The organism is Lunatimonas salinarum, from assembly GCF_017811155.1.
In the GTDB taxonomy this organism is placed as follows: Bacteria; Bacteroidota; Bacteroidia; order Cytophagales; family Cyclobacteriaceae; genus Lunatimonas; species Lunatimonas salinarum.
Map to the genome: position 1 here is coordinate 346027 of NZ_JACVCV010000001.1, position 57671 is coordinate 403697.

50 protein-coding genes (2 of these 50 only partly in view) are annotated in these 57671 nt (G+C 45.5%); 26 read left to right on the forward strand and 24 right to left on the reverse strand.

Going from position 1 to position 57671, the window contains the following annotated elements:
- The 4 genes from IAQ59_RS01400 to IAQ59_RS01415 form a co-directional block, all read right to left on the reverse strand.
- Window positions 1-544, reverse strand: the beginning of a protein-coding gene (locus IAQ59_RS01400) for an aldehyde dehydrogenase family protein (RefSeq protein ID WP_209328968.1). Its footprint begins 821 nt before the window's first position; the window shows 544 of its 1365 coding nt (coding positions 1-544); its start codon is at window positions 542-544; its stop codon lies beyond the left edge, outside the window.
- A complete protein-coding gene (locus IAQ59_RS01405) occupies window positions 531-1298 on the reverse strand; it encodes a gamma-glutamyl-gamma-aminobutyrate hydrolase family protein (RefSeq protein ID WP_209328969.1) in 768 nt (255 codons plus the stop codon). The genes IAQ59_RS01400 and IAQ59_RS01405 overlap by 14 nt, the downstream gene beginning before the upstream one ends.
- Window positions 1295-2443: an iron-containing alcohol dehydrogenase gene (locus tag IAQ59_RS01410; protein WP_209328970.1), complete on the reverse strand. Its 1149-nt coding sequence runs from the start codon at window positions 2441-2443 to the stop codon at window positions 1295-1297. Before IAQ59_RS01410 ends, IAQ59_RS01405 begins: the two co-directional genes overlap by 4 nt.
- 172 nt (window positions 2444-2615) lie before the next feature.
- Complete coding sequence (locus IAQ59_RS01415) at window positions 2616-5165, reverse strand: phosphoenolpyruvate carboxylase (protein WP_209328971.1); 2550 nt, start codon at window positions 5163-5165, stop codon at window positions 2616-2618.
- Between the two features lie 242 nt (window positions 5166-5407).
- On the opposite strand from IAQ59_RS01415, the gene IAQ59_RS01420 reads away from it, so the two are divergent.
- From IAQ59_RS01420 to IAQ59_RS01465, 10 genes are all read left to right on the forward strand, one after another.
- Entirely contained in the window at window positions 5408-7711 is a 2304-nt protein-coding gene (locus tag IAQ59_RS01420; protein ID WP_209328972.1) for a putative monovalent cation/H+ antiporter subunit A, read from the forward strand.
- A gap of 4 nt (window positions 7712-7715) precedes the next feature.
- Window positions 7716-8126, forward strand: a complete 411-nt coding sequence (locus tag IAQ59_RS01425) for a Na+/H+ antiporter subunit B (RefSeq protein ID WP_209328973.1) — start codon at window positions 7716-7718, stop codon at window positions 8124-8126.
- A 3-nt stretch (window positions 8127-8129) separates the two neighbouring features.
- Window positions 8130-8483 carry a Na+/H+ antiporter subunit C gene (locus IAQ59_RS01430; RefSeq protein ID WP_209328974.1) on the forward strand — a complete coding sequence of 118 codons (354 nt, stop codon included), beginning with the start codon at window positions 8130-8132 and terminating at the stop codon, window positions 8481-8483.
- Complete coding sequence (locus IAQ59_RS01435) at window positions 8480-9994, forward strand: proton-conducting transporter transmembrane domain-containing protein (RefSeq protein WP_209328975.1); 1515 nt, start codon at window positions 8480-8482, stop codon at window positions 9992-9994. The genes IAQ59_RS01430 and IAQ59_RS01435 overlap by 4 nt, the downstream gene beginning before the upstream one ends.
- A 10-nt stretch (window positions 9995-10004) precedes the next feature.
- A complete protein-coding gene (locus IAQ59_RS01440; protein ID WP_209328976.1) occupies window positions 10005-10484 on the forward strand; it encodes a Na+/H+ antiporter subunit E in 480 nt (159 codons plus the stop codon).
- A complete protein-coding gene (locus tag IAQ59_RS01445) occupies window positions 10481-10756 on the forward strand; it encodes a cation:proton antiporter (protein ID WP_209328977.1) in 276 nt (91 codons plus the stop codon). Before IAQ59_RS01440 ends, IAQ59_RS01445 begins: the two co-directional genes overlap by 4 nt.
- Window positions 10749-11129 carry a monovalent cation/H(+) antiporter subunit G gene (gene mnhG, locus IAQ59_RS01450; protein WP_209328978.1) on the forward strand — a complete coding sequence of 127 codons (381 nt, stop codon included), beginning with the start codon at window positions 10749-10751 and terminating at the stop codon, window positions 11127-11129. The genes IAQ59_RS01445 and mnhG overlap by 8 nt, the downstream gene beginning before the upstream one ends.
- Window positions 11126-12271 carry a lactonase family protein gene (locus IAQ59_RS01455; protein WP_209328979.1) on the forward strand — a complete coding sequence of 382 codons (1146 nt, stop codon included), beginning with the start codon at window positions 11126-11128 and terminating at the stop codon, window positions 12269-12271. The genes mnhG and IAQ59_RS01455 overlap by 4 nt, the downstream gene beginning before the upstream one ends.
- A 103-nt stretch (window positions 12272-12374) precedes the next feature.
- Window positions 12375-13409 (forward strand): aspartate--ammonia ligase, encoded by a 1035-nt coding sequence (gene asnA / locus IAQ59_RS01460; RefSeq protein ID WP_209328980.1) that lies wholly within the window; start codon window positions 12375-12377, stop codon window positions 13407-13409.
- A 139-nt stretch (window positions 13410-13548) separates the two neighbouring features.
- On the forward strand, window positions 13549-13743 hold the full coding sequence (locus IAQ59_RS01465) for a cold-shock protein (RefSeq protein WP_010852279.1): 195 nt from the start codon (window positions 13549-13551) through the stop codon (window positions 13741-13743).
- A 59-nt stretch (window positions 13744-13802) separates the two neighbouring features.
- On the opposite strand, the gene IAQ59_RS01470 is transcribed toward IAQ59_RS01465, so the two are convergent.
- On the reverse strand, window positions 13803-14993 hold the full coding sequence (locus tag IAQ59_RS01470; RefSeq protein WP_245189353.1) for a glycoside hydrolase family 18 protein: 1191 nt from the start codon (window positions 14991-14993) through the stop codon (window positions 13803-13805).
- 409 nt (window positions 14994-15402) lie between these two features.
- Between IAQ59_RS01470 and IAQ59_RS01475 the strand changes: the two genes are divergently transcribed.
- The 4 genes from IAQ59_RS01475 (at window position 15403) to IAQ59_RS01490 (ending at window position 19283) form a co-directional block, all read left to right on the forward strand.
- Window positions 15403-16428, forward strand: coding sequence for a sugar kinase (locus IAQ59_RS01475; protein ID WP_209328981.1), 1026 nt, complete (start codon window positions 15403-15405; stop codon window positions 16426-16428).
- Between the two features lie 46 nt (window positions 16429-16474).
- A complete protein-coding gene (locus tag IAQ59_RS01480; RefSeq protein ID WP_209328982.1) occupies window positions 16475-16930 on the forward strand; it encodes a NanQ anomerase/TabA/YiaL family protein in 456 nt (151 codons plus the stop codon).
- Window positions 16931-17003: 73 nt separating this feature from the next.
- Complete coding sequence (locus tag IAQ59_RS01485; RefSeq protein ID WP_209328983.1) at window positions 17004-17666, forward strand: bifunctional 4-hydroxy-2-oxoglutarate aldolase/2-dehydro-3-deoxy-phosphogluconate aldolase; 663 nt, start codon at window positions 17004-17006, stop codon at window positions 17664-17666.
- A 243-nt stretch (window positions 17667-17909) separates the two neighbouring features.
- Window positions 17910-19283 (forward strand): Gfo/Idh/MocA family protein, encoded by a 1374-nt coding sequence (locus IAQ59_RS01490; RefSeq protein WP_209328984.1) that lies wholly within the window; start codon window positions 17910-17912, stop codon window positions 19281-19283.
- A 102-nt stretch (window positions 19284-19385) separates the two neighbouring features.
- On the opposite strand, the gene IAQ59_RS01495 is transcribed toward IAQ59_RS01490, so the two are convergent.
- From IAQ59_RS01495 to IAQ59_RS01525, 7 genes are all read right to left on the reverse strand, one after another.
- Window positions 19386-20738 (reverse strand): D-arabinono-1,4-lactone oxidase, encoded by a 1353-nt coding sequence (locus IAQ59_RS01495; protein ID WP_209328985.1) that lies wholly within the window; start codon window positions 20736-20738, stop codon window positions 19386-19388.
- A 135-nt stretch (window positions 20739-20873) separates the two neighbouring features.
- Window positions 20874-22295, reverse strand: a complete 1422-nt coding sequence (locus tag IAQ59_RS01500; RefSeq protein ID WP_209328986.1) for a Glu/Leu/Phe/Val family dehydrogenase — start codon at window positions 22293-22295, stop codon at window positions 20874-20876.
- A 76-nt stretch (window positions 22296-22371) separates the two neighbouring features.
- Entirely contained in the window at window positions 22372-23331 is a 960-nt protein-coding gene (locus IAQ59_RS01505) for an aldo/keto reductase (RefSeq protein ID WP_342450671.1), read from the reverse strand.
- 280 nt (window positions 23332-23611) lie between these two features.
- Window positions 23612-24907, reverse strand: a complete 1296-nt coding sequence (locus IAQ59_RS01510) for a TRAP transporter large permease (RefSeq protein ID WP_209328987.1) — start codon at window positions 24905-24907, stop codon at window positions 23612-23614.
- A gap of 5 nt (window positions 24908-24912) precedes the next feature.
- Window positions 24913-25401 carry a TRAP transporter small permease gene (locus tag IAQ59_RS01515; protein WP_209328988.1) on the reverse strand — a complete coding sequence of 163 codons (489 nt, stop codon included), beginning with the start codon at window positions 25399-25401 and terminating at the stop codon, window positions 24913-24915.
- 5 nt (window positions 25402-25406) lie between these two features.
- The gene (locus IAQ59_RS01520; protein WP_209328989.1) at window positions 25407-26417 is read right to left on the reverse strand and encodes a TRAP transporter substrate-binding protein; all 1011 of its coding nucleotides are present in this window, start codon (window positions 26415-26417) and stop codon (window positions 25407-25409) included.
- A gap of 143 nt (window positions 26418-26560) precedes the next feature.
- A complete protein-coding gene (locus IAQ59_RS01525) occupies window positions 26561-27556 on the reverse strand; it encodes a sugar kinase (protein ID WP_209328990.1) in 996 nt (331 codons plus the stop codon).
- Between the two features lie 127 nt (window positions 27557-27683).
- Between IAQ59_RS01525 and IAQ59_RS01530 the strand changes: the two genes are divergently transcribed.
- The 8 genes from IAQ59_RS01530 (at window position 27684) to IAQ59_RS01565 (ending at window position 38111) form a co-directional block, all read left to right on the forward strand.
- Window positions 27684-29330 carry a UxaA family hydrolase gene (locus IAQ59_RS01530; RefSeq protein ID WP_209328991.1) on the forward strand — a complete coding sequence of 549 codons (1647 nt, stop codon included), beginning with the start codon at window positions 27684-27686 and terminating at the stop codon, window positions 29328-29330.
- A 40-nt stretch (window positions 29331-29370) separates the two neighbouring features.
- Window positions 29371-30186: an SDR family oxidoreductase gene (locus IAQ59_RS01535; protein ID WP_209328992.1), complete on the forward strand. Its 816-nt coding sequence runs from the start codon at window positions 29371-29373 to the stop codon at window positions 30184-30186.
- On the forward strand, window positions 30183-31376 hold the full coding sequence (gene uxuA / locus IAQ59_RS01540) for a mannonate dehydratase (protein WP_245189354.1): 1194 nt from the start codon (window positions 30183-30185) through the stop codon (window positions 31374-31376). The genes IAQ59_RS01535 and uxuA overlap by 4 nt, the downstream gene beginning before the upstream one ends.
- Before the next feature lie 25 nt (window positions 31377-31401).
- The gene (locus IAQ59_RS01545; RefSeq protein ID WP_209328993.1) at window positions 31402-32763 is read left to right on the forward strand and encodes a Gfo/Idh/MocA family protein; all 1362 of its coding nucleotides are present in this window, start codon (window positions 31402-31404) and stop codon (window positions 32761-32763) included.
- Between the two features lie 220 nt (window positions 32764-32983).
- Window positions 32984-34057, forward strand: a complete 1074-nt coding sequence (locus IAQ59_RS01550; protein ID WP_342450672.1) for a DUF6807 domain-containing protein — start codon at window positions 32984-32986, stop codon at window positions 34055-34057.
- Window positions 34058-34149: 92 nt separating this feature from the next.
- Window positions 34150-35193, forward strand: coding sequence for a Gfo/Idh/MocA family protein (locus IAQ59_RS01555; RefSeq protein ID WP_209328994.1), 1044 nt, complete (start codon window positions 34150-34152; stop codon window positions 35191-35193).
- A 23-nt stretch (window positions 35194-35216) separates the two neighbouring features.
- Complete coding sequence (locus tag IAQ59_RS01560; RefSeq protein WP_209328995.1) at window positions 35217-36560, forward strand: Gfo/Idh/MocA family protein; 1344 nt, start codon at window positions 35217-35219, stop codon at window positions 36558-36560.
- A gap of 81 nt (window positions 36561-36641) precedes the next feature.
- Window positions 36642-38111 carry a sodium:solute symporter family protein gene (locus IAQ59_RS01565; RefSeq protein ID WP_209328996.1) on the forward strand — a complete coding sequence of 490 codons (1470 nt, stop codon included), beginning with the start codon at window positions 36642-36644 and terminating at the stop codon, window positions 38109-38111.
- A 1-nt stretch (window position 38112) separates the two neighbouring features.
- Here the strand turns inward: IAQ59_RS01565 and IAQ59_RS01570 are convergent, their stop codons facing one another.
- From IAQ59_RS01570 to IAQ59_RS01585, 4 genes are read right to left on the reverse strand one after another with little or no spacing between them, the layout of a single operon-like run.
- Entirely contained in the window at window positions 38113-38973 is an 861-nt protein-coding gene (locus IAQ59_RS01570) for a 5-oxoprolinase subunit C family protein (RefSeq protein ID WP_209328997.1), read from the reverse strand.
- A complete protein-coding gene (locus IAQ59_RS01575; protein WP_209328998.1) occupies window positions 38966-39664 on the reverse strand; it encodes a 5-oxoprolinase subunit B family protein in 699 nt (232 codons plus the stop codon). The genes IAQ59_RS01570 and IAQ59_RS01575 overlap by 8 nt, the downstream gene beginning before the upstream one ends.
- Complete coding sequence (locus IAQ59_RS01580; protein WP_209328999.1) at window positions 39661-40398, reverse strand: LamB/YcsF family protein; 738 nt, start codon at window positions 40396-40398, stop codon at window positions 39661-39663. Before IAQ59_RS01580 ends, IAQ59_RS01575 begins: the two co-directional genes overlap by 4 nt.
- A gap of 51 nt (window positions 40399-40449) precedes the next feature.
- Window positions 40450-41127: a DUF2490 domain-containing protein gene (locus tag IAQ59_RS01585; RefSeq protein ID WP_209329000.1), complete on the reverse strand. Its 678-nt coding sequence runs from the start codon at window positions 41125-41127 to the stop codon at window positions 40450-40452.
- A gap of 274 nt (window positions 41128-41401) precedes the next feature.
- Between IAQ59_RS01585 and IAQ59_RS01590 the strand changes: the two genes are divergently transcribed.
- The gene (locus IAQ59_RS01590; RefSeq protein ID WP_245189355.1) at window positions 41402-41974 is read left to right on the forward strand and encodes a DUF4136 domain-containing protein; all 573 of its coding nucleotides are present in this window, start codon (window positions 41402-41404) and stop codon (window positions 41972-41974) included.
- A 46-nt stretch (window positions 41975-42020) separates the two neighbouring features.
- Here the strand turns inward: IAQ59_RS01590 and IAQ59_RS01595 are convergent, their stop codons facing one another.
- A complete protein-coding gene (locus tag IAQ59_RS01595) occupies window positions 42021-44231 on the reverse strand; it encodes a DUF5916 domain-containing protein (RefSeq protein WP_209329001.1) in 2211 nt (736 codons plus the stop codon).
- A gap of 352 nt (window positions 44232-44583) precedes the next feature.
- Here IAQ59_RS01595 and IAQ59_RS01600 point away from each other — a divergent pair, with 352 nt between their 5' ends.
- Window positions 44584-46248, forward strand: coding sequence for a ribulokinase (locus IAQ59_RS01600; RefSeq protein ID WP_209329002.1), 1665 nt, complete (start codon window positions 44584-44586; stop codon window positions 46246-46248).
- A gap of 347 nt (window positions 46249-46595) precedes the next feature.
- Window positions 46596-47177: a DUF4136 domain-containing protein gene (locus IAQ59_RS01605; RefSeq protein WP_209329003.1), complete on the forward strand. Its 582-nt coding sequence runs from the start codon at window positions 46596-46598 to the stop codon at window positions 47175-47177.
- Window positions 47178-47284: 107 nt separating this feature from the next.
- Here the strand turns inward: IAQ59_RS01605 and IAQ59_RS01610 are convergent, their stop codons facing one another.
- Window positions 47285-48019, reverse strand: a complete 735-nt coding sequence (locus IAQ59_RS01610) for an NYN domain-containing protein (protein WP_209329004.1) — start codon at window positions 48017-48019, stop codon at window positions 47285-47287.
- Window positions 48020-48106: 87 nt separating this feature from the next.
- Window positions 48107-49756, reverse strand: a complete 1650-nt coding sequence (locus tag IAQ59_RS01615; RefSeq protein ID WP_209329005.1) for a hypothetical protein — start codon at window positions 49754-49756, stop codon at window positions 48107-48109.
- 127 nt (window positions 49757-49883) lie between these two features.
- Between IAQ59_RS01615 and IAQ59_RS01620 the strand changes: the two genes are divergently transcribed.
- Complete coding sequence (locus IAQ59_RS01620; RefSeq protein ID WP_245189356.1) at window positions 49884-50912, forward strand: alpha/beta hydrolase family protein; 1029 nt, start codon at window positions 49884-49886, stop codon at window positions 50910-50912.
- Between the two features lie 200 nt (window positions 50913-51112).
- Here the strand turns inward: IAQ59_RS01620 and nhaA are convergent, their stop codons facing one another.
- From nhaA to IAQ59_RS01645, 5 genes are all read right to left on the reverse strand, one after another.
- Window positions 51113-52444, reverse strand: a complete 1332-nt coding sequence (gene nhaA, locus IAQ59_RS01625) for a Na+/H+ antiporter NhaA (protein WP_209329006.1) — start codon at window positions 52442-52444, stop codon at window positions 51113-51115.
- 366 nt (window positions 52445-52810) lie between these two features.
- Window positions 52811-53398 carry a M48 family metallopeptidase gene (locus tag IAQ59_RS01630; protein ID WP_209329007.1) on the reverse strand — a complete coding sequence of 196 codons (588 nt, stop codon included), beginning with the start codon at window positions 53396-53398 and terminating at the stop codon, window positions 52811-52813.
- Entirely contained in the window at window positions 53398-56625 is a 3228-nt protein-coding gene (locus IAQ59_RS01635) for a type I restriction endonuclease subunit R (RefSeq protein ID WP_209329008.1), read from the reverse strand. The genes IAQ59_RS01630 and IAQ59_RS01635 overlap by 1 nt, the downstream gene beginning before the upstream one ends.
- Window positions 56626-56875: 250 nt before the next feature.
- Window positions 56876-57520: a Fic family protein gene (locus tag IAQ59_RS01640; RefSeq protein ID WP_209329009.1), complete on the reverse strand. Its 645-nt coding sequence runs from the start codon at window positions 57518-57520 to the stop codon at window positions 56876-56878.
- Window positions 57510-57671, reverse strand: the 3' end of a protein-coding gene (locus tag IAQ59_RS01645; protein WP_209329010.1) for a hypothetical protein. Its footprint extends 426 nt past the window's final position; 162 of the gene's 588 nt are visible here — the last part of the coding sequence; the start codon falls outside the window, past its right edge; the stop codon is at window positions 57510-57512. The genes IAQ59_RS01640 and IAQ59_RS01645 overlap by 11 nt, the downstream gene beginning before the upstream one ends.

Genomic DNA, 57671 nt, shown 5'->3' on the forward strand with positions numbered 1-57671 from the left:
CGCACTCAAAGGCATTCGCGGGAATGCCAGCCTTCCAAAGCAGCTCCCGAAATTTTAACCCCGTCAGGGATGCAAATTCCGAGGGTTTGTAGATTACGGCATTTCCCGCCACCAACGCATACAAAAACACGTTATAGCCTACATTATAAGGAAAATTCCATGCTGAAATATTGGCCACCACACCCAAGGGCTCATAGGCAATGTGCTCTTTGGTAGCTCCTTCGTCAACCATCACCTCTTCAACCAACCATTTTTTGGCATTTGCTTTTAAATGTACCAAGCGGTTATTGGCTCCCTTTATTTCATTGATCGACTGTTGTAACGGCTTACCGGTCTCTTGGGTCAAAATAACCGCAAGGTTGTCGATCTCATCGGACACCAACTCTCCAAACCGCAATATGGCCGCTAACCGCTCCTCTACCGGCACGTCCGCCCAAAGCCCCTGACCTTTTCGCAATTTTTCAATTTTTGACTGTACCTGCTCCCTGGTGTCCGCAGGTATTTCGGTGATTACGGCTCCATTGGCCGGATTAATGACTTGCATGCATTTCTTCTTTGATGTGAGATAAAAACAGTTCAATAATTTTAGACGAATCAAGCGTCCCGTCCTCTTTGCCATAGGAAAACTCCGGATGCCATTGGACACCCATAACTTTTCCGGGAGCTGCCTTTGTGTACCCAACTGCTTCAATAATCCCGTCCTCGAGGCTATTGGCCAAAACTTCCAGGTGATTTCCCAGATCCTTGACTCCCTGATGATGCACGGAGTTTACCAGGCAGTCAGAAACAGGATTGTATAGATTGGAGAGCAGCCTCTCGGGCACCAGAGTAACTTGATGCTTGAGGCTGTCATACGCTTCGGCGTCCCGGTGAAGAATGGCATCGGGCCGTTGGGTAGCAATATCCTGATAGAGCGTACCTCCTAAAAAGACGTTCAATAGCTGAAATCCCCTACAAATGGCCAACACCGGCTTTTCCTTTTTAAAAGCGAATTCCATCAATTTCAACTCATAGGCATCCCTCACCGGATCGCCCAGCCACCTACCAGCAACGATAGGTTCTTCACCGTAGGTGGCTGGAGAAAGATCTGTTCCGCCTTGGAACAAGAACCCATCCATTTCCTCTAATATCGGAAACAAAAAGCGGTCCTCCACTGCGGGAATAAGAACGGGCAACACGCCCTCTTGGCACACAAACTTCGCCATATCCTGCTCCAGGTAGTTCAATGTCTTTGGCCCAAATACCACCCTGCCCGGGTCAGGATACATCAAACAAGCGCTGATCCCTATCTTTATCATAGCGCTTCCATGTACAATTTTTTAAAATCCTCCCTCGAAACTGGCTTGGGATTGTTTGGATGACAGAAGTCTGCAAATGCCAAATCTGCCAAGGTTTCAATATGCCCATCTTCCACGCCAATGTCAGAAAGTCTAATGGGGAGGTTCAAGGCTTGATTCAGGTCAAATAGGTAGTCTACGAATTTATCCCCTGCTTTTGGCCCAAGTCCCATCATATAAGCCATTTGGTCAAACTGCTCCTCGAAGCCTGCATAATTATACCTCATGCCAAATGGAAGATTGACTGCATTTGCAAGGCCGTGGTGAGTATCCAATAAACTAGAGAGCGGGTGTGCAAGGCTGTGGACTACCCCCAGGCCTTTTTGGAACGCCACCGCTCCCATCATCGATGCCATGAGCATTTTTGCCCTTGACTCCAAATCAGAACGATGAGTAGCGTCCACGATAGACTCGCTGATGAGCTTCATGCCTTCCAGTGCGATACCACTGCAAAGCGGTTGAAAATTCTTTGCCAAAAAAGCCTCTAAATTGTGGGTAAGGGCGTCCATTCCGGTGGCTGCGGTCACGAAAGGAGGAAGGTCCATTGTCAAAACAGGATCCGCAAAGACCATCTTAGCCATTAGGCTGGGGGCAAACAAAATTCGCTTTTTCTTCGTGTCGTCCTCAGCGATGATGGCACTACGGCCCACTTCGCTTCCTGTGCCCGATGTGGTGGGTACGGTGACTAAATGTGGAATGGCCTCGGTCACGTATTTATCACCACCTATCAAATCATCGTAGTCAAAGAGGTCCCTGTGGTGGTTTATACTGAGTGCAATCGCCCTGGCCACGTCGAGGGGTACACCCCCTCCTACCCCTATGATCGAATCCCTGCCGGTACTTCCATAGAAATCCTTTCCTTTAAGGACGTCTGATTTAACGGGATTTTTATGCATATCTGCATAGACCTCTACGGAAAGCCCTGCAAGCGTTAGTGATTTTACGATTTCTTTGAAGAAAGTAAGTTCTTTCACCAGGGGATCTGTTACCAATAGTGGATGTTGTAAGCCTTGCGCCTTTAGGTAGGCTGGAAGCTCGTCGATCACACCGGCGCCAAACCGGATGGAGGTTGGAAAATTTAGCGAATATCTGCTCGTTACGTCCATTTTTTACGATTGATTTGAGGATTAATGGGCATTGCCCAAAGGAGTGTAATAGTAATTAATAATTACCGTTTTTCTACTTAATGGACTAGGGATTTTTAAGGAATATTGCCGAAAAAAAAAATAAAAAAAGCCTCCCCGAAGACCGGAAAGGCTAATTTAATGAAATATCGCATTATGCGGCATTACGTGCGGCATTGATGATGCCAAACATGGTTCGCAAAATCAGCTTTTGAAGCGCCGGATCATCAATCCCCTCTTCCAACATCCTTTGTATTCCATATTGCTGTATGGTGATGAGAGGCAACACGATCTTTTCACGAATGCCTATAGATTCCCTGCTTAATTTGCTATCTTCCAGCAATTCTTCCATTTCAGAGACCCGCAGTATGTTTTTCAGCGATCGCTGGTACTCCTCAAAAAGGATATTCCAAAAGCCACCGTAGGTAGGACTATCCCCCAGGTAAGCAGTGGCCGGATAGAATGATTTAGCCAATGATTGCATGGAGTTTCCTAAAAGAGACCTAAAAAACAGGCTTTCCTTGTACAATTTCCGAACCTGGTCGAGTTTTCCGCGCTTTTCCATTTCTTCGATGGAACGCCCTACCCCAAAAAACCCGGGGATGTTTTGCTTCATCTGTGCCCATGCTCCTACAAAAGGAATGGCGCGCAGGTCTTCAAACTTCATTCCTCCGCCTTTGCTCCTTTTTACCGGTCGGGAACCGATGTTTGTCATGCCAAAAAACTTAAGCGGCGTCACGTGTTCCAAATAGCTTACAAACTGCGGATGGCCTTTCAAGTCTTTGTACGCCTCGTAACTGTATCCGGCCATTTCCTCTATCAGCTCCTTTTGTTCTTGGGTAAGGCTGTTTTCGGAACTTGGGTAAAGGTGACTCTCCAACCCTGCACTTAAAAGTTGCTCCAAGTTGTAAGTGCAGCTTACCTGCTTTCCGTAGTTGGAAGAGATGGTTTGCCCCTGAATGGTCAACTGGATTTCCTTATTTTCCACGTTCGGCCCCAGTGACGCATAAAAATTATGCGTGTTCCCTCCACCCCTTGCCGGTGGTCCACCTCGTCCGTCAAAGAACACCAAATCAATGCCTTTTTCTCTGGCCGCAAGTGTGAGCGCTTCCTTGGCCATCAGTATGGACCAATTGGCTCGAATGTAACCGCCGTCCTTTGTGCCGTCGGAAAAACCCACCATGATGGTTTGTTTGTTATTACGCTGCTTCAGGTGTGCTTGATAACTCGGGTTGCTATACAACTGATCCATGATTGCCGGCGCGGCAGCCAAGTCGTCTATGGTTTCAAAAAGCGGCACGATATCCAAATGGAGGCCATTTTGATTCCCTACCAACAACTTTGCAAGCTGAAAGACCTCCAGCATGTGCTTGGCAGATTGATTATTGGAAATAATGTACCGATGACAGCCCATTGGACCGTTGTTCTTTTGAATGTAGCTTATCACCTGAAAGCTACTGATCATCTCCTTATGAAAGTCGTCTTCCAACTCCTCCTTGGCGGGCAATTGATCAAAACTCTGTACTTTGGCTATCTGCTCGTTCTCAGAGGCAGCAAGGAAAGCTTCTACTGCTTTTTCACCCTCTGTACTTCGAATAATCCCTTCCCAGAGGTCATCGTGCTTACGACTATCCTGCCGTACATCCATGCTGGCAAAATGAAATCCAAATACCCGGACCTTAAAGATAAATGCATCCAAAATATCCAAGAATAATCCGTCATGATGTTGAATGATTCCCTTCCGGGCTTCATGCAGAAGGCTCAACAGTTCATCTTTGGACTTAAAGCGCTTATCGCCTCCAAAAAGTGAGTCGTAAATACCCTTTTCAGCCTGGATCAAGTAGGGCTCTACATGGTGAAAAGTCAACCTTCTACGAACCTTACGGATGTCTCTGTAATAACACTTTAGGATGGAATTCTGTAGCTTATCTGCAACCTTCATGGTAATGTCATGGGTGACATAGGGGTTTCCATCCCGATCGCCTCCGGGCCAGAAACCTACTTTGAGCAGGTTTGGATTTTCCCAATCGTGTACCGCAATATCCAAACGCCGGAGCATCCGGATCAATACATCGGTGATACTAGGATAAAAAACATTTTCCAAAAACCAACATAAACTGACCGCCTCATCATAGGGAGAAGGCTTTTCCTTATTGATAAAGCCGGTTTTCCCCAACTGCTGCAAAAGCATGTTGATCATACCTAAATCGTTGGCACGAATGGCCGCTTCCAAATCAGTAATAATGGCCAATACGTTGCCGGGATAAAACTGCGTAGGGTGGGCTGTAAGTGTCAGTCTGACTGAAAACGTCTTGAGTTTCTCTATCAAATCGGCCTTTTTATGATCATTTTCAGCACGAGCGATCAAGGCGGTCATCGTACCCTTACCCTTCAAATCGTTTATTTTCTCAAATGCCGCATCTTCTATAGAGTCAAAAAGCACCACCTGCCGCTCAATATACTGCACCATTTTGAACAATAAATCGTGCCGCTCCTTGTCAGACTTGTCTGACAGCAGTTCATCAAAAAAACGGTGAATAATTTCCTTGGGAGTCTTGTTCTTTTCGAATCCGGATTGACAGATACTCGTCAGAATCGGCAAAAGCGTGCCGGTCCGATAAATATTATCAAACGGCAAATCCAAAAAAAGACTGTTGTATATCGTAAAACGCTTGGCGACTTCCGTCTCGTATGCATTTGACATCGTACTATTGGGTTTGGTTTGAAATACAAATTATTCAAAAATGGGCATTTTTTCGATCCAAACATATTTTCATAGACACAAATTTGAAGGGCACAAAAAAATATCGGCCTACCCGGTTAAAAATCAGTTCATTATTTGAACAGCACCCCATCAGACTTCAATTACATTGGCCCCATCATCCGACCAATTGAATTATTTTTGTATTTTTAGCCTCTTTAAACCAACCATCTAAACAAATCAGCATGCTGCTAGTGGTGTTTTCTGGGTTTATCATGGCCTTCTTTATGCCATTTATCCTCAAACTCTTGAGGGGCAAAAGCTCAGCTTGGATTTCCCTGTTTCCGTTTACCTTGTTCAGTTTTTTTATCAGCTATTTACCCAGTGTGAATGCCGGTGAGATCTTAAAATCCCACTTGGAATGGGTACCAAGCCTAGGGGTAGGCTTGGATTTCTACTTGGACGGCCTGTCACTGCTTTTCTCCCTTTTAATTACCGGAATAGGAACTTTAGTCTTTCTGTATACTTCCTCCTATTTAAAAGGACACGTCTATTTGGACAGGTTTTACGCCTATTTATCCTTGTTTATGGGCTCCATGCTTGGGGTGGTTTTGGCAGACAACGTAATCACCCTGTTTGTATTCTGGGAACTCACCAGCATCAGTTCTTTCTTTCTGATCGGTTTTAACAACGAAAGTGACGCAAGCAGAAAGTCTGCATTAACAGCGCTAACCATCACCGGAATGGGAGGCCTTTTCCTGCTAGCTGGCATGGTCGCTATTGGATACATTAGCGGTGAATATCAGATTTCGGAGCTTGCCTCCATGCGACCTGAAATTCAAGGTAGTGACTGGTATTTACTGATTTTAGTGCTCATTTTCTTAGGAGCATTCACCAAATCAGCCCAATTCCCCTTCCATTTTTGGCTTCCCGGTGCGATGAAAGCGCCTACACCGGTATCCACCTACTTGCATTCCGCCACAATGGTAAAGGCAGGGATCTACGTTTTGGCACGCTTCACGCCAGTTCTGGGAGGGGATACTAGTTGGAATAGCACGCTGATTATCGTCGGTGGTATTACGATGGTATATGCTGCCATTCATGCCCTTTTTCGTTTGGATCTAAAGGGGATTTTGGCTTACTCTACTATCTCTGCCCTGGGCATCTTGGTGTTCTTGATCGGAATTGGTACCGAGGAAGCCCTATTGGCGGCTGGCGTATTCATCTTGGTGCATGCCCTATACAAGGCGACATTATTCTTGGTAACGGGCATTATAGACCACGAAACGGGTACCCGTGATATTTCCAGACTCTCCGGGCTAAACCGGGTGATGAAACCGGTAGCTATCGCCGCACTCCTGGCAGCCCTTTCCAATGCTGGAATTCCCTTGACTTTCGGTTTTATCGGAAAGGACCTAATATATGAAGCCACCCTTCATGCTGGCACAGCTGGACTCGTATTGACGGTGATGGCATTGATCACCAATGCGGCCCTTTTGGTCGCTGGTTTTATGGCAGGAATTCGACCATTTTGGGGAAAACTACCCGCTCCATTCGAAAAATTACACCTACCTCATTGGACCATGTGGTGGCCCCCACTCCTGTTAGGCTCACTTGGGCTGCTATTTGGCCTGCTGCCGGCACTGACAGAACCCCTGATGCAACCGGTGTTCTCTTCACTTACTTCAGAAGCCCCCACCTTTCACTTGAAGATATGGCATGGGTTTAATACCGTACTGCTACTTAGTTTGGGTACACTAGCCTTGGGCCTAGGCCTTTACTTCGTGGTAAAACCTTCAGAGTCCTTGCTGGCAAAGGCTACCCGATTTGAACGGGTGTCCCCACAACGAATTATGACCGGGCTCGCAAATAGTTTCTACTCTTTTTCGGGGAAATGGACCGGCTTTTTTCAAAATGGTTACCTCCGGTACTACCTGATCACCATCTTGAGTTTCCTTACACTACTCCTAGGCTACCGGTTGTTTTTGGGAGTGGAGCTTTACCTGAATACGGCGATGCTGTCCGAAGTCACGCTCTATGAGGCCATCATCGTCATCATTATGGCGGCAGCTATACTTTTCACCGTCTTCTCAAAGTCACGTTTGACAGCCGTGGCTTCTTTGGGCGTGGTAGGATATTGCTTTTGCCTAATCTTCCTTTTTTACTCAGCACCGGATCTGGCGATGACGCAGTTTTCGATAGACACACTGACGGTCATTTTATTTGTATTGGTGCTCTATAACCTCCCCAAATACCTAAAACTCTCCGAAACGAGAGACCGCATCCGGGATGGCATCCTTGCACTTGCATTTGGAGCGCTTATAAGTATACTCACGCTGGAAGTACTCAACGAGACAGTGGATAAAGACATTTCCACTTATTATGCGGAAAACGCCTATATCTTAGGAAAGGGAAAAAACGTGGTCAATGTGATCCTAGTAGACTTTAGAGGATTTGATACCATGGTCGAGATCACCGTATTGGCAATTGCTGCGCTGGGGGTATTTTCACTATTAAAATTACGTTTGAAAAGTATTGAAAAAGAATAGATAGATGAAGACCATTATATTCCGAACGGCATCCAATTACCTGTTGCCCTTGCTGCTGTTATTTGCCGTATTTATTTTACTAAGGGGCCATTACCTTCCAGGTGGAGGGTTTGTGGGAGGTCTAATAGCTTCCATTGCCTTTGTGATACATTCCTTTGCCAACGGACTGGACAAGACCAAAAGCATCATCAAATTTCACCCGGGCTTCCTTATGCCGGTCGGTTTATCTTTGGCATTACTGGCCGGAGCCGCACCATGGTTAGTGGGACAGCCGTTTATGACCGGTCTTTGGTTTGAGGAGCCCACTCCGGTAATTGGGTTGGTCGGTTCCGCCCTGTTTTTTGATACGGGCGTATTTCTAGTGGTCATTGGTGTTACGCTCACGATCATTTTCACCATTTCCGAAGGACTCTGAGATATGGAGATATTGCTGGTGATATTGATCGGTCTATTGTATGCGGCTGGAATCTACATGATTCTTAGAAGAAGTCTTGTAAAATTGATTATTGGACTGATCCTGTTGGGAAACGGTGCCAATATGTTGATTTTTCTCTTGGGGAAAGTGGTGAAAGGTAGTCCACCAATCATTGAAGCCTCGGAAAAAATGTTGGAAGGCCTTTATGCGGATCCACTGCCCCAAGCACTGATTCTGACAGCCATCGTCATCAGCTTTGGCTTGCAATCTTTTGCCATTATTCTGGTAAAACGGGCCTATAAAGTGGTGAAGACCGACGATCTAGATGAAATGAACGCAACCGACGAAGACCTATGAGTAATCCATATATTGTTTTACCGATCATTTTCCAGCTTTTTCTGGCCGTTTTGCTCATGTTTTGTTGGAACCAGAAAAACCTGCAAAAGCTCATCAGTGTGGTGGGTTCGGTCATTGCGTTGGTCATTGCAGGCCACCTTTTTGCAACTGTTTGGAACACCGGCATACAGACCACCCAGGCAGGCGATTGGGTAGCCCCTTTTGGGATAACCTTTGTGGCGGATTCCCTCAGCTCCCTGATGGTATTATTGACCGCCATTGCAGGATTGGGTGTTTCGGTATTTTCCGTCGGCAGTGTACGTAATGCGCGGGTAAGATTCGGCTATTTTGCCATTTTACACTTTCTGCTAATGGGATTAAATGGAGCCTTTTTAGCGGGAGACATCTTTAACCTGTACGTTTGGTTCGAAATCATCATCATTTCTTCATTTGTCTTGATCACACTTGGTGGTGAAAAAGCCCAACTTGAGGGAGCCATCAAGTATGTGACGATGAATCTCCTTGCATCGGTCGTATTTCTTACGGCTATTGCCATCCTGTATGGACTTACTGGAAGCCTGAATATGGCTGACCTTGCCGCCAAGGTAGCGGGCATTGAAAATCGCGGGTTGGTTAATGTCACCGCTGTTCTTTTTTTGGTGGGTTTCGGTATTAAATCGGCCATATTTCCATTGTATTTTTGGCTACCGGCGTCTTACCATACCCCACCTCCTGCCATATCGGCCATTTTTGGCGGTTTGCTAACCAAAGTTGGTGTGTATGCGCTATTGCGGGTTTTTACACTTATTTTTATCCCGGACGAATTTCTGATTACCGTAATAAGCGGCATCGCAGCCCTGACAATTTTATCGGGAGGGATAGGCGCTTTGATCCAAAATAACATCCGAAAGATATTTAGCTATCTAATCATCTGCCATATTGGATTTATGTTGGCAGGCTTGGGAATCTACACAGAGCTAGCTATAGTGGGTGTGGTATTTTACTTGACACATGATATCATCGTAAAAACGAACCTATTTATGGTGAGCGGGATAATCTTTAAAATCAAGGGAACCTATAGCCTGAGATTACTTGGAGACTTTTACAAAGACTATCCCAAGCTCTCGCTTCTAATGGCAGTCCCCTTGTTCTCGCTTGTGGGAATCCCTCCACTATCCGGATTTTGGGCAAAAGTATACCTAATTCAGAGCGGACTATCGACCGGTCAGTTTTTGCTGGTGGGCTTTATTCTGCTTGGAAGCTTGCTCACGTTGATAATCATCGCACAGGTTTGGGCCGGTGCATTCTGGAAAGAAGGAGCCGATCTTCCAAAAAAGAAAGAAATCAAGTATTACGATGAATTACGCCCGATAAAAAGGACCGCAATGATATCTTCTGTGGTATTTCTAAGTGCTGTTTCACTGTTTATAGGGCTTGGGGCGGAATACATTATACAGGTGGCACAGGCAGTCGCTGAGTCGCTGATGAATCCTGAACCATACATACACGCGGTATTAGGTAAAAACTCTTAAATTTAATCCCATGATCAAAACCCGATTTTTGAGTAACCTTCTTCTCTCCTTCATTTGGCTGGCGGTAACGGGTTCCTTTACCTTTCAGAACTTCGTATTTGGGTTTCTGTTGAGTTTTGTGATCATGTGGCTTATCAGCGCTAACCGTAGGGAAGAATCCTATTTCAAACGAGGACCAAAAGTCGTAGGCTTTATTTTCTTCTTTCTTTATGAACTGATCAAAGCCAATATCCAGGTAGCCTATGAGGTTATCACACCGAGTCACCTGATGTCACCAGGTATTATCAAAATACCGCTAACAGCAAAAACCGATTTGGAAATTACCCTGCTGGCCAACCTGATCACCCTGACTCCAGGTACCCTAAGCCTCGATGTGTCGGATGACAGAAAGGTATTGTATGTGCATGCTATGCATGTGAAGGACAGGGATAAATTTATTGATGACATAAAAAACGGCTTTGAAAGAAGGCTGCTGGAAATACTGCGATGACTATTTACGACTACTTATATTACATCATTCTGCCCTGCTTGGCGATTTGCACCGTGATCATCTTTGTGCGATTCCTGAAAGGGCCTTCGCTTTCCGATCGCGTGGTGGCTTTGGACTTGCTATTGACTACCGGGATTGGCATCATGGCCGTATATAGCATCCTGACTGATCAACCTACCTTTTTGGATATTGCGATGATTCTGGCGCTGATCGCCTTCTTAGGTACCGTTGCCTTTTCTTACTACTTGGAAAAACGAGAAAAAAATGAATGAGATCTCCATTTACCTATTGAGTACCACAGGCGCTTTGTTTATTTTCTTAGCTGCCATTGGCGTGGTAAAAATGCCCGATCTATACCTAAGAATATCTGTGACCACCAAAGCGGCAACGCTGGGGATTGGATTGATTTTGGTTGCCGCGGCAATTTATTTTGGAGATACCGCAATCACTTCGAGGGTATTGGCTATTATCCTTTTCATGCTGCTCACCGCTCCGGTGGGAGCCCACATGATTGGCCGTGCATCCTACTTCACAGGCGTTAAACTCTGGACGGATTCTAAATACGACGATTTAGAAGGAAAATACGATCCCCGATCGCATAAGCTTGCCAGCGAAGATAAACCTAAACAATCCGATAAAAAATGAAGCCCTATATCTATATGATCGCCCTGCTGCTGTTAGCAGCCGCCTGCGGCAAATCAACCCAAGAAGAAAATACTTCTGAAACCATGAGCAATACTTATTATTTCCTAGTGGGTTCGTATACGAATGCTCCGGAACATGGCATTTATATCGTCTCCTTCCACCCGGAAGAAGATTCGCTACACATAAATAATGTAGCCTCGGAACCTGAGAATCCTTCTTTCGTTGTTGCCAATCGAAACAATGACAGGGTCTACACCGTGGAAGAAACAGGCGGTGAATCAGGGGGAAAGGTAACTGCGTTTTCTCTGGATGGAGGAAATCTCTCGATACTAAATACCGTTTCTGCCGGTGGTGACGGACCCTGCTACGTTACCTTAGACCCCAGCGAACGATTCGTGGTAGTAGGAAATTACTCGGCCGGAAACTTCTCCGTAATCCCCATAACTGCCGATGGCAGCCTTTCGGAACCGGTACAGACAGTAAACCACCGTGGCAGCAGCGTAAATCCACGGAGGCAAACCAAACCCTACGTTCACTCTGCGGTGTTTCACCCAACCGAAAATCGGGTATTGATTGCGGATTTGGGTACCGACGAAGTGGTTGTATATGATTTTGATGCCACTCAAGCGACCCCCCTGAAAGAATCCCCTGTGTACCGTCTTCGCGTGGAGCCAGGTGCAGGCCCTCGGCATATGGTATTCAACCAACAGGGAGATCGCCTATACCTAATTCATGAGATCACCGCCGCCATAGGTGTTTATGCCTATGAAGAAGGCAAACTAAACCACTTGGAAACACATACATTACTTCGGGAAGATTTTGAAGGAAATGTGGGTGCAGCCGAAGTCCGGATTTCGCCGGATGGCAAATTTCTTTACGCCTCCAATCGCGGAGACGCCAATGAATTAGTTGCTTTTGCCATTGACCAAGCAGGTGGGCTAACCCACGTTCAAACGATCGGTTCAGGCGGATTAACACCTCGAAACTTCCAGCTAACTCCGGACGGAAAGTATTTATTGGCCGCCAATCAAAATAGCAACACCCTGTTGGTATTTGATAGAGATTCCTCCACCGGAAAGATTGCGCCTACTAACATAGCTTTGGAGATTAACAAGCCTGTTTACATAGACTTCTTGGATTAAAACAAGGGAAAAACCGAAATTGGTAATCAACTATCTTTTACTTATTATTGGGTCCTGAAACCCCTGTAGGGAGTTTTGAATTTAGGTACCAATTTCACTATTCATGACTGTATTGAGCGAGTTGACGTATAAAAGTATTCTTAACAGACGGGAGACTGAGAAAGCCATCGACCTGATAAAGACCAGATTTCCTGTAATTCTGGCTGAAAAGCTTAATCTATTTAAGATTTCCTGTCCGCTAGTGATCATGGATGGCACAGGGATCAACGACGACCTAAATGGCATCGAAAGGCCCGTGCGCTTTCCCATAAAAAATCAACAGGACGCATCAGCCGTTGTCGTGCAGTCATTGGCAAAATGGAAGCGCTGGCAACTAGCCGAGTTGGATGTGGACATAGAAGAAGGTGTAATCACCGACATGCGCGCACTTCGTCCTGACGAGGACTACTCGGCCATCCACTCCCTTTATGTGGATCAATGGGATTGGGAAAAAAGGATCACGCTTTCGATGCGTAAGCTTGCCTATTTGAAACAGACGGTAGATGCAATTTACCAGACGTTTTTAGACACAGAGCAGCTATTGTTTCAGGAGTTTCCGGATCTTACTCCACAACTGCCCAAGGAAATCACCTTTATCGAATCTGAAACATTATTAAGGAAATACCCTGGATTAAGTCCCAAACAAAGGGAAGACGCAATTGCCAAAGAAGTAGGTGCTGTGTTCATCATCGGCATAGGAGGCAAACTGAGCAACGGCGAACCCCACGACGGCAGGGCGCCGGACTACGATGACTGGAGTAGTGAAAACGAGGACGGATTCTTAGGCCTAAATGGTGATCTGCTCGTTTGGAATCCAGTCCTGGAACGCTCATTTGAGCTGTCATCTATGGGCATAAGAGTAGACAAACCCACCCTGTTGCGGCAATTGGAAATGACAGGATCCACTGAACGGACAAGATTATTTTTCCATCAGAAACTGATCAACAATGAGTTGCCGGAAAGCATTGGAGGGGGAATTGGCCAATCAAGAACCTGCATGTTCCTACTTCGGAAAATTCACATAGGAGAGGTTCAATGTGGAATATGGCCTGCCGAGGAACAGCGAAAGTGCAAACTTGCAAGTATACACCTGATGTGAGTTTCCGAGAAGGATGGCCTTTCGTTAGATATATTTGGCCAGCAATTCTTTTTCAAAAAATAATTCAAATAAATAGTTTCATTTACAAAAAGAATCCCTACCTTTATCGCAGTTAATACTATCAATTTATATTACTATTATGAACACAGGAAAAGTAAAATTTTTTAACGAATCTAAAGGATTCGGATTTATCATTGACGACGAGTCATCAAAAGAGTACTTTGTGCATGTATCTGGTCTAATCGACGAAATCAGAGAAGACGACGATGTTACTTTCGACCTCAAAGAAGGAAGAAAAGGTCTGAATGCTGTGAATGTGAAAGTGGTTAGCTAATCATATCATTGACAATCAGTTTAAAAAAAGCGGCTTCAAAAGCCGCTTTTTTTATTTGCTCAAGGTTTGGATTTCTCCCGATAGATCGCATCTAGCAACCCGTCTTCCTTGGCATCACTTCCCAATTGCCAAAACATGATTCCACCTAACCCTTCATCCACTGCATAGCGGGTTTTGAGGCGAATGGAAACGGTATCTTCGTAAGTGATGAAAACACTATCCCTTGGGTGGTATAAGTAAGGGGCTAGGGCCTTTTCATCCCAATGTCTTTCAAAACCACCCTTTCCTTCCATCGTTTCCCGAATCGCAGCGTAGCTGCCCCTGCCGGGCCACGGACCGCGGTTTCCTTGGAAAAGACCGTTGTTAGCGGGCGGAACACCAACCCATCCCTTGCCATAAAATGCCGCTCCAATTACCAGTTGACCGGGATCAATCCCTCTATCCATGCAATACCTTATTATTTTTTCAGCTGAATAAGGCCTGCTGGGATCGCCCCTCTCCTTTAGGTGCTCTCCAGCGGGAGTTCCTTCCAAGTCCCTCATGCTCAACGCTCCCAAATTCGTGTGATGCATCGTGAACTTATCTCCACCACCTGAGAGATCGTAGGTCATCAGATTCATATAATCCACGTGGCGCATCACTTCCTTTAATTCGATATGATCAAAAAAACGCTCCCACCCAGCAGCGGCAAATGTCAGCAACTGAGGTTGCTCAAGTTCATCAAGCGCTTTCCGGAGATCTGCCATCAATAGCGTGAAATTTTCCTTGTCCTCTGGGATATGAGGATTGCCAATTCCCGGTAATCCGGGGTATTCCCAATCTATATCCACGCCATCCAACTTATGTTCACGCTGAAAATCCACAACAGAAGATACAAATCGTCGGCGCCTCTCCGGATCGTTGGCCATTTCAGAAAATCCACCTGAACCACCCCAGCCACCGCAGGCAATCATCACTTTTAAATGGGGGTAACTCGACCTTTTTTCCACCAACTTTTGGAGAATGATAGCCGACGAATCATTTTTAAATTTCATCTCATCACCGATCACCTCGGTAAAGGAATATATGATATGGGTCAACTTGTCAAAAGGCAGCTCATCAACTTCCGCATTTCGCCAACTGGCATAATAATACGCCATCACCATCAGCTCTGAGTCCGAGTTGACCTCAACTTCTCCGTCTGGGCGGCCACAAGAGAGCACTAATGGAATAGCAAATGCAAATCCTATTATCTGTAAAATACGGTTCATATTCCCTTTGTTGATTACGCATGGAATTTACAACTATTTGGGCAAAACCAAGCATTCCTTAAGGCCTGAAAAACCACTACTGACAAAATCAGCTATAAAATGGTTCTGATTCTCTCTTATGAAAGGCCGCTATGATCTAAAAAACTGATTTTAAAACACATACACCGAAGACTACCAGGATATTTGGTTTTTTCGAAATAAAGCTGTAGTCTTGTTTAAAAAAACCGGGGGTTAGGAGGTGCAAATTTTTAAAAATCTTAGCCTCGAACCACTGACAACACCGATGCTCTTACTTTCTGTAGAAAGGGACTATCTTCTTTTTTAAAAAAGCGGTGGCCTTCTATGCTATGAAGAGATACTCATTAACGCTAGCACTGAAACTATTTTCAATTAAACTAACAAAACAATCATGTCAAAAAAAGTCGTAACGCTTGGTGAAATCATGCTCCGTCTGTCTACTCCTGACTTCAAAAGATTTGTTCAGTCAGATACGTTCGATGTAACTTATGGAGGTGGAGAAGCTAACGTGGCCGCTGCCCTGTGCAATTATGGACTGCAGGGAACCTTTGTATCAAAAGTTCCAGACAACCCCATTGGCCAGTCGGCCATCAATCACCTAAGGAGATTCGGAGTCGATACACAGTTCGTGGCAAGAGGAGGAAAAAGGTTGGGGATTTACTTTCTGGAAACTGGCGCTTCTATGCGAGCTTCCCAGGTGGTCTATGACCGTGCAGATGCTTCTATTGCAGACGTGGATATCAGCGAGTTCGACTTTGATAAGATATTTGATGGAGCGGTATGGTTTCATACCACCGGCATTACCCCTGCACTAAGCGACAAAGCCGCAGCCCTCACTGAGGCAGCCCTTAAAGCAGCCAAAGCCAAGGGCTTGACAACTTCGATAGACCTTAACTACCGCAAAAAATTATGGAGCAAGGAAAAGGCTCGCGAAGTGATGACCAGGCTTTGCCAGTACGTAGATGTTTGTATTGGCAACGAAGAAGACGCTGAAACAACCCTTGGATTTCACAGCAAAGAGACGGACGTCACAAAAGGCGAATTGAATCTAGAAGGCTACAAGGATGTATTCAAGCAAATGAAGGATAAGTTTAACTTCAAATACATTGCATCCACCCTACGTGAAAGCTACAGTGCTTCTGACAACGGATGGAGTGCCCTGGTATACGATGGAACGGAGTTCTACCACTCAAAGAAATACGATATCCGAATCGTGGATAGGGTAGGTGGCGGAGATTCCTTTGCCAGTGGATTGATTTATGGACTGATTTCTGGCATGAAAATGAGCGATGCTACTGAATTTGCGGTAGCTGCCTCTGCATTGAAGCATACCTTCCCTGGAGACATGAACCATGCCACCCTGAGTGAGGTTAAAGTACTTATGGAAGGCGACGCAAGTGGTAGGGTTCAGCGATAAGGGCTTCCCATCTTCATCTAACTAATCCTCGTTACGATTTCGCACTATGATCATCGACTCTTTGTCCAATGCTTCCCGCTATTACGGGGTGCATCCCCTTTTCAAACAAGCGTTTGAATATATCGCAGCCCAAGACCTGCATAACTTGGCACCGGGCAAATCTGACATCTCAGGTGATGGCCTGAAAGCCATCGCTTTCGTGGATGCCCCGTTGAAAACGCAAGCAGATTCCTTGGCGAAATTTGAATGCCACGATAAGAATATCGACATTCAACTGTGCGTATCGGGAAAAGAAACCATTGGTTGGAAATCCCGACAGGCTTGTAAGTCGTTAAAAGGGGAATACAACCCAGAAAAAGACGTCAGCTATTACAGCGATCAGCCTGATATGTATTTTCAGCTCGGAGAAGGACAGTTTGCCATCCTATTTCCTGAGGATGTCCATGCACCAATGATTGGAGAAGGCACGGTCAGCAAGTTGGTAATAAAAGTTAAACAGTAGCCCCTAAGGCGATAATAATCAGATCCTCCCTACTCTGTAACAAGGAGTTGATAGAGGCGTAAAATGAATAAATATGGCACTGAAAGAAGATCTGCTAAAAATGTTGCCCGAGCAGGGCATTTTGCCGCTTTACTTCGACAAAGACGCAGAAGTGAGTTTGGAAGTACTCAAGGCGTTATATGCCTCCGGTATACGGATGGTGGAATACACTAACCGAGGAGCTGCGGCATTGGAAAATTTTAAAAAAATGAAGGAGCTTCGTGACCGGGAGATGAAAGATCTTTACCTGGGGATCGGAACCATTAAAAATGCCCAACAGGCGAAAACCTATATTGAAGCGGGTGCAGATTACATCATCTGTCCGGGAACGATCCCCGAAGTAGCTAAGGTGGTAGACGATCACGGTATGCTTTGGGTGCCTGGTTGCATGACTCCATCAGAGATCATCGCCGCAGAAAATTTGGGTGCGAAATTGATCAAGCTATTCCCGGGAGATCTTCTAGGCCCTGGATTCTTGTCTTCTATTAAGGCCCTGTTCCCTGATTTGCTGTTTATGCCCACTGGCGGCGTTTCCTTGGATAGAGATAATTTGGCGTCATGGTTTAAGGCGGGTGTCTGTGCCGTAGGAATGGGTAGTAAACTGGTGAGCAAGCCCCTGCTGGAAGCCAAGAATTACACCAAAATTCAGGAAATGACCAAACAAGCCATTGATACCATTAAAGATATCAAGGGGTAAACGGCTCAATCCGTATATGACATCGAAAAAAGAGGCCCTGCTGTTGGACCTCTTTTTTTTTACGCAGTAAATTTCTCAAAGAACCACAATTCCTTGTTAGTATGCTTCGCATTAAGCCATTCCGACTAAGGAGCCTATTGGGGATTTTTTGACAGAAATGCGCATTTTTGGAATCATCTATGGGCTACTTTTGGGCGAAAATAGGTACATTGAGTTTTCAAAAACACACTATTCCATAAACTCATGAACCCAACCACCCCTCGGAGGACATTTGTCAAGCAATTGGGCGTATTGACAGCAAGTGCATTGGCAGTTCCCACCATCATACCCGGTTCCGCACTGGGAAAAAATGGATTTGTAGCACCATCTGATCGGATAAACCTTGCCTTTATCGGAGCTGGAAACCAGGCCGGAAATGATGCGCGCGGATTTTTAGATGATCCACGGGTACAGATTACCACCATATGCGACATCAACAAGGAAAGTTCCGGCTATTGGAACGGAAAGGTAGCCGGCAGGGAATTTATCATGAAGATGGTAGATGACTTCTACAGTGAAAAGCATGGCAAAAAATTCAAATCCACCAAGGGCGTATTGGACTTTCGGGAGGTTTTGGAAGCCAAAAACGTCGATGCGGTGGAAGTAGTCACTCCAGACCACTGGCATGCTATCCCTGTATTAATGGCCGCTGCGAACAAAAAGGACATTTATTGCCAAAAACCACTCACGCTGACAGTCAGTGAAGGCAGGGCAATGGCCGACGCTGTCAAAAAATATGGCATTGTTTTTCAAACAGGTAGTCAGCAACGCTCCGGAAAGGAATTCCGCCGGGTGTGTGAACTGGTCAGAAATGGTCGCATCGGAAAGCTGCAAACGGTCATTTGTGGCTTGCCCGGTGGCACGCCCGACTTTGGAAAAACCGGCCATCTGACGGAGACTGTCCCTGTTCCAAAAGACTTTGACTACGACACTTGGCTGGGACCTGCTCCCGAAGCGCCCTATTCTCCTTCCAGAACACACGTCAATTACCGATGGAATCTTGATTACTCCGGAGGCATGGTGACGGACTGGGGAGGACATCATCCGGACATCGCCCAGTGGGGTTTGGGAATGGACCATACCGGACCGGTAAAAATCCAAAATCCATCCTCCGTCTGGTCAGACCATCCGGTTTGGAACACGGCTACGGAGTTTTACTTTGAGTGTATTTATGAAAATGGCGTCAAACTGATCGTTACCAACGAGGCCGAACAGGGAGTGACGTTTATTGGTTCCGAGGGAAAAGCGTGGGTTACAAGAGGAAAATATAAAGTCACCCCCGAAAAGCTAGATGACACGGTTATAAGCCCGGGTGAGATAAATCTATATAAAAGCGACAACCATTACCGAAATTTCATAGACTGCGTTATTTCCAGAGAAGAAACAGTCGCTCCCTGCGAAGTTGGACATCGTTCGATTACCATTTCACACTTAGGAAACATCGCTATGATGCTAAACCGAGACTTGGAATGGGATCCAGTAGCTGAGCGCTTTCCCAATAACTTTGCTGCCAATCAATTTCTACATCGACAGATGAGAGAACCTTGGGGGGCTTTATACAGAAAATACCTGGTGTAAAACAAGGCACCCAAAAAACATCAAATAAAGGGGGGGTAGGTAAAGTACCAACCCCTTTCTATTTTAGCAAGCCAACGTAGGGGCCTTCCACTCACTCTTCAATTATATGGATAAATTGCGGGCAATAAACTCATTTTTGAACTTTCCTGTCGGGTCGTAGGCTTTGATAAGGTCCTGAAAATCCCCTAATCGCTCATATTGCGCAGCTATATCCGATGCATCCAACGTAAACAGTTTCCCCCAGTGCGGGCGAACCCCGAACGGCTTCAATCGACTTTCAATCTTGGGCAGCAGCTTCTGCACGTTCTCCCAGTCGGGCTTCCAGGTAAAATGTAGTGCGATGCTGTCTCTACCATAGGCCGGACTCATCCAAAGACTATCTGCTGCAATGGATCTGATTTCGGAAATCAAAAGATAGGGGTAAATATCGGGCCCCAAATCGTACAACGCCTGTATGGCCTCTACCGCATGATCCCTCGGTACAAAATATTCAGACTGTAGTTCTGCTCCACTAGATGGTGTAAACTCCATTTTGAAATGGGGTAACCTCAGGTGCCAAGGACCGGGAATCCCCATTTGTTCGGTACAATTTACCGAAGATATCTCACGAATGGGATGTAGATGGCTTTGCGCGAGTGTTGCCCCATAAAAATCCTCCGATACCCGAGGAATCTGCATAGATTCGATTCGCAACTTCAGCCAAACCTGATTGATGCTTCGCCCCTGCCAGTCAGTAAATAGGCTGACACTGTACCCACTTGAAAATACCTCCTGAAAATGCTCGCTTAGCGAGTCTAGGGGTAGATCCTCGTATACAAACTGGCAGACATTAAAGGTAGGCTCTATCCTCAAGGTTAATCGTTGCACTACCCCTAATGCTCCCAAATTAACTACCATGCCGTAAAACCGATCCGGATGCTTTTCTACCGACGCATGCACCGATTCCCCATTAGCAGTAACCAAGTCTAGCCCAACAACGATAGACGGCAGGTTTCCATTTTTATCACCAGAGCCATGGGTTCCGGTCGCACACGCTCCTGCTACAGAAATATGAGGAAGAGACGCCAAATTGTGCAATGCAAAACCTGCCTCATGAAGTGCCGAAGCCAATACCCCATATTGGATTGCTCCATTGACCGTTACGGTATTATCCGCCGGTGAAATGGCGATATGATCCTCCCATGCATCCATGGAAAGCTGTCGGTGCGGCGTGTCGGCTATGCTGTTAAACGAGTGCCTAGTCCCAAGCACGCGGAGGTGTGCCTGCTCTCTGAGAACCTTCTGTAGTGAAGTGAGATCAACCGGTTGCTCCAGTCCAGAAGCAGCGTAAACGAGGTTACCAGCCCAGTTTGCCCTAGGGGCAAGTTGTTTACCACCACTACAGGACACCATCGGCAGCAAGCTTTTTCCGGCCAATACCACACCGGAAGTCTTCAGAAAGTCTCTCTTCTTCATGTGTCAATAATTGTTTTTCAGTTGCCACATAGAATCCCTGCCTACCGGCAGGTCGCACGAATCCCCCAATAACTATCGGAGCGTCCCTCCGTGTGTCGCTTGCGTCGTGCTCGATTTCATGAGGTTTCATTGCCATTAGGGGAAAATACCCAAATCCATGTAACTAACGGCAATTCTCTCTAGTGCAAGGATGAAACCTGCTGTCCTAAGGCTCTCTATATTTTTTTCCTTTCGGGTTTTGTTCATTTCATGGTAAGCCGTCACCATGGTTTCTTCTAAACCCGAAACCACCAAGTCCCTTTCGCTGGCGCCCTTCACAATGAGTTCCTTTTGAGCCTCGGTGAACGTATCTCCAGTAGCGTTTTCAATACTTTCTAGCAGTGCATCAAACTTCTTCATGTCATACCGCTTTTCCAATTTCCCAAACGAAACCCGAGAGAGATTCTTCAACCACTCAAAATAAGAGACCGTAACCCCCCCTGCGTTCAGGTACATATCCGGAATAATCATCACATTCTTTTGCGCCAAAATTTTCTCCGCTTCCTGTGTCACCGGCCCATTGGCTGCCTCTCCGATGATTTTGGCCTTGATGTCACCCGCATTTTCTCCCGTGATCTGATTTTCCAGTGCCGCAGGAACCAAAATATCACAGGGGTAGGTCAAAAGTGAATTTGCTTCGGAAATAAACTCTCCTTTATGATAGCTTTTAAAGCCCCTGTTTTTTACCTGGAAAGCCTTCAGCGCTTCCAGGTCTATACCTTCCTCGTCGTATATGCCCCCATTGTACTCTGCTATTCCGATGATCAACGCACCGGCCTCAGATAAATATTTTGCAGAATGATATCCCACGTTACCAAAACCTTGTATAATTACCTTCTTTCCTCGAAGCCCTGTGGTCAAACCCAGCGCATCCATGTCCTCCTTCACACTAACCGCCTCTCGTATGCCAAAGAAAACTCCCATACCTGTAGCCTCCGTACGTCCATCAATCCCGTGCTGTGAAAGCGGCTTTCCGGTTACACAACCCTTCGCATTGATCACGTTTGGATTAAATGCTTCAAAGGTATCTACAATCCAAGACATCTCTCTCGCACCGGTTCCATAATCGGGTGCCGGCACATCGATAGCGGGACCTATAAAGTTTTTCTTTATCAGTTCAGACGTATATCTACGGGTGATACGCTCCAGCTGGGAAACATTGTATTTGGTTGGGTCGATACTAACACCCCCTTTGGCACCACCAAAGGGTATATTTACAAGGGCACACTTATAGGTCATCAGTGCCGCCAAGCCCTTTACTTCTTCTTCATTAACGTAGCTGCTGAAACGAATACCGCCCTTCACGGGAAGTTTATGATGGGAATGCTGAATCCTATAGCCCTTCAGTACTTGATAGGTTCCGTCGTCATTACGAATCGGAAAATTAAATTTATAGATGGCATTGCAGGCCTTTATCTGTTCCAGCAAGCCTGGATGAATGTCCATATGAGCGGCGGCATTGTCCACTGCCATGCACACATCATCGAATAAACTATACGCTTCATTTTCTTCTGACATAATTGGTTCGGTTTAAATTAAAGAATGTTTCTTACTTGAATAGAAAAGACTCAAATGTAAGAGATTGGAAACCAACCTACTGTTCCCACAAGTCTGATTGAGCGTACGGACTGCCCGGTACTTCGGTAAAGAAGGTTCCATCCACAAACCTAAATTGGTCGGACATTCCATTTAACAGCCTCAAATCCTCGTCTTCTAGCAGCAAATCCTTTGCTGCCAAGTTCTGCGAGATCCGCTCCCTGTTTACCGATTTTGGAATTACCGCCATGCCGCGGTGCAATGCATAGGCAATCAATACCTGAGCCGCACTTACATCGTGCTTCTTGGCAATTTCTGCGACATGCGCGTCCTCCAATAGAACCGGGTCGTCCGCCTTCCTCCTAGCTTTTGGGCGGTCGGCAGACCCTAACGGAGAGTAAGCTGTAAGCAAGATGTTTCGTTGCTTACAATAACCCACCAGCTTGTCTTGTCTAAGGTAGGGATGCGATTCGATCTGATTCATTTCCGGTTTGACCTCAGATGACTCCCAAAGTTCGGTCAATTTTTCGATATTAAAATTGGAAACACCGATGTGTCTGACCCGGCCAGCATGCTTTTCCTTCACCATGCCCTTCCATGTGCCAGACAGGGGTGCTTCTTGGTAAGAAAGGTAATCACTGCCTTCCTTTGGAAATAAAACATGCGATTTCAATGCCACCGGCCAGTGAATCAAGTATAAATCCAAGTATGCTAACTGAAGGTCTGCCAACGTACGGCTCAGCCCTCCGGCTACATCCCCTTCCAGGTGGGCATTATTCCATAACTTCGAGGTGACAAAAATATCATCCCTGCTCACCAATCCATCTGCAAAAGCTTTCGAGAGTGCCTCTCCTACTTCCTTTTCATTTTGATAGATGGCCGCGCAATCAATGTGGCGGTATCCCGCCTCCAGTGCCCAGAGTACAGCTTGGTATACTTCACCAGGTGCTGATTTCCATGTCCCCAACCCTACCGAGGGCATTTTGTCCCCATTTGCAAAAGTCAAATAATTCATCATGTTGTACGTATATAGTTTGCTATTTATTCAACTAATTAATCGTCACTGAAAAGCCCCCAAAACAGCCCAAAACGGAGTAAAGACCTGTTGCTAGGAACGAAAAAACAGCCGTTTGGTTATATGCCGCAATGGCAAAGGCACCCTGTTTTACGCTGATGAAGGTAATAAAAATGACCCAAAAGAAATAGAAACTTAAGGCGTTTATGCCACTCGCCTTTCACAAACAAAAAAATCCCGCTATTCACGGGATTTCTTGCATCATCTAAAGTAGTCAAAATTCCTATAGACCAAATACACGAGGTAGCCAAAGCGTAAGCTCCGGGAAAAGCGTAATGATCAGCAACCCAATAATCATCGTGATAAAAAAGGGCAGCAAGGGCAAAAACACCTTAGCAATACTGGTCTTGGCCACACCAACACCAACGAAGAGTACCGAGCCCACCGGCGGTGTACAAACGCCTATGCACAGGTTAAGTACCATCATAATCCCAAAATGAACGGGATCTATCCCCAAAGAGACTACCGCAGGCAAAAAGATCGGTGTAAAGATCAGAACCGCAGGCGTCATATCCATAAAGGTCCCCACAAACAACAAAATCAAATTGATGATAATCAATATTACAAACTTATTGTCACTGAGTGCCAGCAAGGTCGCGCTAATTGACTGAGGAATGTTTTCACTGGACATGGCCCATGACATACTCATCGAAGTGGCTATCAACAGCATCACGATGGAGGTAGTCTCCGATGATTTTAGCAATATTTTTGGCAGGTCTTTCAGACTGATTTCCCGGTATATAAACGATAGAATAATGGTATAAACTACGGCAATGGCAGATGCTTCCGTGGCCGTAAAAACCCCCACCACAATGCCTCCAATCACCACTACCAATAGAAACAAACTGGGAAGTGCATCCAAAAACTTTTTCGTCAGTTCCTTCATAGAAGTCACTTCACCCTGCTTCAGGTCATGCTTTTTGATGAAGACTGCGGCTGTAACCATTAAGAGAAGTCCGATCAAAATACCGGGTATATATCCGGCAACAAACAATGCGGCAATGGATACCCCCCCACTTGCCAATGAATAGACTATCAACACATTGGATGGAGGAATAATCAAACCTGTGGTGGAGGAGGTAATGTTTACGGCCGCACCTAACTCACGGGGATACCCTTCCTTTTCCATACGGGGCCCTAAAATACCGCCTATGGCAGAGGCAGCAGCAACCGCCGAACCTGCAATAGCACCAAAAAGCATGGACGCAATTACATTCACATACAACAGCCCACCAGGAAGACGTCCTGTGATAGCCTTTGCTAAATCAATCAATCGGTTGGCAATTCCTCCTTTGTTCATGATTTCTCCTGCCAGTATAAAAAACGGGATCGCCAGCAGCGAAAAACTATCCAATCCGGTACCCATCCGCTGTGCTATGGTGGTCGCGGAGGGAACAGTAGCGATGGTCACCGTCAGCGTGAGAAAACTGGACAGGCCCAAGCTCCAAGCTACCGGCACCCCCAAAGCCATCAAAGTGATGAAGCTTAAAACGAGTATAACAACACTGATATATTCCATGAAAACTAACTGTTTTGGGTGATGGGTTGAGTAAGTATTTTTCTGATTTCAACGATTTGGTAAAAAAGCACCAGCAAACCACTGATAGGAATGATCACGTATACGTAGGCCAAGGGAAGACCTAGTGTGGCTGATTTCTGCTGCAATGTATAGGTGATATAGACCAAATTACCCCCACCTAATAGCATCACGGGAACTACAAAAGAAACGATAACCAAGTGAATAAATACCATCAGACGCCGCTTGGCAGCGCCGTGTAACTTTTGAGGGTAGATATCAATGGCCAAATGTTCGTTTTTACCGGCAACGTAGGCCGCTCCCAACATACCCAACCAAACCAATAGGTACCTGGAAAGCTCGTCTGTATAAGAACTTGGAGATTGAAAAACGTAGCGCGACAACACCTGCCAAGTTACATTGACCACCATAACCGCCATGATGACGATCAGCAACACCGACACGATTCGGTCTATATTGTTTTTAATCTTTTCCATAAGGCTCAATAACTACGGATTTTTTCTACCAGCTCATACATTTCGGGATCATTCACCTTAAGCGCCTCATAGACCCCTTCAACTGCCTTGCGGAAAGGTTCCTTATCCGGGTAAGAAACCTCCACACCTGCCTCTTGTAAAATTCGCATCGACTCTTCCACGGATTCTGCCCAGAGCTTATATTGATAAGTGGCTGACTCGTCTGCTGCTTCTTGGAGCCACTGCCTTTCTTGATCATCCAACCTTTCCCAAACTTTGGTGCTTACTATCATCATATCGGGTACCGCAGTATGTTCGTTTAGGCTGTAAAATTTACATACTTCATAGTGCCTGGATGTCAACAAACTCGGAGGATTGTTTTCTGCTCCATCCACAATACCCTGCTGAAGCGCAGTATACAATTCACCAAATGATACCGGCGTAGGTGATCCGCCAAAGCTTTGAATCAGCTGCACAGCCGTAGGACTTTCCATCACTCTAATTTTAAGGCCTTTGATGTCCTCCGGATTCTCCACGGGCGCAGTCTTCGTGTAAAAACTCCTCTTTCCAGCATCGTAAAAGCAAAGTCCCTTAAACCAGTATTTTTCGCCTGCTGCCAATAACTCCTTACCGATCGGACCTTGCAATACTTTCACTTGGTGTTCGTCGTCCCGAAAAAGATAAGGCTGGCTCAATACTTTTATTTCCGGCGCAAAGCCCTCCATCGCCGCAGTAGAAACCTTGGTCATAGCCAAACTACCGATCTGCAAAAGCTCCACGAGTTCCCGCTCTGAACCTAACTGCTGATTGGGGTAGACCTGTATCTTCATCGTTCCGTTGGACTTTTCCTCCACCCGTTCGGCCATGAAAATCATGGCAGCATGAACCGGGTGACTGGTATCGAGTCCATGGCCAAGTTTTAAAATACGCACCCCACCGGGTGTGGAACAGGCAGCCATAACGAAAACCAACCCTAAGCAAAGGCATGCGAGGATACGAGGAGTTCTTGGAAGCTGGTTAATTGAGGTTGTTGTCATGTTAGGGTAAACTAAATTTCCACTGATTTATTTGGGTAAAATACAAATCAATAAAATTACTACTTAAATTCACGTCTAAATAGTATTTTTTTACTGAAAACGAACTAAATAGTTTCTAGTGAGATCGGTTATTTTGTTATAGATCAGCGCAATAGCTTTCCCACATTTTCACCTTTCACCAGTTGCGTTACTTCTTCTACCGTGACAAAATTGGCATCACCGGGGATAGAATGCTTGAGTACGGAAGCTGCAACCGCATAATTTAATGCTTCTGCAGGATCCATATACAGTAAGCCGTATATCAAACCAGCCATATAGGCATCGCCTCCGCCTACTCTATCCACAATATTCGGCATGTCAAAGGATCTGCTGCTGAGCAATTCCCGCCCGTTCCACAACACCCCAGACAGGACATTATGGGTAGAACTTACGGATTCCCGTTGCGTAGTCGATAGGTAGCGTACAGTGGGGAACAGTCTTTGCACCTGTGCACAGGCCTGTACATACTCCTTCTCGTGAATATCCGTGCAGTTTTCCAGATCCGTTAATCCGGCGATGATCACGTCGGTGTGGCTGATCAGTTCTGGCATCACGTCTAGGGGCGACTTTCCATATTGCCAAAGGTTTCTACGGTAATTGATATCACCGCTGATCTTGACATCGTGCTTTCTCGCGGCCTGCACTGCGCTGAGACACAAATTGGCCGCTGCCTCGGAGATAGCAGGCGTGATACCGGTCCAATGGAACCAGTCTGCACCGTCAAAGACCCGGTCCCAGTCCACTTCAGCTCCATCGAATAAGGAAAAGGCAGAATAGAAACGATCATAAATTATCTTAGAAGACCGGTGCATGGACCCATTTTCAAAAAAATACAAGCCCATTCTCCCTTCCCGGAGAAACACAAATGAAGTATCAATACCCGCAGCACGCAAGTAACGGATGCCCGCCTTACCTAGGTCATGGTTTGGAAATGCACAAACATGGGCTACCGACTGATCCCAATAGGCCAACGAAGCAGCCACATTTGCTTCTGCACCACCATATTGAACCTCATAATCATGGGTTTGAATAAAACGCTCATGTCCAGGAGTGGAGAGGCGCATCATAACCTCGCCAAGCGTAATGATTCTTTTGGGCATCTGTTTCTATTTAGATAGGAGATGATAACGCTAACGCGGTCGAAAAAAAAGCTTACAGGAAACCTTATTTCAACGAATTATTCCTAAATTGTGCAATCGATTGCTCAATATAACACAAAAATACGAAATGAAACATACAGTGCTTAAAATACATCCTGCGGATAACGTACTGGTAGCCTTGGCCGATTTAAAAAAGGGAGAAAAGGTTCAATTTGAAAACCAAACATTTACGTTGCACACCGATGTTAACGCAAAGCACAAATTTGCAATAAAGGCTTTTTCGCCGGGAGATCACATCTATATGTATGGAATTATCGTCGGAAAAGCGCTAAAACCAATTGCTTCTGGCGAGGCCATTACCACGCAGAATATCGCACATGCTACAGCTACCTATACCGGAAAACGGGAAATGGCCACTTGGCATGCACCTGATGTCAGCAAATGGAAAAACAGAACCTTCGAGGGCTATCATCGCTCCGATGGAAAGGTGGGCACTGCGAATTATTGGCTCGTGGTCCCATTGGTTTTTTGCGAAAACCGAAACATCGATATTCTCAAACAAGCATTTGTTGAAGAATTGGGTTTTGCCAAGCCAAACCCTTACACCAGTATCGTCCGGCGCATGAAGAACCAATACCTCAGTACAGGTAGTGCACATATGCAGCCCATCGGGCCGGAAGCGTTAGAGGTATTCGAAGAAAGCAGGATTTTTAAACATGTGGATGGAATCAAATTCCTTACGCATCAGGGCGGATGCGGTGGAATTCGACAAGATTCCGAAGCCCTTTGCGCCTTGATTGCCGGATACATTGCCAATCCCAATGTGGCGGGGGCCACTGTTCTTAGCTTGGGCTGCCAAAATGCACAGCCTGCCATTCTACGAGAGAAATTGGCTGCCATAGAACCCAAAACAGAAAAGCCGGTAATCATCCTAGAGCAACAGCGAGAAGGCACAGAATCAACCCTTCTTCAGCGCGCGATCCAGGAAACTTTTTTGGGTCTGATAGAAGCGGATAAGCTTGCGAGAAAGCCTGCGCCGCTTTCGCAACTCAGCATTGGATTGGAGTGCGGCGGTTCAGATGGCTTTTCTGGTATCTCTGCGAACCCTGCACTAGGGCATGTATCTGATATTCTGGCCGCCCTTGGCGGGAAGAGTATGCTGTCGGAATTTCCCGAATTATGTGGAGTTGAACAAGAACTGATCAACCGATGTACTTCCGATGAGGCTGCCGAAAAATTTGTACACCTGATGCGGGCTTATGCAGCGCGCGCAGAGGCAGTCGGTTCCGGATTTGACATGAACCCCTCACCCGGCAATATCAAGGATGGGCTGATTACCGATGCCATCAAGTCTGCCGGTGCTGCAAAGAAAGGGGGAACTTCCCCCATTGTTGATGTCCTAGACTATACTGAACAAGCCACTAAGCCTGGTTTAAACCTGCTTTGTACGCCGGGAAATGACGTAGAAAGCACCACGGCCATGGCCGGATCAGGAGCTAACATTATCCTGTTCACCACGGGACTAGGCACTCCTACCGGAAACCCAATTACGCCGGTAATCAAGGTTTCTTCCAACCACAAGCTAGCAGAAAGAATGGCCGATATTATTGATGTGGATACGGGCTATATCGTGTCTGGAGAAAAAACCATCGAGGAAGTTGGCGACGATATGATGGAATTTATCATTCAAGTGGCAAGTGGTAAAATAAAACCCAAGGCGGTACAGTTAAACCAAGATGATTTTATACCTTGGAAAAGAGGCGTATCTTTGTAAATCACCCTAGAAGTTTTTATATACGAACTAACACCCAATTATGTCTAACTTATTTTCCGTAAAGAACAAAATAATCATGGTCAGTGGGGCCACGGGTATTTTGGGCAAAGCTATAGCCAAACACCTGGCTTCCGAAGGGGCCCAAGTGATTATTTTGGGCAGAAGCCCAGAAAAAGTAAACACCTTAGTACAAGAGATAAAAGACGAGGGCGGCTTTGCCCACCCAGCCATTGCCGATGTGACCCAAGAAGACCAGCTGAACGAACTATTTGGAGAACTGAGCAAAGCGTTCGAAGTCTTAGACGTCCTCATCAATGCCGCAGGAGGTAATATGCCAGGCGCAGTCGTCATGCCAAACCAGTTTTTAACCGATCTGTCTGGTGATGATGTCCGAAAAATCATGGACCTGAACTACATGGGCACCTTCTTGCCTACCAAGGTATTCTTGCCCCTGATGACTGAAACCAAAGTTGGCAGTGTGATAAATATATCTTCCATGGCTGCGACAAGACCCATGACCCGTGTGATGGGATATGCTTCTGCAAAGGCCGCTGTTGACAACCTAACCAAGTGGCTTGCGACCGAATTTGCCAGAAAATACGGCGAAGGCATGCGTGTCAATGCGGTAGCACCCGGTTTTTTCCTGACTGAACAAAACCGCACCTTATTGACCAATCCAGACGGATCCCTCACCGAGAGAGGCAACCTAATTATACAAAACACCCCTATGGCTCGGTTTGGAAGTCCGGATGAGTTATTCGGCGCAATTCAGTTCCTGTGCAGCGACGCCTCCAAATTTGTCACTGGAACGATAATTGAGGTAGATGGTGGATTCAATGCATTTTCAGGAGTATGAGCAATAACCCCATAATGATGGAGCAGACCATGAGATGGTATGGCCCCAAAGATCCTGTTAGCCTAGCCGATATACGTCAGTCCGGAGCCTCTGGCATCGTAACTGCTTTGCATAATTTGCCAAACGGAACGGAATGGCCCCGGAAGTCCATTCGCGAGCGAAAACAATTGATTGAAAAAGCAGGCTTAACGTGGTCGGTGGTGGAAAGCGTTCCGGTACATGAAAATATTAAAACGCGAAGTGGTAATTTTCAGACCCATATCCAAAACTACCAGCAAACCATCCGGAATCTCGGTGCAGAAGGCATTCATGTGGTGTGCTACAACTTCATGCCAATTCTCGATTGGACTCGAACAGATTTGGGGTATACGCTGGAAAACGGGTCAAAAGCACTTCGATTTGACATGACGCAACTTGCTGCATTTGACGTCCACATTCTGCAACGAAAAGGCGCTGAAAAGGATTACACCTCTTCCATTCTGGCAAAAGCCAAAAACTATGTGGAAAAAATCACGACGGAGGAAAAAGAGCGACTGGTAAATACAATCATCGCCGGCCTTCCCGGCGCAGAAGAAGGCTATACCGTAGCGGATTTCCAATCGGCACTAGATACCTATGCGGGTATCGATGCCGACAAGCTAGCGCTTCATTTACAGCTCTTTTTGGACGAGATCATACCTGTTGCCGAAGAAAGCGGTGTATTTATTTGTGTCCATCCCGATGATCCGCCATTTCCGATTTTCGGATTGCCAAGAGTGGTGAGTACGGCCAAAGATTACGACCGGATTCTAAAGGGCAATAATAGCCCTCACAATGGCTTTACCTTCTGCACCGGTTCACTAGGCGTAAGAGCAGATAACGACCTGCCGGAAATGGTGAGAAAATACGGTGATCATTTTCATTTTGTGCACCTGCGTAGTACGCAGCGAGATGAGGAAGGCAATTTTTACGAGGCAAATCACCTGGAAGGAGATGTACCCATGGTGGAAGTGGTAAAAGAATTAGTCCTACTGCAGCAACGGTTGGGAAAGTCACTTCCTATGAGACCTGACCACGGACATCAGATGCTGGATGACCTTTCCAAGATAACCAATCCAGGGTATTCGGCCATTGGCCGCCTTAAGGGCTTGGCAGAGCTCCGCGGGGTGGAAAGGGCACTAATCCACCGATTAAACGAAAAAAACATTTAATTGACTTAAATAACCTAAATTAATCATGAAAAGTAATAACAAATCCCGAAGGAAATTCCTAAAAAAGACCGCGATGACAACTGCGGGTATTTCTGCCTTGGGCGCTTTAGGGTTTTCGGCAAAGAGCTATGGTAAGATCATTGGAGCCAATGAGCGCATCAATGTGGCTATAGCCGGATTGGGACGTAGATTGGGGGCCTTTTACCAGCCCATCGGACTAAAATCCAGCAACGTAAACCTGGTATACCTATGTGATGTAATGGAATCCCAACGGGAAAAGGCATTGCAGAATTTCCAAAAGGTCATTGATTACAAACCTAAATTGGAAAACAGTATCCTAAAGGTAATTGAGGACCATGAAGTGGATGCCCTGATAAACGCAACCCCGGACCATTGGCATGCGCCAGGCACCTGGCTGGCACTGGAGGCTGGCAAACACGTGTATGTGGAAAAACCTTGTAGCCATAACCCGTACGAAGGCGAACTGCTGGTAGCCTACCAAAAGAAATACAATAAGGTGGTGCAAATGGGTAACCAACAACGTTCCGCACCCGAGTCCATCGAGATTATCAAAGAAATACACAATGGGGTAATCGGAAACGTGTTTAAGGCAACCGCATTTTACAATTCCGCCCGAGGCGAAGTTCCAGTCCCCCAAAAAGCAGCCCCACCACAAGGCTTAGATTGGGAGTTGTTTCAAGGACCAGCACCAAGAAGGGAATATACCCATGACACTTGGAATTACAATTGGCACTGGTATGGATGGGAATATGGCACCGCCGAGTCCGGCAATAACGCCACCCATGAAATAGATGTGGCGCGTTGGGCATTGCAGGTTGACTTTCCATCTAAGGTAATCGTAGACGCAGGCAAATACCACTGGCCTGACGACGGATGGACAATGTACGATACCATGGACGCAATTTTTAAATTTGATGGAAACCGCACCATACAATGGGACGGCAAGAGCCGCAATGGATACAATTCATTTGGACCAACTGGCAGAGGAACCGTTATTTACGGATCAGAGGGAACGGTATTTGTGGATCGAGGTGGGTATAAACTCTACGACAGATCTGGAAAGCTGGTAAGAGAAAATGCATCCGGAAACGACGAAGGTGGCACGCAGCTTGGCGGAGGAGGCGGTATGTCCACGCGGCACGTGGTCAACTTCTTCGAAGCCATTCGAGGCAAAGAAGCACAGCGGTCTCCCATAGACGAAGGGGCAAAAAGTGTCTTACTATGCCACCTGGCAAACATCGCCTCACGCACCGGTGAAATCTTGGAAGTAGACCCAACGAACGGGCATATCAAGAACAGCAAAAAGGCAATGGCCCTGTGGAAACGGGAATACGAAAAAGGTTGGGAGCCAAAATTGAAAGCTTAATCACTTCTTTTTGTCCTGAAAGTAGCCTTTAAATCAAAATGATGGTAGTACGGGTGGGGATCTTTTGAGATCCACCCGTACTAAAATCTACGCATAGGCTTCGGTAGCATACCAATTTTTACGATACATTCGCTTCGAACGCCCTGCTGTTCCCAAAGAATAAACAAGCCGTTAATTGAAACCGCCTTTATCAAAGAATTATCCAAAAACCCATCTTGCCATGAAAAACAACAAACTAGTAGCCTTCTTTCTAATCATTTTTTCCCTACCCCTTTTGCATGCCTATGCTGTAAAAGGTGATTTAACCTTACAAACAATGCAAAACGACGAGCGAATTCAGCTCATCCAAAATGACGCCGAGCGCAGAGTGGATGTTATTATCGATGGAAAACACTTCACTTCCTATATCTATCCCGAAAATATCGCAAAGCCCGTCCTTTACCCCATAAAGACATCAAACGAAACATTTATTACCCGTGGGTACCCCATAGCCAACCGACCGGGAGAACGCGTAGACCACCCGCACCACATTGGGCTGTGGCTTAATTACGGAGACGTAAACGGCTTGGACTTTTGGAATAATTCCGAAGCTATTGCTCCGGAAAGAAAGGACAAATACGGTAGCATCATTCACAAAACCATCGTAAAGGCCGAGAATGGATCCAAAGAAGGCGTTTTGGAAGTGTCCATGGATTGGGTAGACAGCAAAGGAAAGGTGCTTTTATCAGAAAACACAACGTTCATTTTCGCTGGAAAGGGCGACAAGCGCACCATTGACAGAATTACCAAATTGACAGCCCGCACCGACGTTGCCTTCACCGATAACAAAGAAGGTATGTTGGGAATCAGAATGGCGCGAGAACTAGAGCATCCTTCGGATAAGCCCGAAAAATTTACCGATGCGCAGGGCAATCCTACCGATGTACCCTCTATGAACAACGAAGGGGTAACTGGTAACTATCGCAGCAGTGAGGGGCTGGAAGGGGATGACGTATGGGGAACCCGGGGTAAATGGATGAATCTAAGCGGAAATATAAAGGGAGAAAACATTTCAGTAGCAATTTTAGACCATCCGGAAAATGTAGGCTTCCCCACTTATTGGCATGCTAGAGGATATGGCCTCTATGCAGCAAATCCATTGGGGCAAAAAGCCATGAGTGGCGGTAAGGATGAGCTAAACCATCGCTTGAAAGCCGGAGAGTCCATGACATTCAAGCACCGCATTGTCATTTACTCTGGAAAAGTAGTTGCCGATAAGGATGTCGAAAAAGACTACAAGGCATTTACAAAATAGCCCCTTCTTTTTATCAAATTTAATAGTAACTTGGGGTTCGAAAAAAAAGTAATATCACCCACCGTTAACGTTAACTTTAATCATAGACGCATATGACGCCCCCCATTGACAGAAGGAAATTCATCGGAAAGGCCATGATAGCCGGTGCCGGAATCGGCATGAGTCAGCACTTGGAAGCATTCTCCATACCCTATGGCCAAAGGAATGAAAAACGAGTGGGAATCATCGGCTTGGACACCTCTCACAGTATCGCATTTACCAAGGCATTTAACGCCTCGGACGCTGCTGCAGACTTGGGAGGGTATAAAGTAGTAGCCGCATATCCCCAAGGCAGCAAAGACATCAAATCCTCTGTTGACCGTATACCTGGATACATCAAAGAAATCCATCAATTGGGCGTAGAAGTAGTGGGGTCAATTAAGGAGTTGCTGGACAAGGTTGATTACGTACTGTTGGAAACCAATGATGGGCGTTTGCACTTGGAACAAGCGTTGGAAGTGTTTAAATCCGGAAAGCGGGTTTTTATTGATAAGCCTATTTCGGCATCTCTGGTGGATGCCATTGCCATTTTCAACGCATCGGAAAAGTACCATGTCCCTACCTTTTCCTCTTCTTCTCTCCGATACATGGAGAACGTGATCGCTGTTAATAATGGAAAGATAGGCAAAGTCTTGGGAGCGGATGCATATAGCCCTGCCACACTTGAACCCACTCATCCTGATCTGTTTTGGTACGGCATTCATGGAGTGGAAACGCTTTATGCGGTAATGGGCAAGGGGTGTAAAACGGTGCAGCGCACCTTTCACACGGATTCGGAAATAGTGGTTGGCACTTGGGAGGATGGCCGAATTGGTACTTTCAGGGGGTTAAGATCCGGTAAGACCGGGTACGGGGGTACAGCTTTTGGCACCGAAGGGGTAAGCAACCTAGGTCCTTATGGGGGATATAGACCATTATTGGTCGAAATTTCCAAGTTTTTCAATACCGGTATCCCACCAATTGATCCACGGGAAACCATTGAGCTGTTCGCATTCATGGAAGCGGCCAGTGAAAGCAGCCGTAGAAAGGGTCAGGCTGTTTCTATAGCCGAAGTGATGTCAAAGGCACAACGGGCAGCCGATAAAATCAACCTTTAAAGTGGAAAAGAAATCAAAGAAAAATGAATAATTCTAGAAGAACCTTCGTAAAAAAAACGGCCGCTGGAGCTGCATTTGTGTCCGTTGGGGGAATACTTCCCGGAGTTTCCGCAAAGAGCTATGCCAGAATCCTCGGAGCAAACGAACGCATACAGGTTGCCTGTATGGGGGTGGTAAGTCGCGGCATGGCCGTTGGAAGTAATTTCGCGGGGCAGGAAAATTGTGAAGTGATATACAGTTGTGATGTAGATTCCAATGCATCCTCCAAGTTTGCTTCGGCAATACATGGCATTCAGGGAACGAAACCAAAAGAACAAAAAGATGTCCGAAAAGTGTTGGAAGATCAGGATGTGGATGCGCTGGTAGTGACAGCACCGGATCACTGGCATGCACCGGCAGCGTTGATGGCAGTGCAGGCGGGTAAACACGTGTATTTGGAAAAACCCTGTAGCCACAATCCAAAGGAAGGCGAAATGTTGATTGAGGCGCAGCGAAAATACCAAAAAGTAATACAAGTTGGCAACCAAAGACGGTCTTGGCCTAATGTAGTCGCCGGCATCAAAGAGGTACACAATGGGGCAATCGGCAAACCTTACATGGCTAAAACCTGGTATGCCAACAACAGAGGGCCCATTGGACAGGGAAAGAAAGTTCCTGTACCCGATTGGTTGGATTTTGAGCTATGGCAGGGCCCTGCACCACGGGAGGACTACCGCGATAACCTGATACATTACAATTGGCATTGGTTTTGGAATTGGGGAACGGGAGAGGCCCTAAACAACGGCACCCACATGGTAGATTTGGCGCGTTGGGGACTTCAGGTTGATTACCCTACCATGGTGAACTCCACTGGAGGTCGCTACCACTACAAGGATGACTGGGAGACACCTGACACCCAAATCATCAACATGGATTTTGGGGATAAAGGACTGATTAGCTGGGAGGGAAGAAGCTGCAACGGCAAACATATCGAGGGCGGATCGGTGGGAGTTCTCTTTTATGGAGAAACCGGGAGTTTATTGATCGAAGGCGGAAATTCCTATAAAATTTTTAACCTGAAGAATGAGGTTGTCAAAGAGGTGAAAAATGATTTGGCGATAGATCCGCAAAACCGTGTTAGTCCAGCCCAGGCGTTGGATGCAATTCATATCCAAAACTTCTTTGATGGCATCAAAAAGGGCATCGAGGTGCGGTCTGAAATTGTGGGTGCGCATCAAAGTACCCTTTTGGTACAACTAGGCAACATTTCTCAGCGAGTCGGAAGATCTTTGCAAATTGACCCCAGTAACGGCCGCATCAAGAACGATAAAAAAGCCATGGCCTTGTGGAGCCGAGACTACCAAAAAGGTTGGGAACCCAACGTTTAAATAAGCCCATACCCTACCTGTCCAACTACCCTGCCGGCATCGTCCGGCAGGGGTTAACCTACTCCTAATCCTCTTTCTTTTATGGAACTTAGCCTACTGGATCTGATTGTCATTGCGCTTTTTTTCCTACTGATGTTGGCGATTGGCATCTGGTCTTATTTCAAAAACACCAATTCGGAAGATTACTTTGTCGCAGGGGGAAAATTACCTTGGTGGCTTTCCGGAATTTCCCACCACGTTTCCGGATATAGTGGAGCGGTATTCGTCGCCTACGCAGGATTGGCTTATACCCACGGCTTTTCCCTCTACATATGGTGGGCATTGACCATCGGCCTTACCATCGTGGTAAGTGCCAACGTGTTTCCCGTTTTTTGGGTTCGACTTCGCAAGCGCTTTCAGATTCAGTCTCCATTAGAATTTTTGACGATAAGGTACAACCTTTTCACCCAACAACTAATGGCGTGGAGTGGCGTGACCCTAAAACTGTTTGATATTGGTGCCAAGTGGGCGGCCATAGCCGTATTGCTGAACGTTTTTACGGGCGTATCCCTCCCCGTAGGTATTTTGATTTCAGGTGGAATATCCTTATTGTACATTACTTTTGGTGGCCTTTGGGCGGTGATTATTACCGACTTTGCGCAATTCATCGTACAGATTATCGCAGGCCTTGTCATGTTTGTGGTGGTGGTAGCCAAACTGGGCGGCATTGGTTCGGTTTTTACCCTTTGGGATCAGCTTCCTCCAGAAAACAGCCAATTCTTTCACGAACCCTACACGGTAGGGTTTGCACTTGCCTTTTTGTTTATTAACTTTCTTTCTTATAACGGCGGTCAGTGGAATTTGGCAACTCGATATATCTCCTCTCCGTCTGAAAAGCAAGCATCCAAGGCCGCACGTCTATCGGGAGTGCTATACCTGATTTGGCCGCTTATCCTCTTTTTTCCCATGTGGGCCGCCCCGATTCTACTACCGGAAATGGAAGACCCCACCCAATCTTACGGCATTCTGACAATGCAACTGCTACCCGTCGGTCTGGTAGGATTGGTCGTTGCCTCGTTATTTGCCAACACCATGTCGATGACTTCCTCCGACATCAATACGATCAGCGCCGTAATCACCCGGGACATCTTGCCAGCGGTAAACAGCAAATTCAAAGATGAAAAAAATTCATTGGGCATCGCCCGAATAACTACCTTTCTGTTCACACTTGCCACCATCCTCATTGCCTTTCAGTTTGAACGTTTTGGCGGCGTCTTGGGATTGATTATTAGTTGGTTTGGTGCCCTGGTTGGGCCTATAGCTGTGCCCATGCTTTTTGGGGTCATCCCTTGGTTTAAAAATTGTGGCCCAGCCGCGGCTATCTCCTCTATTGTGATGGGACTTGCTGCCTTTATCTTTACCAAATCCTATGATTTGGGTAGTCTGGCCTTGTCTGTAAGCCTTCCTGTTGTTGTATCCACCATAACCTATATTGTCGTCGGAAAACCTGGCAAACAAGGCCCTCCTCAGAAAGTACAACAAATGCTAGCTGACTTGGCCGTGGAACGCTGACCTAATGCAGCCGGAATTTAATTTTCTCCCCAGGACGTTTTTGTGAAAATTCGGCCAAACCTCGGGGAGTAAGCTGCAACACTCTCGGGTAACCTCCTGTAACTTGGGCATCTTTCATTAGCACGATCAACCTTCCTGAGGGGGTAAGCTGAACCGTTCCGGGATAAACCGGCGCACTTAATATTTCAGGCAGCTTGTGTAAAATGGTACCCTCCAACTGATATCCCATTCGGTTGATGGAATTGGAAATTTGAAAGGACGTATTGAGTAGCCTTGCAATTAGGTTCTGATCTAATAGATGAAAATCAGGGCCTGCGTAGGCAGCTATTTCTGGATGACTCCAAAAGATGGAAGGATTTAAACGGGCATTGGATCGTTGTATATGCGGACTACGGGCATAGAACCCAACCCGATCATTGACTGCAAACCCTGCCTTCCCTCCTATCGCTTTATAGAAACTCTTGCTTCCAAAATAATCCCGCTGATCCCAGATGCCCGCCAGTGCCATATACAGCCAATTTCCCGCTACCGCCGCCGAAATTTGAATCACATCACCAGCCTTTAATGTAATCACTTGATGTAATGGGTAGGGTACCGAATTGACGCGAATTTGGGCAGATGCACCCGAGAAAACAACTTGACAGGCACTAGAAACCTCTATGGAAGCCATACCTTGAAAAAGCTCTAAACAAGCCTGTCCCGGTGGATTTCCAACAAGTAGATTTGACCGACCCGCCGACACGGCATCCATAAACCCTGATTCTGGAATACCATATTCCGCATACCCGATACGCCCGGAATCCTGCATGCTTACCTGAATGCCAATATCTCGAAATTTTAAAAAACCGAGGCTCTTATGCATGATTCCAATCGGTAGAACGGTCTATCAGCCGTTGTTCGTATTCGGTTCTGTCTATGGAAAAAAACCGGATAACGTCCCCTGGTGTGTACGGAGGGAGGCTGCCACTCGCCGGATCAAACATGGAAAGCGGTGTCTTGCCGACCACATGCCATCCTCCTGGACTCTCAACCGGGTAAATGCCCGTTTGAGATCCGCCAATGCCAACGGATCCACCTTCGATCTTACGATCCGGAAAATCCTTCCTAGGGCAGTGAAGTTCAGAAAGCAGGCCTCCCAGGTACATAAAACCCGGAAGGAATCCATAGAAATGTAACAGGTAATCTACCTGTGTATGCAACATGATAAACTCATCCAGATCCAAGCCTTTGCGCGTTAAAAAGGCAGTCAGATCTTTGGCTACCTCAGGGTCATAGCAGACTGGAATCCGCCAGCATCTAGGCAATGCCTCCCCACCCTCGGCAATACCGCCCTTCAAGAATTCCCTTAATTCATCGATATCACACGTGCCCTTCCCTATTGAAATGGATAAACGATGATACCCAAATCGTACATCCTGCAGTTGGGCTCCTAACCGATCTACTAAAAGAGACTTTACTTGCAGCATCTCGATTGCAATTTCTTTCGAGATTTGTGCAGGCCAACTGATTTCAAAGATCTTTGGCGATATTTTCCGAATGATAGGATCCATCATAAAAGCGTCACACCATGCAGCTTCAGCCAACGGTTTACTCGAATGGCTGTGTCCAAGGCCTGTGGATGGTCTCCATGTAAACAAAGTGTATCAACTTTTATGGCTCTCCAACTGCCGTCCGAAGTCCGAACCCGCTGCCTAAACACGAATTCGCTCAGTTGCTCAGATATTTCATCCCAGGTACTTAGCACGGCCTCAGGTTCTGATCTCTTGACGAGGGTAAGGTCGGGATGGTACCTTCGGTCTAGGAATGCCTCAAAACAGACCTCTATACCTTGCGCCTGTGCGGCCTCCGCCAGTTTGGAACCAAAGGGCGCATAAAGCTTTGCCTTGGGATACTCCGACTTTACGAGAGATGCAATCAGAATCGCCAATTCGGTATCTACACTGGCTTCATTGTACAATGCACCATGAGGCTTTATATGGTGCATGGGAATGGCTTCCTTGGCTAACTCATCCGTTACCAGCTTAATTTGCGCTTTGAGGCTTTCTTCGAGATTAGACAGGGCCATTTCCAGCTTTTCCCTGCCAAAATTATCCGCATCCGGATAGGATGGATGAGCTCCGATTCGGATGCCCTTAGCCTTTGCCAGCAAAATTGCTTCACGAACCGTATCGGAATTGCCCACATGGCCTCCACACGCAATATTGCAGCTGCTGATACAACCCATGATTACCGCATCAAAGGCATTTCCTTCACCCAAGTCTGCATTTACATCTAACCGATTCAACATATTCTAAACCAAACCAGGAATTCTATCTATTAACCCCCAGGATACCAACTATTATCGCTTACTGTGCAGCACGTTTGCAAATACGGCAAGTTGCAAATAGCCCTTGGCCCTTTCCCCAACATGCTGGGAAAGCCAACCTGTCTGCACATTTACCGCTCGGGTAAACTGATAACCCAGGGCCACGTAGAATCGGTTCCTATCGTAGGGTGAATCGTCCAAATCAACAAATAACTCGTCGTATACACTGAAAAACAAGGTCTTAGGCCCCATACGTTCCTTTGTTAAGGGGATATTTACCAAGAGACGGTACCTGATACGATCGCGGTATTGGTCACCGATAAATCGCTGCTCCAACCTACCCCGGTGCTCAATAAACAAGCGGCCAAGAGTGTGAAAATGCAGCACCTGCTGCCATATCCGGTGTTCGATTACCGTGGGTAATCCACTACCCTCCGGCGGATAGCTTTCAATATAACCGTATCCAGCGGTTAGCCATAATCGAGGCTTTAAGTGGTAATTTACCCCTCCCCGAAGAAGTAATTGCTCCCCTGCATGGCTGAGATCATAAGAACGATCCTGCACTTCGGTATGTAGACTCCACTTTTCATTGATTTCTGTCCGATTAAAAAACATCAACCACATACCCTGTCCCTCACTCACAGCCGATTGGCCGTATCCCGTAACAGGCAATACGACGATCATGGCTAAAATAACGATGCTTCTACTCACTTCTATCCCATTTATAAGATTGAAAAACCCTTGGTTCGAGCATAAAGTTCGAAAAAACAGATTCAATAACCCTATACATTTGCATGAGTCGCCCTCCTGTCTTTTCAACGGTACTTTGTAACCTACCAATCCGAAATGAAACCAATGAATTTGTCAATCTACCATTATATTTCCTTGGAAATTATTCAAGCTGATTTAAAAAAAGATGTACTTAGTAATATGCTATGTACAACAATTCCACTTCCTAATTCGTCTTACTAATAAAAAAATAAACATGACCAGATACGTGATCATCGGCTTTTTGGTTCTAACCAGTGTAGCTGGCGGCTGCAGCCCGGTAAAGGTATATATGGAAAAAAACGAGATGGCCCGGCCTGAGGCATTTCGTACATTTTATGTCATCAGTGAATATTACGATGCGCAGGCCTTCAATTCTCCCGTGCTTGAGGAAAACCTACAAAAAAGTCTTACTGAAGGCATGGAAAATTTCGGTTACGAAGTAGACTCCGAAAAGCCAGACCTGATCGTCCGATACAATACGATACTGACTGACCGAAAAAAAGAGATAAATAGTACACCTATGGGGCCGTGGGGATGGGGCATGAATCCTTGGATGTGGGGCAATCCCTGGATGATGGGCCCTGGAATGGGAGGCGGATATCGTGTGGAAAAATACGATTTAGGTGAGCTGGTGGTTGATTTTATAGATACCCGCCAAGACAAAGTGGTCATGCGCATTTCTGCCGTTGGTGAAATAAACAAACCGGATCAACGCTCCCGAAATCTAAAAGCATCGGTAGAGAAAATTTTAAAGGAGTTTGCCCGGAACGTATCCGCAAGAGGCTAGTCCCGATCACTCGCTGATGCTGTTTAATTGACCGACAAATGATGCGCTACAGATTCAACCAATAGTTTAATTTCATAACAAAGGCCCGTTGTTTCGATGCAAAGGTGCCGGGAAAGTAATTATCCGTGTATACTAAAAAAAGGTCCGACACCGGTGCATATCGCCATTGCATGCGCGTGTTGATGTTGATGTTATCTATTTGATTGTTGTATTGGACAAAGGTGGTCCAGAAAAGGTTTCGGGTAAAGGTCAAATCCACCCGGGGGCCTAAAAGCAACAAGTCCGCATCTTGCTGGGGCTCCGGCAATCGTATGCGGCTATAACTTAGGTTCATGGAAATATTAGCGAGATAACCCATTCGCCATTGCAATGTACCGGAAAAACTGCCCATGTTTCCATTGTAATACTGTCCTATTTGCCCTATACCCCGTAAAGAAAATGCATGAATGGGATTGGTTCTGATGTCAAACCCCAGAAAATTTGTTCTGTAGGCTGTACCCTCGGGCAGAGGTTCTGCGCCCGTACGAGTAGGGTCGAAAGGAAAAAACAAATAGGTGTATTGATTGTTCAACGTGAACGTCATTTCAGCGTGAGAATGAAACCGAATCAGGTATAGAAACGAGTGCAATTCATCAGTCACACCTAACCGTTCGTTCCAAAGCGTCTCTGATTTAAAACCCGGACCGTGACGGTTTACTTTACCGGAATTTGGAAAGAACAGGTAAGCCATTTCCGGCGCAACTCGCTGATAATCCACCCTAGGTGTATATCCCACCACCGGATTGTAATTTTCCCCAACGTAGGAATACGCCAGGCCAGCAGTAAAGTGCGTATCCATAAAGGTCAAACTCGCATGGCCTGTCCCGGAATCATGTAGATCGCCGTCCTCAAACGTCTTATGGTAAAAAAACTTTCCGCTCCATCGGTTGTCGGCGGAAAATAAATTGTAATCCAATCCAAGAAGCCGGTTATGGGCGCCATTTTTCATGGCCAACCCCCCTTTTTCCGTATCCATAGACTCCCGATTCACCACCATCAAGCCCACATTAGAGCGGTTAAATACCTTTCGCTGCAATGCCGCTACCGCAAAATTCTTTCCCTCTATACCCCTCATCGGGTCATTGGCCGTTTGCATGTTCATCGTCCCAATTCGCCAATCATCCGTTAACTTGCCACTAAGTCTGGCCCCATACAAGATCTGGTTTTGCACATTTTGACCGGTGTTGTCATCTCTGTCTACACCTATTCTCCGAGAGAAAAATGGACGGATCCGGTTGGTTCCAAAATCTGCGAAAAGGTCTGCATTTTCAAGGAAAAACTGGCGACGTTCTGGAAAGAATATCTCAAATCGATCAAGGTTGGTAACCTGTTCATCCACCTCCACTTGCGAAAAATCGGGATTAAAGGTTAGGTCCAAATTTAAGGCGGGGCCAACTCCGATCTTCGCATCACCTCCCAACGCAGGCCTCAATGGGTCTGATATCCCTTCCAGGTTATTACGTGACGCCCCAACGGCAGTGTATGGGATCAGCGAAATGTTTGCACCGGCCTTAGGGAGTGGCTCTTGAAACAGGAGTTTGCGCGTAAAGGCTACGTGGGTGACATTAAAATTCTTTGGGATGGGTGTCCATGTGCTCTTCTCCGCATACTCGCTGTCAATTCGGTAAAAATTGACGTTCCAGTTAGTGGAGCCCTCTTTGTATCGGAGCGTGGAAAATGGAATAGCAATCTCAGCTACCCACCGGTCATCGTGTATTTTTGCGGCTGACAGCCATTTATTATCCCAGGCCAAATTTAAATCGGCACTTAGCAACCCGCCATTACCCAACATGGCCTCCCGTTGTACACCATACGGATTGACTCCAAAAAGATATGCGTTGGTCCGGTCGTTGAATGTGTCCAGCATAATGCTTAGTCCATCATTTTGATTACCTCTAAAGTCTCTTCGAAGCGAGGTGCTCACGTAATGGTCCCTAAAACCCCGATTATGCATTACCGCACCTATGTACAGGAATTTATCGTCATAGGCTACCCGTACGAAAGTCTTGACGGTAGAAAGGGATGTATCACTCGGGAAAAACTGAACAAAGTCCATAGCCCATCCCTCTTCCGATAACCAAACAGCCTCATCCAACTCACCATCCACCATAATCGGATCGTCAATTCTCACTGCTTCCAGGCCTGAAAGGCTCTGCGCATTCACGTGAAAGCATGCAGAAAATCCCAGCAGCATCGCGATAGCAAAGTTCCATTTCATTACAAAAACTAAATTTCCCGTGAAAATAATTGATTCGACGGACAACAAACCATAGTTTTACACCATTGGTACCTAAAAAAATTTTGTTCATTACAAAGCCGTAGCGGTTTATCAAAGAAACCTTAAAACTAAAATTTTACCATAAGATATTTTTCAAATTGGAATCCCTGACCAATAGGCTTATCTTGCGATACGATCGTACTAAACTTATCCCCTTTTCAGCCACCACCGTTACTGGAAATTTCGGCAGAGAGATGACTCCTCCGCTAAGTGATTTGAGTACGAGAGAACCGGCAATCTCGCCACACTCATCGGAAATATTGATTTAATTAAAAAAAACAAAACTAACCTCATGAAGAATTATGTGATCGGAGTCGATTTTGGAACAGATTCCGTGCGATCTGTACTGGTAGATACCTCAGATGGAAAGACGCTGGCAAGTGATGTTTTTGCGTACCCAAGGTGGCGGGAAGGCAAATATTGTAAGCCAATTGCTAACCAGTTTAGGCAACATCCGCTTGACCATTTGGAAGGCATTACCCAAACGATACAAAACGTATTAAAAAGTACTGGCACAGACCCGGTGCTCGTTAAGGGCATCTGCATAGACACAACCGGATCTTCGCCCCTGCCTGTAAATGAAAGAGGTGAAGCTTTGGCGCTACAGCCCGGATTCTCTTCCGATCCGGATGCCATGATGATCCTGTGGAAGGATCATACTGCAATCGCCGAGGCTGATAAAATAAACGAGCTGGCGCGCACTTGGGGCGGCGAAGATTACACCAAATACGAAGGAGGAATCTATTCATCCGAATGGTTTTGGGCAAAAATTTCACACATTTACACGCATGCCCCGAAGGTAGCTGACGCTGCCTATTCGTGGATGGAACACTGTGATTATCTGACCGCGACGCTCACCGGGAATACCGACCCTCTGAAAGCCAAGCGTAGCCGCTGTGCGGCCGGGCACAAAGCACTTTGGCATGAAAGCTGGGACGGACTACCCGACAAGTCATTTTTGGCGAAGATCCATCCTGGCCTGGCACCACTAAGAGATCGCCTGTATTCGGAGACCTACACCTCGGATCAAGCAGCGGGCACACTCTCTCCTGAGTGGGCCGACAAATTAGGCTTGTTGGAAAGCACGGTGGTCGCAGTGGGTACATTTGATGCACATGCCGGGGCGGTGGGTGGTCAAGTGGCCGCAAATACCCTGGTAAAAGTGATGGGCACCTCTACCTGCGATATCATGATTGCTTCATATGACTCCTTGGGCGATAAGCTAGTAAAGGGAATTTGTGGACAGGTCGATGGTTCCGTCGTGCCTGGTACGATTGGACTGGAAGCTGGGCAATCCGGTTTTGGAGATGTGCTGGCTTGGTTTAAGAATCTCCTTGCCGATCCCGTGACGCAACTTATTGAAAACAGCAATTTATTGGACAGCAAGTCCAAAAGCGAATTGATCCAAGAGATCGAAGAAAAACTGTTGGCAACCCTGACAACGGAGGCCTTGCAAATAAATCCAGTAGAAAGCAACGTATTGGCCCTAGACTGGATAAACGGAAGGAGAACACCCGATGCCAATCAGCAACTTAAAGGAGCAATCCTTGGACTGACCATGGGCTCTGACGCGTCCACGGTTTTCAAAGCACTGGTGGACTCCATATGCTTTGGCTCTAGGCGAATCGTAGAACGGTTCCGGGAAGAAGGGATTACCATAGATGCAGTGGTTGGCTTAGGAGGGGTCGCCAAAAAATCCCCACTAGTGATGCAAACAATGGCTGACGTACTAAACATGCCCATTAAAGTGGCCACATCTGAACAGGCACCTGCCCTAGGGTCTGCTATGTACGCGGCTGTTGCCAGTGGTCTATATCCTACGCTTCAAGACGCCATTGACCGCATGGGCAACGGTTTTGACAAAACCTACTATCCAAACCCTGCACATGTAGCGGTGTATCAGGCATCTTATGAAAAATACCTCAAATTTGGCGGATTTATAGAATCAATGACCTGATAACCGGACAAAAAGAGACCGTCCTTATTGATAGGCCGAAACCACCATGGTTTCGGCTTATTTTTTTAGCTAACTTCCTAACCTACAACAAATACACCTAATTCAAAAAAACCACACAGGCCAATCCAGTCGTTGTAAATATTTAATTTATTTTTGCTTGCATTATGATCGGGAAATTGCTAACATTATCCTACGTAAGAATTCCGTTGATTCGGTAAACAAAAAAGGATATAGGATGTTTACTCAGAGTTATTTGTTACAAAAGCCTATTTTCCGGAAGCGACCAAATAATAAACGGTTATCATCTTCGAAATTCATTTACAACACCATCTTTAATCACAACTTGTATGAAACACATTAACTACTTCATCCTTGTTATGCTGATCTTTTGTTCGGCCTGTCTGTCCCAGCGGGATTTTGTGGCTGAGTATGATTATAACTACCGAGGTGCCTTTAAGAAATATAAGACGTTCGGATTTGTAGAGGAAGAAAGCAAAGCCAATGACGCATTAAGTGAGGTAATTGAAAAGACCATCACTTCTAGGCTCGGTTCACAAGGATTCCGAGTCAAAGACAATAATCCAGATTTGCTCGTAATCTATAAACTGTATCAAAGTGAGGTTAGATACAGGGGATACAACCAACCGGATTTCGACTTCTGGCTCAAAAAGCAGGGCATTGAACTTCTAGAAGACGAAGCTGACAGTATCGCACGGGAGAAAATGCGCGAAAACTACAATGCCATCAAATACACCCAAAACGATGGAATGTTGGTTATTTTGGTAATAGACCATAAAAAGGGGAATACGGTTTGGCAAGGCTATACCAATGCCTTCTTTGACTATGAGTCTCCAAATATCAACATTGATCTCACTAGGGCCACCTACAAGGTAATGGATCAATTTAAGATTTTGACCACGCAGAATTGATGCTGCATTGTCATTTTGCCCAAAAGAAAAAGCGGGGTGCCATACGCTCGTATGGCACCCCGCTTTTTCTTTTGGCTTTAGCATGCGGATTAAAAAACCTAATTACTTCATTTCGCCGGCTTGTTGCGTACGTAAATAAGCTTATTATTGCTTTTAGGATGTATCCGCTCTTTCACTTCAAATTTCGCAATGGAACCTATCAGAGGCGTAAGCTTTTGAAATCCGTAGTTTCTGGAATCAAAATTTGGTTGCTTTTTTTGTAACAGATTTCCGACATCCCCAAGGAATGCCCATCCGTCATCATCTGCCAGATCAGAAATGGTGGAGGATATCAGACGCAGCATGGTCGGCGTAATCTGCTCAAATTGCTTTGTACCTCGTTCCTTACCTTTTACATCATCCGTCTCTTGCTGCAATATCTCCAAATAAATAAACTTATCGCAGGCCACGATAAAGGGATCAGGAGTCTTCTTTTCACCTAGTCCGATGACCATCATACCTGCCTCTCTCAGGCGAGTCGCAAGTTTGGTGAAATCACTGTCACTGGAAACCAAACAGAACCCGTCGACTTTTTCTGAATAGAGTATGTCCATTGCGTCAATGATCATGGCCGAATCGGTGGCATTTTTACCAGAGGTGTAGCTATATTGCTGTATGGGATTGATCGCATTTTCCAAAAGGACCGCTTTCCACTTTCCCAGCTGCGGTTTGGTCCAGTCTCCATAGATTCGTTTGATGGTGGGATTGCCGTATTTGGCAATTTCCTCCATCATTTCCTTAACCTGTCCTGAAGGAACGTTATCCGCGTCTATCAGCACAGCAAGTTTGTTGTCTTGGTGCATACTTTTCTTTCGGTATTAATAAGGTCGCTCTCGTCGTGCTCGATTCACTTGTTTAATTGAAACGTAAAACAGCCCATTTCCTATCCATTATTCCGCAGTTATCTGCACATTTCGAAACATAAAGGGATTGTCGCTAATCCGCAATTCCTGCCCGCTAAAGATTTCCACGTTTTTCAAGATCACTTCTTTGGTCAGTATATAGGGATATTTTTCCACATAGCTATTATCTGTCATTTTTGGATTAAAATTACCAAAAATGGCCGGACCCTGATAGTCTTCAGGATGGTTATAATCATATATGCGCAAATTTTCAATCTGAATTCGCTCAGGCATAAAACAGGTATAGCCAAAATCATGCTGCCCGGAATTGGACCCACTAATCAAACTGGCACGGACATTCCTTCCAGCCGCTGGAACGAACACCGTGTTCTTGATGATCAACTCACCCTCCCAGGTACTTCCATAGTCAGAACGTAAATTGATCAGGTTTCTACCATAAACCGTGGAGTTTTCTAGCGTAAAAGTGCCGCTCCCAATTGCGTTGATACCTTGATGGCCCAGAATGGAGTTCTTTACCGTAGCATTGGCTACTCCCATGTGGGCATCAAACCTGGAAAAAACACACCTGTCCAAGGTGAGGTTCTTGCAATAGTTGGATCCAATAATGCCCCAGAATTGGGTATCATTTATATCATTTGTTTGGCTGCAATTTATAAAGGAAACATTCAACGCACGACCGAGGGAGATATCATAGGTACCCATTGAAACGGACACACCGGCAGCGCCGATGGTTTGGTATATCTTATGTCCCGTTAAAAGGCTGTTCTGCACCGTAACGTATGCGCATTCGCTCACATTGATAAACCCACCGTAGGGTGCCCCGTGATCGCCCTCTCCGGTTACCCGATGTTCCAATCCATCCACTAGCACATTCGAGCGCTTGATTCCAATACCCCTGCTGTAGTAAGTATATTTCGACTCCGCTTGATTTGCGATGGTGGTAAACTTGCCTCCCCGGATGGTAAGGGTTTTCTCATCCATCGGAAGTGCGGTAATATCTGTAATCTGATCAAAATCCCAGATAATAGGCGCATCCATATCCACATTTCCGGACTTATCGACTATAAAAATATCCGTTTGAGGTGCTCCGTTATTCTGGTTGGGACCGAAACGGATATACCGCTTTACGTTGGCATCGTTTACGGTGATCAAGCTGGCAGTCGGAAGGGTGACATCGATCTTGGATTGGTTGCGTTTCAGGGAAGAAATACCCTTCAATTTATACGGGCGCAGGGTAGAGTTAACCAAAAAAACCTGTGCCGTTCGGTCCTCCACTCGGGTATCATCTATGATAAATAGCGCTTTGCCAAAATCAGTGTCGGTCTGTATGATTGCAGTCCGCCTTTTTCCGCTGAGATAATAAACCGCATCGTCTTCTGCCTTTACCGCAAGCCCTTCCTGATTAGCAAAGGCGTGGGTTGCTACAATCACATCAAAATCATCGGTTATACCGTCTCCTTTGGCTCCCAAATCTCCATAGCCGACCCAGCCTTTCGACCGGAAAGCCTCCGCATCATTTGGGGCCACGTTTACCGAAATTTTACCCTTTGAATTCGTTCGAACTTCCGTCGTTCGACCTTTCGATGTGATGGATACCTCGTCTTGCTTGACGGTTGACTGCCCAAAGCCCATGCCTACTAGGCTTACTACTAGGACAAAAATAAAGATGGATTTCATTCTTGGTTCGTTTTATCCCTTCCTACCAATTTGCGGGTATAAGGGCCGTTATTTAGGTGAGTTAATTGCTAAAGATGCACATAAACCGTAAATTTTCAGTCCCGATCATGTAAAAGTTGATCTACCCATGCAAAAGATACGCGCGATCCCCATAGTTCTTTGTTGCCTTTTGGCAATTTCAATGGTGCACCACGGAAACGCAAGACAACAACCTGCTGTTAAAGCTGTAAATGACCGAACGAATAGCACCATCCCCATTCGCTTTGACGATACTTCGCAGGCCCTGTGGCAAGCGGACTTTGAACTGGTAGCGATACCTTCCTCCAAAGACGGCGTGGAGCAAAAAGCCTACCTCTACAAGGCAAAATCTACCGAACCCCGGCCTTTAATTGTAAGCCTTCATACCTGGAGCGGAACCTATGAACAAAAAGATGATCTGGCCCTGCTTTGCAAGCAAAAGGACCTAAATTATATTCATCCGGATTTTCGCGGCGCCAACCGCACCTTCGATGCCTGCTGCAGTGAACTCGCCTTGAGCGATATCGATGACGCCATTGCCTATGCCTTACGAAACGCCCCGGTGGACACTTCCAAAATATACGTTATCGGCGTGAGTGGAGGAGGATATGCCACGCTAAGCACCTTTATGAAGTCCGTCCACCCTATCAGGAAATTTTCGGCATGGGCATCCATTTCCGATTTGACGGCCTGGCACCATGAGAGTCAAATCAGAAAAAATCGCTATGCAAAAGACATCTTGGATTGTACGGGGTCCGGAGCCTCGCTTGACACCCTACTCGCAAAGGCACGCTCTCCTCTTTTTTGGGAGACACCTACCGAAAAACTGAAGCAGGCCGAACTCCATATTTACGCAGGAATTTACGATGGTATACAAGGCAGTGTCCCCATCACCCATTCCATCAATTTCTACAATAAACTGCTAAGAGATCAGGGCATAACCGATGTCAACCACTACGTATCTGATACGGAAAAGCTGACGCTGCTGGAGAGGCGTCAACCCTTGGGGGAATTCGGCAGCATCGGTGGTAGACGCGTTTGCTTGGTGAAAGAATCCGGCAGCCTTCGAATCACCGTATTCGAAGGAAACCACGAAATGTTAACGGAATATGCCCTGGAAAAATTAGTGGGTGAATAACTTGTAGAATGATACTCGGATTCCATAAAAGGGAGAAAACAGCCAATACAAACCGCCGCAATTCCAGGCAAGGAATGAAAAATCCAAACCTACAAACTGCTCCCTTTAGTAAACCCGAAAACCACTTAACCGCTGCTTACTTGGATTACCAAAAGGAAGCCGCTAAGTGGTCACGGGGCACTCCTGGAAGATGACCAAGGCTACTTGCTAGGTTTGATCGCCCCTTTAAGTATCAGATATCCTGCAAAGCCCGACAACAACGAAGCCATCAGAATTCCCATTTTGGCCTGACCTATCATCATGGGGTCCTCAAAAGCCAGGGAATTTATAAAAAGGGACATGGTAAACCCTATAGCCGCCAAAAGTGAAATCCCCAACATCATGGATGTGTTGATGCCTTTTGGTTTTTTAAACCACCCAAGCTTGATCCCCAACATAGACAGACCAAAGACGCCCAGCAACTTACCGACTACCAGTCCAATGCCTACACCTAGGGCCACTTGACTACTGATCATTTCCAGCCAATCATTTTCAATGGCTACACCCGCATTGGCCAGCGCAAAAATGGGCATGACGACGAAAACTACTAGCCCATGCATGCTTCTCTCCAACCGTTGCAGTGGCGATATGGATGCTTTGGACAATCGCTTAATTTCACCAATGATATTTTCCTCATCTGAAGTGAGCAGGTATTTGTCGTTTTTGGCGCGGCTGGCAATTTTGAATTTTTCGGTGAGCTCCGATATGGCTTTTAGGTAACGTGCCTTGTCAACTCTTCTATCAGCCGGAATAATGGAGGCCACTAACACGGCAGCCACCGTCGCGTGCACACCAGAAAGCAATGTAGCAAGCCACACCCCTCCAATCCCCAGCACAGCATACACTAGCACACTCCGTACCCCGACTAAATTTAAACCTATCATGAGTGCAAAAACAGACGCTCCATAACTCAGGTCGATTAATGAGATTTCCGAAGTATAAAAAAATGCAACAATTAGTACCGCACCTAGGTCATCAATAATCGCCAAGGCAGTAAGAAACACTTTTAGCTGTATGGGAACCTTGGGCCCCAAGAGGTATAATACCCCCAACGCAAAAGCAATGTCTGTGGCCATCGGAATCCCCCAACCATTCATGGCTGCCGGATTTCCACTACTGTTAATGGCAACGTAAATCAACGCCGGAAAAACCATCCCGCCGATGGCTGCTACAATTGGCAATAGCACATTCCTGGGATTGGACAGTTCTCCAGCAATTATTTCCCGCTTCAATTCGAGTCCAACCACAAAGAAAAAAATAGACATCAGACCATCATTGATCCAAAGCAACAAGGATTTATATACGCTGAATTCCCCTAGTGTAAATCCAATCCGTTGGCTTAACAACCATTGAATGGACTCATTTGCCGGAGAGTTTGCCAAGATCAACGCCAATAGTGCGGAGAAGAAGAGCAAAAACGAGCTAAAGGTGCTCTTTTGGATAAATTGCACCAAGGGGCTAAGCGTACTAAATACGAGTTTTTGAGCCGTCATATCATCTTTCTATTGATTTGAAACTTCATACGGATTTGAACAAAAAATAATTATGGGTTCCATAAATATTTTTGATATTTCCGAAAATCCCAAATAAACTAAGGATTTGACTTTCTTATACGGATAAACTTAAAAAAAGATTGCTTTGCTTACAAAAAATAATTATCCCTACTTTATAAAAGTAAAACTACTACCGGGTAGGTGCGGTAGCAGGTCAGAAGCTCTTTCCCGTCCACTTACCATAACTTTCTTTAGAGCACGAACCTTCGATTTACTTCTATATTTGCTATTGCCAAATACACCCTTGTTACATAATAAACCTTCTTCTTTCCTTCTTCATTGTCGAGTCGCTATTTGCCTGATTTTTTACAGTCTTTGTCCAACTGTTCTTTTGTCGGCTGTGTGTGCTTTTATCAATTCAGGATTGAGGATGATTTTTCCTTTGGGTGTACAGCTTCCCCAACGTGTCGGCATATCCCGTAAAACAATAGAACTTGGCTCTACTTTGTGCTTTTTAAAATTTTCGATTAGGGGTTTTGCAATGGAGTGGAACTTTTCTCTGGCATGTTCCAGGTACCATTCATTCAATAACTCCTTTGTTCTCGCCCTGTTAATAGTGGTGACCAAAATGAATTTCCCCTTTAGCTTAACAGACTCCTCTTTGCCCTCTTGAATTTGCAAACGATATTGTCTGCCCATATACAAATGTGTTTCTCCACTGATGAATTTTCGTTGAGGGGTCTTGGGGTGAAAGGATAAAAAAAAGCTTTGCTGCTTGATTATCCAGGGTGCTTTTTTTCGTATTTTTTCTTTTATTGTTTCCAGAGATGTGTCTGTCGGCGCTTTTACCAATACTTCCATTTCAGGTGTCACTGTAATCCCAAGTGATTTCCTGTTGGAATACTCCAAACGAAAATCTATTGTCCTGCTTCCGAATTGTATGGCTGCTGTCATTATTTGTAACGGAGTTTGGCTACTTCAATACAATTTTCTGCAATCTTGTCCATGTCATTAAATATCAAGTCCACACTGTATTTATCTCTCACTTCATCAATCAAATAATCGCCAATTTCGATTAGCAATTTTCCTGTGATATTGGTTTTGTACTGCCAGTCAACAATAGGTTTACCATTGTCCAAAACGGCATCTTGAATTAAATTGTCAATTTGTAAAGCTGTTTGTATAGAGATTTCTCTTCGAATTACATCATCCTGAATTTTTTCTGAAAGAGCTTCAATTGTCAAGCCGTAAAATGCTTTGGCAACGTCTCTGTCTTTCAATTGCTCCGGAATATCCTGGTCGGTATGAGCCAATACATTGTTCATGATGTCCTGAACTCTGCGCAGGTATTGCGCTTCACTGATTCTCTTGGCCTCATAGTCGGCTATGGTTTCTTTTAGCATTTGCGAAAACTTTTTATAGAAAGCGGGATCTTCATCCATTTTCTCGGTGATGTGTTTCGCTGTTCTACTGGCGATTTTATCTGCTTTGGCAGCCTTGCCTGTCGTATTTTCTACTTCTTGCCTAAATTTCTCTTTGTCGAAAATATTTACCAGTTCCGTGATCGTGTCAATTTTCTCCGTGGTGATGTGTGTATCAATCAGCTTTTGGATTTGCCCTTCGTATTGTTTGTAGTCAATTTGATCACTGTATCGTTCGACAACTGCCAAACGCAATTTCAGAAACATGGCCAAATCTTCCTTGTATCGGTTGATCACCTTTTCCTCAACCTCTTTATGGAACTGAATGGAAGACAAGGCTAGCTTCAAACCCTTAGCAAAGGCAGCAAGTTTATCATAAAATAAAACCCGTATTGCTTCATCTTTCAATAATTGCTGATAGGCCTCAGCATCCCGCTTGTTGGCAATGGTTTTGAAAATATCCCAAAGTTCGGAATGCTTCTGGGGAAGCTTTTTGATTTCTTCAGAAATATTGGTGAGTGTCCCCGCCAAATCTTCTTCATCAAAATCATCAAAGGAAGAATTTAGCTGCAAGGCATCATCCAGATTTTCAATTACACCATAGTAGTCAAGGATGTAGCCAAATTCTTTGTCAGGATAGATACGATTTACCCTTGCAATGGCTTGTAAAAGTTTATGTCCTTGCAGGTTTCTGGTAAGGTATAAAACGGTGTTTTTGGGTTCGTCAAAACCAGTAAGCAATTTATCAACTACAATGATAATTTCCGGATCTTTCTGATTTTTGAAACGGCTGATAATGTTCTTTTCATAGCTTTTTGAATTGCCATGTTCGTCCATCATCTTTTTCCAAAACTGATTTTCCTTTTCGGTGGACTTTTCATACGCACTGTCTTCTCCTTCACGTTCGTCAATGGATGAAATCAATACTTCGCAGCTTATGATCCCAATTTCGTCGAGGAATTCTTTGTATTTGATAGCATTCACTTTTTTATCGCAAACCAGCTGACCTTTGAATGGCGTTGTTTCCTGCCAGTTGTCCCGAAAATGATAGCTAATGTCCCAGGCAATCATGCGCATTTTTTGCTCGGCTGAGTTCAAGTGATCATATCGTGCAAACTTCTTCTTAATGTCTGTTTTTTGGTATTCGGTTAATGGTTCTGCAACCATTCCAAAAAAAGTATCTATCGGACTTGCATTCACATCTTGCTTTGCCAATCTTCCTTCATACAAAAGCGGTACTACCGCATGGTCTTTTACGGCCTGGTCAACGGTGTAGGCGTCTATTACTCCACCAAATTTTGCTGCGGTACTTTTGTCCTTCTTGAAAACCGGCGTTCCGGTCATGGCAATGAAACAGGCATTGGGCAATGTCTTTTGCATATCCACATTGAAAGTTCCGTGCTGTGTTCGGTGACCTTCATCTACTAAAACAAAAATGTCGTGACTATCTAAGGGCTTACTAATTTTCTTAACTGCCGCAACAAACTTATTGATGATGGTGGTTACCACCGCATCGCTTTTGCTTTCCAGTAACTCTACCAACCGTTGCCCAGTAGTGGCGTTTTCTACAAACTTGCCACACTTTCTGAACGTACTGGTAATCTGATTATCTAAATCGGTTCTATCAGTTACCAACACAATTTTTGGATTGCGAATGCTGGGCTCCAAAGCAATGGCTTGAGCCAGCATTACCATGGTTAACGATTTTCCACTTCCTTGGGTGTGCCATATTACGCCTCCCTTTCGCTTTCCGTTTGCTACATTTCGAATCCGCTGCATGGATTTCTTGATGGCGAAAAACTGCTGGTATCTAGCAACTTTCTTTGTGCCGCTGTCGAAAAGAATAAAATTGAAAATAATGTCCATCAACCGGTCGGGACGGCACAAACTGTATAAATACGTATCTTGTTCTGTGGGAAGTATTGGTTCCTTTTCTAAAGCATCAAAATATTGTCTAACGTATTTGAAGCGGTCAGAAAATAGTTGCGCTTTCTCTTTCAAAAAAAGTGGCCGATTTTTCAGTTCTAGTAGTTTGTTTTTGTAGTTTCGTTCCTCATGCTCATCGCTGAATTTCTCCTGCCACTTTGCCCAAAACTTTTCTGGGGTAGCATTGGTGGCATAAGCAGCTTCCTGTGTGGCAATGCTCAGTGTCAATTGTGAATACACATACAAATTACGGATGCCATCTTCCTGCTGATTACGCAAATGCTGGCTGATAGCCTGTTTCAAGGGCTCTTTCATATCAGGACGCTTACACTCAATGATGCAAAGGGGAATGCCGTTGACAAACAAGACCAAATCGGGGCGGTAATGCTCTTTGCTTGTGCTTCGCATCACGCTGAATTCTTCGCTTACATGAAATACATTGTTGCTGATGTTTTTCCAGTCAATGTACTGCAGCGTAAAACTCTTTTTGTCGCCATCTACACTTTGCTCCAATGCCTGACCCAAAGTCAGCAGGTTATAGGCTTTTTCACTGGCAGCAATGTAGCCTTCGTTCATGGGCAGGTTTTTCAATGCCTGAATACCACGTTCGATATTCTCATCCGTAAAAATGCTGGTTTTGCTGGCACTTACCCGTATGCTGTTGATTTCTTTCAACTGCTTCCTCAGCACTTCTTCCAACAAGACATTCGTCGTTTTTCCACCCCTAAGCCGGTCAGTTTCTGCTGGACTCAAATAGGTATAGCCCAAATTCACCAGCATCTCCAATGCGGGTATCTGGCTGATATGGTCTTCTTTAAGGCTTGGTGTGTCCATAACTTGTAATTCATTTGTGTCATGTGTAGAAAAGTACGGTTTTCTATACATGATGCTTTTCTCCTGTGTATTTTTTACCAGTTTCCTTTACATGAACCAGTTTTTCCCAAGGATGTCCTGTTCTATTTTGGTTTTGTAGAACTTATACTTAGAATTAAAATTCTTTACATGTCGCCTTTGTCATGTAAAGAAAATGGCACTTTTCTTTACATGTTCTGGATAATATGCCAAGATTTTACCTGTTTTCTTATCATGTTCCTGTTTTTGAATTCACATTAGCCAGCAATTCCAATAGTTCATGGTTGACATAGTAATTGTCTTTCCCTAGCTTATGCTTGTGTACAATATTGATAGCCATTAATTCATCCAGATATCGGGTTGCTGTTGGTCTGCTAACCGCTAGATCAGCCATCACAAACTCAATTTTCGTGTAAGGATGTCGGAATAGATTGTTCAACAAATCCTGACTGTATATTTTGGGTAATTCTCTTCTTAGTTTGTGCTTGTGCTTTTGCATGATGGCCTTAATGCCGTCTATTAGCTTGATGGTTTGCAAAGAAGTCTGCTCAACACCTTCAAGTATATACAGCACCCATGCTTCCCAGGTATTTTCCGTTCTAACTTTTTGTAATAAGCGGTAATAGTCGCTTTTATTTTGATTGATGTAACGGCTCAAATACAGAATGGGTAAATTCAATAAGCCCTCTTTTACCAAATATAGAATGTTGATAATCCTGCCAGTTCTTCCGTTTCCATCATAGAAGGGGTGAATGCTTTCAAACTGATGATGAATAACCGCCATTTTTACCAAGGGATCCCAATCGCTCAGATTTATAATACTTATTAAGAGCCTATAATTACCAACCCGCTTTTCTCCAATTTTACTACGGTTCATTAAACCTATTCTTAATTCGATTCTCTATCGCACTCGGCTGTCGCTTAAATACCTTGCTCAGCTCCATGGGATCCTGAATCTCAGCGTAAACCTTCTTCAGCCGCTCTTCTTCCTTCGGACTCCAATACTCATAAGCCCGGGGATAATTCTT

Excerpts from the sequence above, each read along its gene's own strand:
- IAQ59_RS01405 (WP_209328969.1), bottom strand. The coding sequence starts at position 1,298 with ATGATAAAGATAGGGATCAGCGCTTGTTTGATGTATCCTGACCCGGGC.
- IAQ59_RS01410 (WP_209328970.1), bottom strand. The coding sequence starts at position 2,443 with ATGGACGTAACGAGCAGATATTCGCTAAATTTTCCAACCTCCATCCGG.
- IAQ59_RS01415 (WP_209328971.1), bottom strand. The coding sequence starts at position 5,165 with ATGTCAAATGCATACGAGACGGAAGTCGCCAAGCGTTTTACGATATAC.
- IAQ59_RS01420 (WP_209328972.1), top strand. The coding sequence starts at position 5,408 with ATGCTGCTAGTGGTGTTTTCTGGGTTTATCATGGCCTTCTTTATGCCA.
- IAQ59_RS01425 (WP_209328973.1), top strand. The coding sequence starts at position 7,716 with ATGAAGACCATTATATTCCGAACGGCATCCAATTACCTGTTGCCCTTG.
- IAQ59_RS01430 (WP_209328974.1), top strand. The coding sequence starts at position 8,130 with ATGGAGATATTGCTGGTGATATTGATCGGTCTATTGTATGCGGCTGGA.
- IAQ59_RS01435 (WP_209328975.1), top strand. The coding sequence starts at position 8,480 with ATGAGTAATCCATATATTGTTTTACCGATCATTTTCCAGCTTTTTCTG.
- IAQ59_RS01440 (WP_209328976.1), top strand. The coding sequence starts at position 10,005 with ATGATCAAAACCCGATTTTTGAGTAACCTTCTTCTCTCCTTCATTTGG.
- IAQ59_RS01445 (WP_209328977.1), top strand. The coding sequence starts at position 10,481 with ATGACTATTTACGACTACTTATATTACATCATTCTGCCCTGCTTGGCG.
- mnhG (WP_209328978.1), top strand. The coding sequence starts at position 10,749 with ATGAATGAGATCTCCATTTACCTATTGAGTACCACAGGCGCTTTGTTT.
- IAQ59_RS01455 (WP_209328979.1), top strand. The coding sequence starts at position 11,126 with ATGAAGCCCTATATCTATATGATCGCCCTGCTGCTGTTAGCAGCCGCC.
- asnA (WP_209328980.1), top strand. The coding sequence starts at position 12,375 with ATGACTGTATTGAGCGAGTTGACGTATAAAAGTATTCTTAACAGACGG.
- IAQ59_RS01465 (WP_010852279.1), top strand. The coding sequence starts at position 13,549 with ATGAACACAGGAAAAGTAAAATTTTTTAACGAATCTAAAGGATTCGGA.
- IAQ59_RS01470 (WP_245189353.1), bottom strand. The coding sequence starts at position 14,993 with ATGAACCGTATTTTACAGATAATAGGATTTGCATTTGCTATTCCATTA.
- IAQ59_RS01475 (WP_209328981.1), top strand. The coding sequence starts at position 15,403 with ATGTCAAAAAAAGTCGTAACGCTTGGTGAAATCATGCTCCGTCTGTCT.
- IAQ59_RS01480 (WP_209328982.1), top strand. The coding sequence starts at position 16,475 with ATGATCATCGACTCTTTGTCCAATGCTTCCCGCTATTACGGGGTGCAT.
- IAQ59_RS01485 (WP_209328983.1), top strand. The coding sequence starts at position 17,004 with ATGGCACTGAAAGAAGATCTGCTAAAAATGTTGCCCGAGCAGGGCATT.
- IAQ59_RS01490 (WP_209328984.1), top strand. The coding sequence starts at position 17,910 with ATGAACCCAACCACCCCTCGGAGGACATTTGTCAAGCAATTGGGCGTA.
- IAQ59_RS01495 (WP_209328985.1), bottom strand. The coding sequence starts at position 20,738 with ATGAAGAAGAGAGACTTTCTGAAGACTTCCGGTGTGGTATTGGCCGGA.
- IAQ59_RS01500 (WP_209328986.1), bottom strand. The coding sequence starts at position 22,295 with ATGTCAGAAGAAAATGAAGCGTATAGTTTATTCGATGATGTGTGCATG.
- IAQ59_RS01505 (WP_342450671.1), bottom strand. The coding sequence starts at position 23,331 with ATGATGAATTATTTGACTTTTGCAAATGGGGACAAAATGCCCTCGGTA.
- IAQ59_RS01510 (WP_209328987.1), bottom strand. The coding sequence starts at position 24,907 with ATGGAATATATCAGTGTTGTTATACTCGTTTTAAGCTTCATCACTTTG.
- IAQ59_RS01515 (WP_209328988.1), bottom strand. The coding sequence starts at position 25,401 with ATGGAAAAGATTAAAAACAATATAGACCGAATCGTGTCGGTGTTGCTG.
- IAQ59_RS01520 (WP_209328989.1), bottom strand. The coding sequence starts at position 26,417 with ATGACAACAACCTCAATTAACCAGCTTCCAAGAACTCCTCGTATCCTC.
- IAQ59_RS01525 (WP_209328990.1), bottom strand. The coding sequence starts at position 27,556 with ATGCCCAAAAGAATCATTACGCTTGGCGAGGTTATGATGCGCCTCTCC.
- IAQ59_RS01530 (WP_209328991.1), top strand. The coding sequence starts at position 27,684 with ATGAAACATACAGTGCTTAAAATACATCCTGCGGATAACGTACTGGTA.
- IAQ59_RS01535 (WP_209328992.1), top strand. The coding sequence starts at position 29,371 with ATGTCTAACTTATTTTCCGTAAAGAACAAAATAATCATGGTCAGTGGG.
- uxuA (WP_245189354.1), top strand. The coding sequence starts at position 30,183 with ATGAGCAATAACCCCATAATGATGGAGCAGACCATGAGATGGTATGGC.
- IAQ59_RS01545 (WP_209328993.1), top strand. The coding sequence starts at position 31,402 with ATGAAAAGTAATAACAAATCCCGAAGGAAATTCCTAAAAAAGACCGCG.
- IAQ59_RS01550 (WP_342450672.1), top strand. The coding sequence starts at position 32,984 with ATGAAAAACAACAAACTAGTAGCCTTCTTTCTAATCATTTTTTCCCTA.
- IAQ59_RS01555 (WP_209328994.1), top strand. The coding sequence starts at position 34,150 with ATGACGCCCCCCATTGACAGAAGGAAATTCATCGGAAAGGCCATGATA.
- IAQ59_RS01560 (WP_209328995.1), top strand. The coding sequence starts at position 35,217 with ATGAATAATTCTAGAAGAACCTTCGTAAAAAAAACGGCCGCTGGAGCT.
- IAQ59_RS01565 (WP_209328996.1), top strand. The coding sequence starts at position 36,642 with ATGGAACTTAGCCTACTGGATCTGATTGTCATTGCGCTTTTTTTCCTA.
- IAQ59_RS01570 (WP_209328997.1), bottom strand. The coding sequence starts at position 38,973 with ATGCATAAGAGCCTCGGTTTTTTAAAATTTCGAGATATTGGCATTCAG.
- IAQ59_RS01575 (WP_209328998.1), bottom strand. The coding sequence starts at position 39,664 with ATGATGGATCCTATCATTCGGAAAATATCGCCAAAGATCTTTGAAATC.
- IAQ59_RS01580 (WP_209328999.1), bottom strand. The coding sequence starts at position 40,398 with ATGTTGAATCGGTTAGATGTAAATGCAGACTTGGGTGAAGGAAATGCC.
- IAQ59_RS01590 (WP_245189355.1), top strand. The coding sequence starts at position 41,402 with ATGACCAGATACGTGATCATCGGCTTTTTGGTTCTAACCAGTGTAGCT.
- IAQ59_RS01595 (WP_209329001.1), bottom strand. The coding sequence starts at position 44,231 with ATGAAATGGAACTTTGCTATCGCGATGCTGCTGGGATTTTCTGCATGC.
- IAQ59_RS01600 (WP_209329002.1), top strand. The coding sequence starts at position 44,584 with ATGAAGAATTATGTGATCGGAGTCGATTTTGGAACAGATTCCGTGCGA.
- IAQ59_RS01605 (WP_209329003.1), top strand. The coding sequence starts at position 46,596 with ATGAAACACATTAACTACTTCATCCTTGTTATGCTGATCTTTTGTTCG.
- IAQ59_RS01610 (WP_209329004.1), bottom strand. The coding sequence starts at position 48,019 with ATGCACCAAGACAACAAACTTGCTGTGCTGATAGACGCGGATAACGTT.
- IAQ59_RS01615 (WP_209329005.1), bottom strand. The coding sequence starts at position 49,756 with ATGAAATCCATCTTTATTTTTGTCCTAGTAGTAAGCCTAGTAGGCATG.
- IAQ59_RS01620 (WP_245189356.1), top strand. The coding sequence starts at position 49,884 with ATGCAAAAGATACGCGCGATCCCCATAGTTCTTTGTTGCCTTTTGGCA.
- nhaA (WP_209329006.1), bottom strand. The coding sequence starts at position 52,444 with ATGACGGCTCAAAAACTCGTATTTAGTACGCTTAGCCCCTTGGTGCAA.
- IAQ59_RS01630 (WP_209329007.1), bottom strand. The coding sequence starts at position 53,398 with ATGACAGCAGCCATACAATTCGGAAGCAGGACAATAGATTTTCGTTTG.
- IAQ59_RS01635 (WP_209329008.1), bottom strand. The coding sequence starts at position 56,625 with ATGGACACACCAAGCCTTAAAGAAGACCATATCAGCCAGATACCCGCA.
- IAQ59_RS01640 (WP_209329009.1), bottom strand. The coding sequence starts at position 57,520 with ATGAACCGTAGTAAAATTGGAGAAAAGCGGGTTGGTAATTATAGGCTC.